The sequence below is a fragment of the Arthrobacter sp. SAFR-179 genome (assembly GCF_059414945.1).
Window position 1 is genome coordinate 681,242 of record NZ_JBPFDM010000001.1, and the last position, 56,104, is coordinate 737,345.

The 56,104-nt window shown below is 65.4% G+C and carries 56 protein-coding genes, 1 other RNA gene and 1 riboswitch (1 of these 58 only partly in view); of the genes, 32 read left to right on the forward strand and 25 right to left on the reverse strand.

Annotated elements, in window-relative coordinates:
* On the reverse strand, positions 1 to 1,160 hold a 1,160-nt coding region (locus tag ACR65K_RS03305; protein WP_440151322.1), incomplete at its 3' end, for a GH25 family lysozyme.
* A gap of 4 nt (positions 1,161 to 1,164) precedes the next feature.
* Between ACR65K_RS03305 and ACR65K_RS03310 the strand changes: the two genes are divergently transcribed.
* The 17 genes from ACR65K_RS03310 to ACR65K_RS03390 all read left to right on the forward strand — a co-directional run bounded on the left by ACR65K_RS03310 (position 1,165) and on the right by ACR65K_RS03390 (position 17,260).
* Positions 1,165 to 1,548 carry a hypothetical protein gene (locus ACR65K_RS03310; protein ID WP_440151323.1) on the forward strand — a complete coding sequence of 128 codons (384 nt, stop codon included), beginning with the start codon at positions 1,165 to 1,167 and terminating at the stop codon, positions 1,546 to 1,548.
* 347 nt (positions 1,549 to 1,895) lie between these two features.
* The gene (locus ACR65K_RS03315) at positions 1,896 to 3,119 is read left to right on the forward strand and encodes a TadA family conjugal transfer-associated ATPase (RefSeq protein ID WP_056334912.1); all 1,224 of its coding nucleotides are present in this window, start codon (positions 1,896 to 1,898) and stop codon (positions 3,117 to 3,119) included.
* On the forward strand, positions 3,116 to 3,973 hold the full coding sequence (locus ACR65K_RS03320) for a type II secretion system F family protein (protein WP_440151324.1): 858 nt from the start codon (positions 3,116 to 3,118) through the stop codon (positions 3,971 to 3,973). Before ACR65K_RS03315 ends, ACR65K_RS03320 begins: the two co-directional genes overlap by 4 nt.
* Positions 3,970 to 4,911 (forward strand): type II secretion system F family protein, encoded by a 942-nt coding sequence (locus tag ACR65K_RS03325; protein WP_440151325.1) that lies wholly within the window; start codon positions 3,970 to 3,972, stop codon positions 4,909 to 4,911. Before ACR65K_RS03320 ends, ACR65K_RS03325 begins: the two co-directional genes overlap by 4 nt.
* Before the next feature lie 74 nt (positions 4,912 to 4,985).
* Complete coding sequence (locus tag ACR65K_RS03330) at positions 4,986 to 5,273, forward strand: hypothetical protein (protein ID WP_056334916.1); 288 nt, start codon at positions 4,986 to 4,988, stop codon at positions 5,271 to 5,273.
* A gap of 3 nt (positions 5,274 to 5,276) precedes the next feature.
* Positions 5,277 to 5,690, forward strand: a complete 414-nt coding sequence (locus ACR65K_RS03335; protein WP_440151326.1) for a TadE family protein — start codon at positions 5,277 to 5,279, stop codon at positions 5,688 to 5,690.
* Between the two features lie 175 nt (positions 5,691 to 5,865).
* Complete coding sequence (locus tag ACR65K_RS03340) at positions 5,866 to 6,294, forward strand: hypothetical protein (protein WP_440151327.1); 429 nt, start codon at positions 5,866 to 5,868, stop codon at positions 6,292 to 6,294.
* Positions 6,291 to 6,737, forward strand: coding sequence for a pilus assembly protein TadG-related protein (locus ACR65K_RS03345; protein WP_235565176.1), 447 nt, complete (start codon positions 6,291 to 6,293; stop codon positions 6,735 to 6,737). Before ACR65K_RS03340 ends, ACR65K_RS03345 begins: the two co-directional genes overlap by 4 nt.
* 128 nt (positions 6,738 to 6,865) lie before the next feature.
* Positions 6,866 to 7,981, forward strand: a complete 1,116-nt coding sequence (gene prfB, locus ACR65K_RS03350) for a peptide chain release factor 2 (RefSeq protein WP_440151328.1) — start codon at positions 6,866 to 6,868, stop codon at positions 7,979 to 7,981.
* 186 nt (positions 7,982 to 8,167) lie between these two features.
* Entirely contained in the window at positions 8,168 to 8,956 is a 789-nt protein-coding gene (ftsE, locus tag ACR65K_RS03355) for a cell division ATP-binding protein FtsE (RefSeq protein ID WP_056334926.1), read from the forward strand.
* On the forward strand, positions 8,953 to 9,867 hold the full coding sequence (gene ftsX / locus ACR65K_RS03360) for a permease-like cell division protein FtsX (RefSeq protein ID WP_056334929.1): 915 nt from the start codon (positions 8,953 to 8,955) through the stop codon (positions 9,865 to 9,867). Before ftsE ends, ftsX begins: the two co-directional genes overlap by 4 nt.
* A 27-nt stretch (positions 9,868 to 9,894) precedes the next feature.
* The gene (locus tag ACR65K_RS03365) at positions 9,895 to 11,325 is read left to right on the forward strand and encodes a M23 family metallopeptidase (RefSeq protein ID WP_156386186.1); all 1,431 of its coding nucleotides are present in this window, start codon (positions 9,895 to 9,897) and stop codon (positions 11,323 to 11,325) included.
* 84 nt (positions 11,326 to 11,409) lie between these two features.
* Positions 11,410 to 11,883, forward strand: a complete 474-nt coding sequence (smpB, locus tag ACR65K_RS03370; RefSeq protein ID WP_043453530.1) for an SsrA-binding protein SmpB — start codon at positions 11,410 to 11,412, stop codon at positions 11,881 to 11,883.
* Between the two features lie 73 nt (positions 11,884 to 11,956).
* Positions 11,957 to 12,325: a transfer-messenger RNA gene (ssrA, locus tag ACR65K_RS03375) on the forward strand.
* A gap of 211 nt (positions 12,326 to 12,536) precedes the next feature.
* Entirely contained in the window at positions 12,537 to 13,001 is a 465-nt protein-coding gene (locus ACR65K_RS03380) for a pyridoxamine 5'-phosphate oxidase family protein (RefSeq protein ID WP_440151329.1), read from the forward strand.
* 57 nt (positions 13,002 to 13,058) lie between these two features.
* Complete coding sequence (locus tag ACR65K_RS03385) at positions 13,059 to 16,238, forward strand: HAD-IA family hydrolase (RefSeq protein ID WP_440151330.1); 3,180 nt, start codon at positions 13,059 to 13,061, stop codon at positions 16,236 to 16,238.
* Positions 16,235 to 17,260 (forward strand): ATP-dependent 6-phosphofructokinase, encoded by a 1,026-nt coding sequence (locus ACR65K_RS03390; RefSeq protein WP_440151331.1) that lies wholly within the window; start codon positions 16,235 to 16,237, stop codon positions 17,258 to 17,260. Before ACR65K_RS03385 ends, ACR65K_RS03390 begins: the two co-directional genes overlap by 4 nt.
* An 8-nt stretch (positions 17,261 to 17,268) precedes the next feature.
* Here the strand turns inward: ACR65K_RS03390 and ACR65K_RS03395 are convergent, their stop codons facing one another.
* Both ACR65K_RS03395 and ACR65K_RS03400 read right to left on the reverse strand, forming a co-directional pair.
* Positions 17,269 to 18,279 (reverse strand): zinc-dependent alcohol dehydrogenase family protein, encoded by a 1,011-nt coding sequence (locus ACR65K_RS03395; RefSeq protein WP_440151332.1) that lies wholly within the window; start codon positions 18,277 to 18,279, stop codon positions 17,269 to 17,271.
* A gap of 22 nt (positions 18,280 to 18,301) precedes the next feature.
* Positions 18,302 to 18,772 (reverse strand): pyridoxamine 5'-phosphate oxidase family protein, encoded by a 471-nt coding sequence (locus tag ACR65K_RS03400; RefSeq protein WP_440151333.1) that lies wholly within the window; start codon positions 18,770 to 18,772, stop codon positions 18,302 to 18,304.
* A gap of 163 nt (positions 18,773 to 18,935) precedes the next feature.
* Between ACR65K_RS03400 and ACR65K_RS03405 the strand changes: the two genes are divergently transcribed.
* The gene (locus ACR65K_RS03405) at positions 18,936 to 19,844 is read left to right on the forward strand and encodes a hypothetical protein (RefSeq protein ID WP_440151334.1); all 909 of its coding nucleotides are present in this window, start codon (positions 18,936 to 18,938) and stop codon (positions 19,842 to 19,844) included.
* Positions 19,845 to 19,856: 12 nt separating this feature from the next.
* Positions 19,857 to 20,912, forward strand: a complete 1,056-nt coding sequence (locus ACR65K_RS03410; RefSeq protein WP_440151335.1) for a zinc-dependent alcohol dehydrogenase family protein — start codon at positions 19,857 to 19,859, stop codon at positions 20,910 to 20,912.
* A gap of 30 nt (positions 20,913 to 20,942) precedes the next feature.
* On the opposite strand, the gene ACR65K_RS03415 is transcribed toward ACR65K_RS03410, so the two are convergent.
* Positions 20,943 to 21,407 carry a pyridoxamine 5'-phosphate oxidase family protein gene (locus ACR65K_RS03415; protein ID WP_440151336.1) on the reverse strand — a complete coding sequence of 155 codons (465 nt, stop codon included), beginning with the start codon at positions 21,405 to 21,407 and terminating at the stop codon, positions 20,943 to 20,945.
* A 164-nt stretch (positions 21,408 to 21,571) separates the two neighbouring features.
* Between ACR65K_RS03415 and ACR65K_RS03420 the strand changes: the two genes are divergently transcribed.
* Entirely contained in the window at positions 21,572 to 22,555 is a 984-nt protein-coding gene (locus ACR65K_RS03420) for a S1C family serine protease (protein WP_440151337.1), read from the forward strand.
* A 97-nt stretch (positions 22,556 to 22,652) separates the two neighbouring features.
* On the opposite strand, the gene ACR65K_RS03425 is transcribed toward ACR65K_RS03420, so the two are convergent.
* The 10 genes from ACR65K_RS03425 to ACR65K_RS03470 all read right to left on the reverse strand — a co-directional run bounded on the left by ACR65K_RS03425 (position 22,653) and on the right by ACR65K_RS03470 (position 31,138).
* Positions 22,653 to 23,030: a hypothetical protein gene (locus ACR65K_RS03425; protein WP_440151338.1), complete on the reverse strand. Its 378-nt coding sequence runs from the start codon at positions 23,028 to 23,030 to the stop codon at positions 22,653 to 22,655.
* 62 nt (positions 23,031 to 23,092) lie between these two features.
* The gene (locus ACR65K_RS03430) at positions 23,093 to 23,491 is read right to left on the reverse strand and encodes a fluoride efflux transporter FluC (RefSeq protein WP_440151339.1); all 399 of its coding nucleotides are present in this window, start codon (positions 23,489 to 23,491) and stop codon (positions 23,093 to 23,095) included.
* Positions 23,488 to 23,889 (reverse strand): fluoride efflux transporter FluC, encoded by a 402-nt coding sequence (locus ACR65K_RS03435; protein WP_056335536.1) that lies wholly within the window; start codon positions 23,887 to 23,889, stop codon positions 23,488 to 23,490. The genes ACR65K_RS03430 and ACR65K_RS03435 overlap by 4 nt, the downstream gene beginning before the upstream one ends.
* A gap of 7 nt (positions 23,890 to 23,896) precedes the next feature.
* The gene (locus ACR65K_RS03440; RefSeq protein WP_056334958.1) at positions 23,897 to 24,610 is read right to left on the reverse strand and encodes a metal-dependent transcriptional regulator; all 714 of its coding nucleotides are present in this window, start codon (positions 24,608 to 24,610) and stop codon (positions 23,897 to 23,899) included.
* 45 nt (positions 24,611 to 24,655) lie between these two features.
* On the reverse strand, positions 24,656 to 25,414 hold the full coding sequence (locus tag ACR65K_RS03445) for a class I SAM-dependent methyltransferase (RefSeq protein WP_056334960.1): 759 nt from the start codon (positions 25,412 to 25,414) through the stop codon (positions 24,656 to 24,658).
* A 101-nt stretch (positions 25,415 to 25,515) separates the two neighbouring features.
* Positions 25,516 to 26,934 carry an aminotransferase class V-fold PLP-dependent enzyme gene (locus ACR65K_RS03450; RefSeq protein WP_056334963.1) on the reverse strand — a complete coding sequence of 473 codons (1,419 nt, stop codon included), beginning with the start codon at positions 26,932 to 26,934 and terminating at the stop codon, positions 25,516 to 25,518.
* A gap of 37 nt (positions 26,935 to 26,971) precedes the next feature.
* A riboswitch (SAM riboswitch) is annotated at positions 26,972 to 27,085 on the reverse strand.
* Positions 27,086 to 27,238: 153 nt separating this feature from the next.
* Complete coding sequence (gene hisN, locus ACR65K_RS03455) at positions 27,239 to 28,051, reverse strand: histidinol-phosphatase (RefSeq protein ID WP_056334967.1); 813 nt, start codon at positions 28,049 to 28,051, stop codon at positions 27,239 to 27,241.
* A 44-nt stretch (positions 28,052 to 28,095) separates the two neighbouring features.
* Positions 28,096 to 29,211: a ribosome small subunit-dependent GTPase A gene (gene rsgA, locus ACR65K_RS03460; protein WP_056334969.1), complete on the reverse strand. Its 1,116-nt coding sequence runs from the start codon at positions 29,209 to 29,211 to the stop codon at positions 28,096 to 28,098.
* Complete coding sequence (gene aroA / locus ACR65K_RS03465) at positions 29,201 to 30,583, reverse strand: 3-phosphoshikimate 1-carboxyvinyltransferase (protein ID WP_056334972.1); 1,383 nt, start codon at positions 30,581 to 30,583, stop codon at positions 29,201 to 29,203. The genes rsgA and aroA overlap by 11 nt, the downstream gene beginning before the upstream one ends.
* 6 nt (positions 30,584 to 30,589) lie before the next feature.
* Positions 30,590 to 31,138 carry a DoxX family protein gene (locus tag ACR65K_RS03470; RefSeq protein WP_056334973.1) on the reverse strand — a complete coding sequence of 183 codons (549 nt, stop codon included), beginning with the start codon at positions 31,136 to 31,138 and terminating at the stop codon, positions 30,590 to 30,592.
* A gap of 276 nt (positions 31,139 to 31,414) precedes the next feature.
* On the opposite strand from ACR65K_RS03470, the gene ACR65K_RS03475 reads away from it, so the two are divergent.
* Together ACR65K_RS03475 and rsrA are read left to right on the forward strand one after the other, a co-directional pair.
* The gene (locus ACR65K_RS03475) at positions 31,415 to 32,188 is read left to right on the forward strand and encodes a sigma-70 family RNA polymerase sigma factor (protein ID WP_235565178.1); all 774 of its coding nucleotides are present in this window, start codon (positions 31,415 to 31,417) and stop codon (positions 32,186 to 32,188) included.
* Complete coding sequence (gene rsrA / locus ACR65K_RS03480; protein ID WP_056334975.1) at positions 32,185 to 32,445, forward strand: mycothiol system anti-sigma-R factor; 261 nt, start codon at positions 32,185 to 32,187, stop codon at positions 32,443 to 32,445. Before ACR65K_RS03475 ends, rsrA begins: the two co-directional genes overlap by 4 nt.
* Positions 32,446 to 32,562: 117 nt before the next feature.
* Here the strand turns inward: rsrA and ACR65K_RS03485 are convergent, their stop codons facing one another.
* From ACR65K_RS03485 to ACR65K_RS03505, 5 genes are all read right to left on the reverse strand, one after another.
* Entirely contained in the window at positions 32,563 to 32,637 is a 75-nt protein-coding gene (locus ACR65K_RS03485; RefSeq protein WP_369299106.1) for a 50S ribosomal protein bL37, read from the reverse strand.
* Positions 32,638 to 32,758: 121 nt separating this feature from the next.
* Complete coding sequence (locus ACR65K_RS03490) at positions 32,759 to 33,220, reverse strand: PadR family transcriptional regulator (protein ID WP_056334978.1); 462 nt, start codon at positions 33,218 to 33,220, stop codon at positions 32,759 to 32,761.
* On the reverse strand, positions 33,220 to 34,053 hold the full coding sequence (locus ACR65K_RS03495; protein ID WP_440151340.1) for a DUF4097 family beta strand repeat-containing protein: 834 nt from the start codon (positions 34,051 to 34,053) through the stop codon (positions 33,220 to 33,222). Before ACR65K_RS03495 ends, ACR65K_RS03490 begins: the two co-directional genes overlap by 1 nt.
* Before the next feature lie 81 nt (positions 34,054 to 34,134).
* Entirely contained in the window at positions 34,135 to 34,734 is a 600-nt protein-coding gene (locus ACR65K_RS03500) for a GDSL-type esterase/lipase family protein (protein ID WP_056334984.1), read from the reverse strand.
* Positions 34,735 to 34,889: 155 nt separating this feature from the next.
* Positions 34,890 to 38,699, reverse strand: a complete 3,810-nt coding sequence (locus tag ACR65K_RS03505; RefSeq protein ID WP_056334987.1) for a multifunctional oxoglutarate decarboxylase/oxoglutarate dehydrogenase thiamine pyrophosphate-binding subunit/dihydrolipoyllysine-residue succinyltransferase subunit — start codon at positions 38,697 to 38,699, stop codon at positions 34,890 to 34,892.
* Between the two features lie 596 nt (positions 38,700 to 39,295).
* On the opposite strand from ACR65K_RS03505, the gene ACR65K_RS03510 reads away from it, so the two are divergent.
* The 5 genes from ACR65K_RS03510 (at position 39,296) to ACR65K_RS03530 (ending at position 44,447) form a co-directional block, all read left to right on the forward strand.
* A complete protein-coding gene (locus tag ACR65K_RS03510) occupies positions 39,296 to 40,630 on the forward strand; it encodes a hemolysin family protein (protein ID WP_440151341.1) in 1,335 nt (444 codons plus the stop codon).
* A complete protein-coding gene (locus ACR65K_RS03515; protein WP_440151342.1) occupies positions 40,627 to 41,706 on the forward strand; it encodes a hemolysin family protein in 1,080 nt (359 codons plus the stop codon). Before ACR65K_RS03510 ends, ACR65K_RS03515 begins: the two co-directional genes overlap by 4 nt.
* 67 nt (positions 41,707 to 41,773) lie before the next feature.
* Positions 41,774 to 42,751 carry a metal ABC transporter solute-binding protein, Zn/Mn family gene (locus ACR65K_RS03520; protein ID WP_440151343.1) on the forward strand — a complete coding sequence of 326 codons (978 nt, stop codon included), beginning with the start codon at positions 41,774 to 41,776 and terminating at the stop codon, positions 42,749 to 42,751.
* Positions 42,748 to 43,563: a metal ABC transporter ATP-binding protein gene (locus tag ACR65K_RS03525; RefSeq protein ID WP_056334998.1), complete on the forward strand. Its 816-nt coding sequence runs from the start codon at positions 42,748 to 42,750 to the stop codon at positions 43,561 to 43,563. The genes ACR65K_RS03520 and ACR65K_RS03525 overlap by 4 nt, the downstream gene beginning before the upstream one ends.
* On the forward strand, positions 43,563 to 44,447 hold the full coding sequence (locus tag ACR65K_RS03530) for a metal ABC transporter permease (RefSeq protein WP_440151344.1): 885 nt from the start codon (positions 43,563 to 43,565) through the stop codon (positions 44,445 to 44,447). The genes ACR65K_RS03525 and ACR65K_RS03530 overlap by 1 nt, the downstream gene beginning before the upstream one ends.
* On the opposite strand, the gene ACR65K_RS03535 is transcribed toward ACR65K_RS03530, so the two are convergent.
* A complete protein-coding gene (locus ACR65K_RS03535) occupies positions 44,425 to 44,886 on the reverse strand; it encodes a Fur family transcriptional regulator (RefSeq protein WP_018768436.1) in 462 nt (153 codons plus the stop codon). The genes ACR65K_RS03530 and ACR65K_RS03535 overlap by 23 nt on opposite strands.
* 116 nt (positions 44,887 to 45,002) lie before the next feature.
* Here ACR65K_RS03535 and ACR65K_RS03540 point away from each other — a divergent pair, with 116 nt between their 5' ends.
* Positions 45,003 to 45,659 (forward strand): MBL fold metallo-hydrolase, encoded by a 657-nt coding sequence (locus ACR65K_RS03540; protein WP_440151345.1) that lies wholly within the window; start codon positions 45,003 to 45,005, stop codon positions 45,657 to 45,659.
* On the opposite strand, the gene ACR65K_RS03545 is transcribed toward ACR65K_RS03540, so the two are convergent.
* A complete protein-coding gene (locus tag ACR65K_RS03545) occupies positions 45,656 to 46,765 on the reverse strand; it encodes a PLP-dependent cysteine synthase family protein (RefSeq protein ID WP_440151346.1) in 1,110 nt (369 codons plus the stop codon). The genes ACR65K_RS03540 and ACR65K_RS03545 overlap by 4 nt on opposite strands.
* 109 nt (positions 46,766 to 46,874) lie before the next feature.
* Here ACR65K_RS03545 and ACR65K_RS03550 point away from each other — a divergent pair, with 109 nt between their 5' ends.
* Genes ACR65K_RS03550 through ACR65K_RS03560 form a run of 3 tightly spaced genes read left to right on the forward strand, consistent with a single transcriptional unit; the run spans position 46,875 to position 49,365 of the window.
* Entirely contained in the window at positions 46,875 to 47,789 is a 915-nt protein-coding gene (locus ACR65K_RS03550; protein WP_440151347.1) for a sulfurtransferase, read from the forward strand.
* Positions 47,786 to 48,934 carry an NAD(P)-dependent alcohol dehydrogenase gene (locus tag ACR65K_RS03555; protein WP_440151348.1) on the forward strand — a complete coding sequence of 383 codons (1,149 nt, stop codon included), beginning with the start codon at positions 47,786 to 47,788 and terminating at the stop codon, positions 48,932 to 48,934. Before ACR65K_RS03550 ends, ACR65K_RS03555 begins: the two co-directional genes overlap by 4 nt.
* A complete protein-coding gene (locus tag ACR65K_RS03560; protein WP_440151349.1) occupies positions 48,931 to 49,365 on the forward strand; it encodes an HIT family protein in 435 nt (144 codons plus the stop codon). The genes ACR65K_RS03555 and ACR65K_RS03560 overlap by 4 nt, the downstream gene beginning before the upstream one ends.
* A gap of 18 nt (positions 49,366 to 49,383) precedes the next feature.
* Here the strand turns inward: ACR65K_RS03560 and ACR65K_RS03565 are convergent, their stop codons facing one another.
* From ACR65K_RS03565 to ACR65K_RS03580, 4 genes are all read right to left on the reverse strand, one after another.
* The gene (locus tag ACR65K_RS03565; protein WP_440151350.1) at positions 49,384 to 50,367 is read right to left on the reverse strand and encodes a beta-ketoacyl-ACP synthase III; all 984 of its coding nucleotides are present in this window, start codon (positions 50,365 to 50,367) and stop codon (positions 49,384 to 49,386) included.
* 26 nt (positions 50,368 to 50,393) lie between these two features.
* Positions 50,394 to 54,359, reverse strand: coding sequence for an ATP-dependent RNA helicase HrpA (hrpA, locus tag ACR65K_RS03570; RefSeq protein ID WP_440151351.1), 3,966 nt, complete (start codon positions 54,357 to 54,359; stop codon positions 50,394 to 50,396).
* Positions 54,360 to 54,426: 67 nt separating this feature from the next.
* Positions 54,427 to 54,765: a protealysin inhibitor emfourin gene (locus tag ACR65K_RS03575; RefSeq protein ID WP_440151352.1), complete on the reverse strand. Its 339-nt coding sequence runs from the start codon at positions 54,763 to 54,765 to the stop codon at positions 54,427 to 54,429.
* A gap of 59 nt (positions 54,766 to 54,824) precedes the next feature.
* A complete protein-coding gene (locus ACR65K_RS03580) occupies positions 54,825 to 55,877 on the reverse strand; it encodes a M4 family metallopeptidase (RefSeq protein WP_440151353.1) in 1,053 nt (350 codons plus the stop codon).
* A gap of 125 nt (positions 55,878 to 56,002) precedes the next feature.
* Between ACR65K_RS03580 and ACR65K_RS03585 the strand changes: the two genes are divergently transcribed.
* A protein-coding gene (locus ACR65K_RS03585) for a cation diffusion facilitator family transporter (protein WP_440151354.1) crosses the window boundary here: on the forward strand, positions 56,003 to 56,104 show its start. It continues 849 nt past the right edge of the window; 102 of the gene's 951 nt are visible here — the first part of the coding sequence; the start codon lies at positions 56,003 to 56,005; its stop codon lies off the right edge, out of view.

Consider the following 56,104-nt stretch of genomic DNA (forward strand, 5'->3'; position numbering starts at 1 on the left):
CCTGTTGCGGTGGACCAGAGGATGGCTCCGTTTTGGAAGTTCTGGTAGCAGCCGCCGTCTTTGAGGCCGCATGTTTGGTCGGAGGTGGGGTAGCCGAGGGTGCCGCGCTCGAAGCCGGTGGTTTTCCAGGCTTCGCGGATGGGCCCGGTGGGTGAGACGTGGGCGCCTGTTGCGGTGGACCAGAGGATGGCTCCGTTTTGGAAGTTCTGGTAGCAGCCGCCGTCTTTGAGGCCGCATGTTTGATCGGAGGTGGGGTAGCCCAGGGTGCCCCCCTCGAAGCCGGTGGCTTTCCAGGCCTCACGGATGAGCCCATTTGGAGAAGCTTGGGCTCCCGTCGCAGTGGACCAGATTATGGCGCCATTCTCAAAGTCTTGGTAGCAACCCCCGTCCCGCAAGCCACAAACAATTGAGCTTATTTGCGCGCCAAGTTCCGGCGTACGGGCACGGGCGTCAGCAATAGCTTGACTTGCAGCCGACGGAACTACGACCGAAGCGAAAGCCTTGAGGCCGGCGTAATCCCCGTTCCAGACGTTCGAGTCACCGGCGAAGGGGCCGGTGCTGCTGTACTGCCAAATGCTGTACGTGCCCCAGCTTCCCGTGGGAATGGCGCCGGCGTCATTGGTGGCCGAGTAGGGGTATGCAGCGACCCAAAGCGGATAGTCCCCGAAACCAGCAGGATTGCCCAAGCACTGGTTCCACCAATTCGTATTTGTATAGATCACCGGCAACCTGCCAGTGAGTGACCTCATGGTGTTGCCAAAGTCCTGAACCCATGATGTCAGCTGCCCTGGGGACATGCCGTAGCAGGTGTTACCAAAGTAGAAGCCGTTAATGGTCCGACCCTCGTACGGGTTGAACTCAAAGTCGAGAACCGGGGGCATGGTGTACCCGTCCGCAGACCAGCCACCGCCGTTATTCACGAAGTAGCGCGCCTGGTCGGAGCCCGAGGACCAGTTGGGAATCGCGAAGTGGTATGCGCCCCGCACCATGCCAACGTTTCGTGCCCCCTGATATTGGGAGCCGAACAGGTCATTGGTGAAGTAGTTTCCTTCGGAAGCCTTCACGTAGGCGAATCTTGCACCCATGTTCCACTGCTGCTGCCAGTCGACGCTGGTCTGGTGTCCGCTGACATCGAGTCCCTGGACACCAAAGGAAGGCATCCACGTGCCTTCGGTCCCCAGCGACTCCGCGCTAAGCTTCTTCACAGTGCCAGACGGGGATGACGAGGTCACTCGCTTTGACCTCTGTCCCATTTCCGCTCCACCCGGACCAATGGCTTGGGACATCGACTCGGGAGTGGCCGAAGCAGACGGACTGGCTTCAATGGACGGCTGCGGCGCCGTTGCGGTTGTTGGCGAGGCTTCTGAAGTTGTCTGCGGCGAAGAAGGCGCCGGCGTTGTTTGTGGCGACGTGGCGGCCGTCTGGGACGGTGTGGGCGTGGGACTGGGCTCTAAAGCGGAAGCTGCTCCGGTGAGACCAGGGCCAGTCAGCAATGAGACGGCCAGCAAGCCGGCCCCAAGGGACATCATGATTGGCCGACGGGACTGAGACAGGTTCCGCTTCATATGTGCTCCGGAGACAATGTGGCGCTCCCCCGAGCGCCTCTTTGGATACTGCTCAGGTGGTTTCCCCCAGGAAGACACCTGATAGTGCTATTTCGATAAATAACGCGCTCACCTTAGCACCGCTGTTACTGGTGGAACTAGTGATTCTCATGTTACTTATGTGAATACTGCGCTCCTCCAAGCAGAATCTTGAGGCTCTCCTGAGGAGAATCTTGAGGGTGGATAGTTGTCCACAGGAGCGTCGAATGACTTGTTGTGGCTGGACCTGCTCTTTAGGCTTTACCCAGTCGCACTGCCTCTGCCGGGGGCGGCAGTTGTATGGGGGAACATATGGACGCGCTGGGAATTGTCGAGGACGAGGTCCGTGAGCTCATCCGCCGGCGCGGACTGGATCCGCTCAGGCAAGCCGGAGAGGTTCGAAGGCTGGTGGAAGCAGCCGTCACTGACTATGACGAGCGTGCTCTGATGGGGCCTCTTCCGCCTCTTGGCCCGCTGGACGCAGCCCGCAGGTTCCTGTTCGATGCCGTCGCGGGCTTTGGGGTGCTCCAGCCACTGCTCGACGATCCGTCGATCGAAGAGATTTGGTTCAATGCCCCAAATGAAATTTATGTGGCACGCAACGGCGAGTCAGAGCTGACATCGTTGAGCCTCTCCGAGCAGCAGGTTCGCGACTTGGTCGAACGCATGCTGAAAAGCTCCGGCCGGCGGTTGGATATGTCGTCTCCGTTTGTGGATGCTGCCCTGCCTGATGGGTCAAGGCTCCACGTCGTCATCCCCGATGTGACCCGCCGCCACTGGGCCGTCAATATAAGAAAGTTCGTGGTGAAAGCCAGCCGCCTGGAACACCTGGTCGAGCTGGGGACGCTGACGCCACAGTCGGCGCGATTTCTCGGCGCAGCGGTGTCCAGCGGCCTGAACATCCTTGTGTCAGGAGCGACGCAGGCAGGCAAGACGACCATGCTGAACTGCCTGGCCGCCAGCATCGGAAGCCGGGAGCGTGTCATCACTGTCGAGGAAATCTTTGAGCTGCAGTTTCCGCTCCGGGACGTGGTGGGGTTGCAGTGCAGGCAACCAAACCTCGAAGGTGAGGGCGAAATTCCACTCCGTCGCCTGGTGAAGGAAGCCTTGCGGATGCGCCCGGATCGACTGGTTGTGGGGGAAGTGCGGGAAGCTGAGAGCCTGGACATGCTGATCGCACTTAACAGTGGACTTCCTGGGATGTGCACCGTCCATGCGAACTCGGCCCATGATGCTGTCACCAAAATCTGTACATTGCCGCTGCTGGCGGGGGAGAACATCTCCAGTGCGTTCGTTGTCCCCACCGTTGCATCCTGCATAGACCTGGTGGTGCACTGCAGCAGGAACGCCGACGGGCGGCGACAAGTGACTCAGATTCTGTCGCTGGGCCGACGCGTGGAAAATGGCATCATCGAGTCGTCAATGATCTTCGCTTTGGAGAATGGAGTCCTGCAGCCTCGTGCCAATGCCATGCCGGCGGCGGAAAAGTTCTCGCGGGCAGGATACGACGTCGCTGCACTGCTGGATCCGCGATGATCCCGGCGCTGGTGGGGGCGGCGTTGGGGGTGGGTTTCTTCCTGATCTGGTGGTCCTGCTGGGAAAGGCCGGACCACGGTGTCCGCAAGCGGAAGCCCAGCCGGCTGACTGACCTGCTCGCGGCTGCCGGGGTCGATAAGGTCTCAGCGCGCGGCCTGGCGGGCACGTGCCTGGGGCTGGGAATTTTCGTGGCAATCATCTTCTATGGCCTCAGCCGTTCGTGGCCGATTGCCGCCTGCTTTGGGCTTTTCGGCGCCTGGCTGCCAATCACCATCCTCCGGTGGCGGGCCAAAAAGAGAACGGCCATGCTGCGCCAGCTTTGGCCTGACGTCGTTGATCACCTCCGATCGGCAATCCGTGCCGGCCTGCCGCTGCCTGAGGCCCTCATTCAACTTGGAGACAAGGGGCCTGAGGAACTGCGGCCCACCTTTCGTGAGTTCGGCGCTGACTACCGTGCCGGCGGCCAGTTCGATGGCTCCCTCAACAAACTGAAGCAGCGGCTGGCCGATCCCGTGGCTGACCGGATTGTCGAAGCGCTCCGGCTGACCCGCGAAGTGGGCGGCTCAGACCTGGGGAAGCTCCTGGGCACACTGGCCGAGTTCCTGCGGGAAAACGCCCGGACGCGCAGTGAACTGGAAGCCCGTCAGTCCTGGACCATTAATGCCGCCCGGCTTGCCGTCGCAGCACCCTGGATCGTGATGATCCTGCTCGCCACCAGGCCGGAGGCGATCCAGGCCTACAACACGCCGATGGGTGCAGCAGTCCTGCTCGGCGGTCTGGTTGTCTCGCTCATTTGCTACACCGTCATGCTGAAGATCGGGGCCTTGCCACAGGACGAAAGGGTACTCCGGTGATCATCGTTCCGCCTTCAGCAGTACTTTGCGGTATCGGCCTTGGCTTGGGATTGTGGCTTGTGATCTTCCGGTCACCGCCAATGCGGGCCATGACCCTCTCTGAACGCATCGAGCCGCAACTGAAGTCGCAGAACCTGGAGTCGCGGCTCCTCCGTGCAGGCGAGCAGAACCTGACACCTTTCGGCCCGCTGGAACGGATTCTCCGCCCTGTCTTCCGGGACTGGCTCTCCGCATTGGGGAAACTCAACCCCTCGCCCGGGGCCACCGGGCGCCGATTGGTCCAGGCAGGGATCAACAAGTCGTCAATCGACTTCCGTGCGGAACAGCTGCTCTGGGCCGCTGCCGGTTTTGCCCTATCGTTGGCCCTCATCTTCATCGGAGCCGCAGCCGGGAGGTTCAATCCGCTCCTGGCAGCTGCGGTAATCGCCGGCAGTGCTGCAGCAGGTTTTGTGCTGCGGGACTACTGGCTTGGAGCCCAGGTGCGCAGGCGGGAAGCACGGATGATGGCGGAGTTTCCCAGCCTCGCCGAACTGATGGCGCTGGCGGTCGGGGCAGGGGAGAGCGCAACGGGCGCTTTGGATCGCGTTTGCAGGAGTGCCAACGGTGAGCTGTCAAAGGAGTTTTCAAAGATCCTCGCGGAGACGAGGGCAGGCAAACCCCTGGTCTTGGCCTTGCAGGAGTTCTCTGCCCGCACCGACCTTGCCCCCTTGGTCCGGTTCGTTGACGGCATCATCGTTGCAGTGGAAAGAGGAACGCCCCTCGCAGACGTGCTCCGCGCGCAGGCACAGGACGTCCGCGATTCGGCCAAACGGGACCTCATGGAAGCTGCAGGAAAAAAGGAAATCGCGATGATGGTGCCTCTGGTTTTCGGAGTGCTTCCCCTCACCGTTGTGTTTGCTGTCTTCCCCGGCCTCGCTGCCATCAACCTGGGTTTCTGATGAGGAAACAACCCGAAGCCCGCATCCACCGCAACTACTAAAAGCCACTCCAGGAACCAGGAATAGGACGCAAGATGCAAAACATGGGAACCCGCTGTCTGCTGCTGCTTCTTGGCCTTACGGCCACACTGCAGCTAAAGGTGCCCCGCCCGGCCAGGGCGGGTCGACGTACAGGCTGGCATGTCAATGAAGGCCTCCAGCCGCGTCAGGCAAGCACAATCGATAATCCGGAGCGCGGTGACGTGCCGGGATGGGTGATGATAACCCTGATGTCCGCCGTCCTGGTTGCAGCCCTCCTGGCGCTCGCTGGCCCCGCTTTGGAAGCGATGTTCAACCAGGCAATGGACAAGGTTGGAAACTGAGCCGTGGTGATCTCCGCTCACGGGCCGGTGCAGCCGGAGCTGTCCCGGCCGGGGGAGCGGGGTTCAGCTGTGGTGGACTTTGTCCTGGTTGGCGGGTTGCTGACCATGTTCTTCCTTGCGATCATCCAGCTGACCCTGGTTCTGCACGTCCGGAACACACTCATCGATGCTGCGGCCTCTGGTGCACGGTACGGGACACTCGCTGACCGTAATGCCTCGGATGCGCAGGCACGGACCCGCAGCCTAATCGGCATGGCACTGAACGAGGGGTTTGCCGAACAGATCAGTGCGCAGGAAGTAACGGTCCAAGGCATGCGCACTTTGGAGGTAACCGTCCGGTCTCCAATGCCGGTTATCGGGTTCATTGGCCCACGGGACATGCTGGAGGTGAAAGGGCATGCGGCTGTTCAGCCCTGAGCCGCTCAGCGCCCGCCCATTGCCACGCTCCCATGGCCAGTCCGGTTCCAATGCCTTCCCGTTCCGCACCCGCCTGGCAGAAGCATTCTGCAGGGAGGGTCCCGGGGGCGCACGTAAGGGTGACACGATCAATTTCCCCAGGCATGACCACCGGGAGCACGCGGAGCCGGGTTTCGTGTTTGAGTGCCAAGAGTGCAGCCATGAGGATGGAAGTGCAGTCGTCGAATTCACGTTCCTTGCACTCCTGCTGATGGTTCCGCTGGTGTACTTCGTCATCACCGTCGGCCAAATTCAAGGCGGTTCTTTCGCCGTGGTGGGCGCCGCCGACCAGGCTGCCAAGGTCTTTGTGGCACAGCCCGATGCCCCCACCGCCCAGGCAGCTGCTGAGCGGGCAGTGGCCCTTGCCCTCTCCGACTTCGGGCACCCTGCAGCAAGGGCCCACATGACCACCAGCTGCAACCCGGCTGACTGCCAGGCTGCCGGGACAACGGTAACGGTGACCGTCAGGCTGAACGTTCCGCTGCCGTTCATACCATTCGTGGATGGATTGTCCGCCACGGAGGTCGAGGCGTCCTCCACGCAACTGGTGGGGAGGTACCGGTGAATCGTGGGGAACCGGATGAGAACGGCCAGGTGATGGTAATGATCCTCGGCTACATCGTCCTGGCACTCTTGGTGGCGACAGTCGTCATCGGAATATCTGCTGTCTACCTCGAGCACAAGCGCCTGTTGTCCCTGGCGGACGGCGCCTCCCTGGCGGCGGCCGACAGCTACACCCTGGGTGAAGTCATGTCACAGGGCGGAAGCCCCTCGGCTGTCCTTAGTCCCGCCCGCGTCCGCAATGTCGCTGCCGATTTCGTCGCAAGAAGTCCTGCCTCGGAGCGTTTCTCCAGTCTTGCCGTCACTGGGGCAACGGGCACGCCGGACGGGTCCACCGCCGTCGTGGTCCTCACTGCAGCCGTGCACCCGCCTGTGGTGAACTTCCTCGTTCCGGACGGTATCCGGATCGAGGCGACGTCCACGGCGCGTTCGCGCCTGACCCGCTGAGTCGAGCACCCCGCCGGGTCAAGCACATGCGTTGAGCATGGCACTGAGACAGGCACGGTGCGGGGCCATGGGGCGTGCACGCCTCCCACGCGTGGCCGTATCCGCCAATAGCGTAGGCTTAAACCACCATGGCCAATATTGATTTTTCCGCTGAAATCCGCGCGCTGCGCGCCACGTACGAGTCCATTGAACGCGTCAGCGACGTGGAGACACTCAAGGAAGACATCGCCGAACTCAGCGAGCGGGCAGGGGAGCCGGACCTCTGGGACGATCCCTCGGCCGCACAGAAAATCACCTCCCGGCTTTCCCACCGCCAGTCCGAACTCGAACGCCTCACCAACCTGGCGTCCAGGATTGACGATCTCGAAGTCCTGGTGGAGCTTGGGCAGGACGAGGACGACGCCGACTCCATTGGGGAGGCCGCGGCTGAACTCGAATCCATTAAGAAGGCCCTCAAGGACCTGGAAGTGGTCACGCTGCTGTCCGGCGAATACGACGAACGCGAAGCCGTCGTCTCCATCCGCGCCGGTGCGGGAGGTGTGGACGCTGCTGACTTTGCCGAGATGCTGATGCGCATGTACCTCCGGTGGGCGGAACGCCACGGGTACCCCACAACGGTCATGGACACCTCCTACGCGGAGGAAGCCGGACTCAAATCGGCCACCTTCGAGGTGAAGGCTCCTTATGCGTACGGCACCCTGAGCGTGGAAGCCGGAACCCACCGCCTTGTCCGGATCAGCCCGTTCGATAATCAGGGCCGCCGCCAAACGTCCTTCGCTGCCGTTGAGGTCATCCCCCTGATCGAGCAGACGGACTCCATCGACATCCCGGATAACGAAATCCGGGTGGATGTGTTCCGTTCGTCCGGCCCGGGCGGCCAGTCGGTCAACACCACGGACTCCGCCGTCCGCTTGACCCACATTCCCACCGGCACCGTGGTGTCGATGCAGAACGAGAAATCACAGCTGCAGAACCGCGCCGCCGCCATGCGCGTGCTGCAGTCGCGGCTCCTGCTGTTGAAGAAGGAGCAGGAGGATGCGGAGAAGAAGGCGCTGGCCGGCGATGTCAAAGCATCGTGGGGTGACCAGATGCGCTCCTACGTCCTGAACCCTTACCAGATGGTCAAGGACCTGCGCACGGAACACGAAGTGGGCAATACGTCGGCAGTGTTCGACGGCGAAATCGACGACTTCATCGACGCCGGCATCCGCTGGCGTACTGACAACCGCAACGCCGACAAGTAACCCGACAGGCCGGCAGGCCGCTGGCTGATCCGGCGACACGCCCCCGAAAGCAGGCCCAACCGCCGGGCATCCTGCGTATAGTCGAGGGGCCGGGGCCCTACTTTCCCCAAACGAAAACCCGTGCACCGGCTGCAGAACTGGGCTGCATCACATGAATCAGCCATGCCCTGCAGGGTACTTAGGGCCATGATCCGATTCGAAAATGTCACCAAGGTTTACGACCAGAAAGCCCGCCCGGCGCTGGACTCCATCAACCTTGAGATTGACCGCGGCGAATTCGCCTTCCTCGTGGGCGCATCCGGCTCCGGAAAATCCACCTTCCTCCGCCTTGTGCTGAAGGAAGACCGCGCCACGTCCGGCGCAGTGTACGTCGCCGGCCAGAATGTCGCCAAGATCTCCAGCTGGCGGGTTCCGCGGCTCCGTCGGGGGATAGGCGTCGTCTTCCAGGACTTCCGCCTCCTGCCTCAAAAGAACGTGTTCGCCAACGTAGCCTTCGCCATGCAGGTCATCGGCAAGAGCCGGAGCGTCATCCGCGACACGGTCCCGGAAGTCCTCAAGACCGTGGGCCTGGAAGGCAAGGAACACCGCATGCCGCACGAGCTCTCCGGCGGTGAGCAGCAGCGCGTGGCGATCGCCCGTGCCGTGGTCAACCGGCCCGGGATCCTCCTCGCCGACGAACCCACCGGAAACCTGGACCCCACCACGTCCATGGGCATCATGGGGGTGCTGGACAAGATCAACCAGAACGGAACCACCGTGGTGATGGCCACGCACGACGACGACATCGTCAACGAGATGCGCAAGCGGGTGGTTGAGCTCAGGAACGGCGTGGTGATCCGCGACGAAGCCAAGGCCTTGTACACGTCGATGATCCCCGTCGTCGGCCAGTCCAGGCGGCTGAAGGACGCCAGCGGCAGGGAAGCGCCCGACGGCGGCCTGCCGGGCAACGGCGCTGAAGGCGAGGCCCAGCGGTGAGGCTCGCATTCATCCTTTCGGAGATCGGCAGCGGCCTGCGCCGCAACCTTTCCATGGTGGTCTCGGTCATCCTGGTGACGTTCGTGTCCCTCACCTTCGTGGGCGCGGCCGGGATGCTGCAGATGCAGATCAACCAGATGAAGGGCTACTGGTACGACAAGGTCCAGGTTGCCATCTTCCTGTGCAGTGAAGGTTCGACGGCGCCCGGTTGCGCTTCCGGGCCGGTCACCCCTGAGCAGCAACAGGGCCTGAACGCCCTCCTTGAATCTCCGGCAGTGGCGCAGTACATCAACGACTTCCAGTTCGAGTCCAAGGATGAGGCCTACAAGCACTTCAAGGACCAGTTTTCGAACTCGCCCATCGTTGATTCCGTGACGCCGGACCAGTTGCCGGCATCATTCCGGATTAACATGAAGGACCCGGAGAAGTACCAGATCATCAGCGAGACGTTCTCCTCGCAGCCTGGTGTGGAGACGGTAATTGATCAGCGCCAGCTCCTCGAACGCCTCTTCTCGGTAATGAACGGGGCCTCCCTGGTGGCGGTCGGCATCGCCGGTGTCATGATCGTCTGCGCCATCCTGCTGATTGCCACCACCATCAGGCTCTCCGCGTTCAGCAGGCGCCGCGAGACCGGGATCATGCGTCTGGTCGGTGCCTCGAAGACCGTGATCCAGCTGCCGTTCATCCTGGAAGGCGTCATAGCGGCCGTCATCGGTGCTGCCCTCGCCTCGGGCACCCTGTGGGCAGTAGCGCACTTCTTCCTGGGCGACTACATGTCCCGTCAGTACCCCGATACAGCCTTCATCTCGTCCGGCCAGACCTTGATCCTCGTGCCGGCGCTGCTGATCCTTGGCGGATCCTTGGCAGGAATTTCGTCTCTCTTGACCTTACGCAGATATTTGCGCGTTTAGGCTGTGCACACCGACCAAGGAATGCCCATGAACCTGACTGATCACAACTTGCCCCGCCCCCGGCGCAGCCGAGGGCGGTCTGCTGCCCGCCGTTTGGGCATCGTCAGCGGCGTGCTCACCGTCATCCTTTCGGCCGGGATGGCCCTTGCCACTCCAGTCGCGTTCGCAGACGACCTCGAAGACCGCCAGGCCGCGCTCGAGGCTGAAGCTGCCCGCGTCCAGGCGTCCCTTGAGTTCGTCGATTCCCGGATCGCAAAGGCCGCCGGCGACCTGGTGATCTATCAGGGCCAACTGCCCGGCGCCCAGCAGGCACTCCTGGAGGCACAGGGGCGCGTAGCCGGCGCCGTCAAGGAAGTCGAAGCACTGTCGGCCCGCGTGGACATGGCCCAGCAGAACAAGGCCAAGATCACCCAGCAGCTGGAAACCGACAAGCAGAAGATCGCCGACACCAAGAAGCTGATCGGCCAGATTGCCACCCAGGCCTACAAATCCGGCGGTGTGCCCTCCAACCTGTCGCTCTTCTTCGGATCCAACAGCGGCAGCAGCCTGACCGAAACCATGGACCTCGCCGACCAGGCCATGCGCAGCCAGAATGCTGCGATGGACAAGCTCAGCCAGCAGAATGCCACCAACGTCAACTCGCAGGCACGGCTTCAGGCCGTGGAAGCAGAGATCAAGGACCTCAAGGCCAAGGCCGACGCCGCGCTGGAGCGGGAGAAGGCCGCACGCGACGAGGCCGCCGCCAAAAAGGCCCAGGTCGACCAGCTGATCGCGGATACCACGCGCCTCGACGCTGAGCTCCAGGCGGCCAAGCCCGGCATCCAGGCGCAACTGGCCGGTGTCCAGGCGAACCAGAACCAGGTGGCGAACGAAATCGCCGAACGTGACCGCAGGGCCCGCGAGGCGTGGGAAGCCGAACAGCGCAGACAGGCCGCGGCCGCGGCTGCTGCGGCGGCCGCTGCTGCAGCCGCCGCGAACCGCCCGGCACCGCCCGCCCCGCCGTACGTCCCGCCCGCTGCAGGATCGCCGTCGGCCTTTGGCCTCCGCCACCCCTTCGACGGCAGCATCTCCATCACCTCCGGTTTTGGGTACCGCACCACTCCGCCGGGAACCGTCGATTTCTACGGCACCGGCGGATACATGCACACCGGAATCGACTTTGGTGCCGCCTGCGGAACGCCCGTGTACGCTGCAGCTGCCGGTGAAGTCTTCAGCTCAGGCTGGAACTCCGCCGACGGCGGCGGCTGGCGCGTCAAGATTGACCACGGGGTGTCGCAGGGCAACACGCTCACCACCATCTACTACCACAACTCCAGCATCGTGGTCTCGAATGGGCAAAGAGTTTCCCAGGGCCAGCTCATTGCCTACTCCGGCAGCACCGGCAACTCAACGGGTTGCCACGCCCACTTCGAAACCTGGCTCAACGGGGCCGCGGTCGACCCCATGGGCCTGCTGTAGGGGCCGGGCACAGCTGCCGTAGACTGGTATAGCTCCGCGCCGCAGGCCCGGAGGCACCCGAACTGAAACCCGAGGAGTTTTCCCGTGCCTAAAGAAAGTGGCCGTAAGGTGGTGGCCACCAACCGCAAGGCCCGGCACGATTATCACGTGCTGGACACTTACGAGGCCGGCATCGCTCTGATGGGCACGGAAGTGAAGTCCCTGCGCGAGGGCCACGCCTCCATGGTGGACGGATTCTGTACGTTCTACAACGACGAGTTGTGGATGGAAGCCATCCACATTCCCGAGTACAACCAGGGCAGCTGGACCAACCACGCCGCCCGCCGCCGCCGGAAGCTGCTCCTGCACCGGGAAGAGCTGATCAAGATCTCCCGCAAGGTTCAGGAAGCCGGGTACACCATAGTGCCGCTCCAGCTTTATTTTGTGGACGGTCGCGCCAAGGTGGAAATCGCCGTTGCCCGCGGTAAGCGCGAGTACGACAAGCGCCAGACGCTGCGGGAGCAGCAGGACAACCGCGAAGCCCAGCGGGAGATGCGCGAGCGCAACCGGCGACGCTAGGAATTATTTCCGCAGGGCATGCGTTAGTATTGGTAGTCCGGCAGGCTTGCCAGCCGGTTTGGTAACAAAATACGGGGATGATCGGTTTCGACGGTGTTAGTCGCGACAGGTGAAGCGGGCCGAGGATGCAGAATTATCTCGTAAACGCTTTCTGCAAACCAATAAGTGCCGAATCTAAGCGCACTGACTTCGCTCTTGCTGCCTAAGCAGTAAGACAGTCCGTCAGCCCGGGGTTGCTATCGCCCCGGATCCTGGCGTCATTTAGATAGCCACTGCTGTTTGCTCCCGTCATCGGAGTAAACGGGACTTTTAGATGACTGGGCCCGGATCAGCCAGCTGTTTGCAGCATGGCTGGGGCCGAGAAAATCCGACGCAAACTGCGCCCGGAGAAGCCCTGACAACACGACATCGGACGGGGGTTCAATTCCCCCCATCTCCACCCTGGCGGTGAGTCGAGACATCCTTCACGGATGAGTCGAGTCATCGGTAGCACCCCGGTCTTCGGACCGGGGTGTTTTTTTGCCCTGAAACCAGGTGCCCTGCCGCACGAGCCCTGCCGCACGAGCGGTCCTGCCCCAGGGCAGCCCGTCCCACATACATGGCGGGCCTAAATCCTCTAGCGGGGGAGCGCGCATGTCATTACCTTCGACAGCATGCACAATGACCCGCCCCAAACGCCCACAGAAGTCCTAGATCCCGGAACGTGCTGGGACCTCCTGCGCAGCGTGTCGGTCGGCCACCTGGCAGTACTGGTGAACGGGTACCCGGAAGTCTTCCCGGTCAACTACAAGGTTGACCAGCAGTCCCTGGTCTTCCGCACAGGCGAAGGAACAAAACTGCGGGCAGCCGGGGGCCCACTCGCCGTCGCCCTGGAAGCCGACGGCCATGACGACGCCAGGGCTTGGAGCGTCCTGGTCAAAGGCAAGGCCGTCGTCCTGGAGCCCTCGGAGGAACTGCTGACCGGGGCCGCGCTGACGCTCTTTCCATGGCAAGCCGGTGAAAAGGACCATTACGTCCGGATCGAACCCACGTCAATAACCGGCAGGCGCTTCACCATCACCTCGCCCTTGACATGGTGGAACCACGTGGGGCGGGCATCCCATTCGGACACAGCCTAGCCGGCGCCGGGCCCTACGGCCCTGTCCGGAACGAGCGCTTGCTGGTACCACTGACCTATGATTGGGTCTCCCACCGCCGCTGCTGCCAGGCCACCCTTTGATGCCGTCATTTTCGACCTGGACGGGGTAGTCACCAATACGGCGCTGGTTCACCAGGCTGCCTGGAAAGACGCGTTCGACCGGATCCTCCATGATCCAAGGGTGCCCCCGGACGCCAACCGTGCCCCGCTCAGCAGGGCGGACTACCTCACCTTCATTGACGGCATGCCGCGCGAGGAGGGGGTGGTGCGGTTCCTGGCTGCTCGGGGAGTGCAGGTTGAAAAGGGACAGGAGACGGATGAAGCGGGCGCCTGGACCGGGTTCGGCCTGGGCGCATGGAAGAACGAGCTGTTCCTGCAACACCTGCGGGCCGACGGTGTCCAGAGCTACCCCGGGACACTGGAACTGCTGCAGAGGCTTCAAGGCGCTGCAGTGCCAACGGCTGTGGTCACCTCGAGCCGCAATGCGGGCGTGGTCCTGGAAGCGGCGGGCATCCAGGATCTGTTCCGGGCAGTGATGGACGGAACGACGGCGGCACGGCTGGGCCTGCGCGGAAAGCCGGCGCCGGACATCTTTCTTGAGGCCGCATCACGGCTGGGCGTGGCCCCATCGCATGCCGTGGTGATCGAGGATTCCACGGCAGGGGTTGAGGCAGCCCGGCACGGAGGCTTCGGCCTCGTGGTCGGGATCGACCGCACCGGAAACCGCCGGCAGCTGGAGGCTGCCGGCGCCGACACCGTCCTGAATGACGTGGGGGAGCTGGACCTGGGACAGGTCATCGGCAACGCATGGCACCTCGTCTATCAAGGCTTCGACGCCGCACACGAGGGCCATCGGGAGGCCCTTACCACCTTGGGCAACGGCTACATGGGCGTCCGGGGAGCCGCGCCCGAAGGCGGCAACTTCAGCTACGCGGGAATGTACCTCGCCGGCGTCTACAACCGTGTCCAGGTAAGGGCGGCCGGCGAGACGCTGCTGGAAGAGCACATGGTCAACGCACCCGACTGCCTCCCACTCGATCTGCGCCTGGCCGGCCAGCAGTGGTGGTCCGAAGGCGGTATGGGGCCGATCCGCGAACACCGGGTCCTTGACCTCAAACGGGCAGTGCTTGAGCGGCGCCTGCTGTTGGAGAGTGCCGATCACCGCCGGCTGGAAGTGGTGCAGACCCGCTTCGTTTCCATGGCCGAACCCCATCTGCTGGTCCTGGAGACGGTGATCACCGCCCTGGGCTGGAGCGGGGAGGTGGAGGTCCGCAGCGGGATCAACGCCGGCGTCCGCAACGCCAACCTGCCCGAACCTGCCCAAGGCTCCGACCTCCACCTGGCTGACAGGACATCCTCCCCACGATCCCTCCCGGAGCGAGTCCAGGACGATGCTTCCGTCGTCGAAGTGGAAACCACCCAAAGCCTCATCCGGATCGCCGCAGCGTATCGAACTTACGTTTCTGCGAATACAGCGGCAATTGAGGATGGCAGGAAAGGGGACTTCCATTTCCAAACCCTTCTGCTGCCGCTTGACGCCGGCACTGCGGTACGGATCACCAAGACGGTGGCAGTAGTGACGTCCCGTGACCGTGCCATCTCCTCGCCGGAGACGGGTGCCCGTGCTGTCCTGGAACGTACGGGTGGCGACTTCGACTTGCTGCTGGCGGCGCATGAGGAGGCCTGGCGGCGCGAGCTGCGTCCGTTCCTGGTGGAAATAGATGCCCCGGTCCAGGTTCGCCTGGTCCTGAACCTGCACATCTTCCATCTGCTTCAGACCTTGACACACCACACGGCCGAGCTGGACGCCGGCGTGACCGCGCGCGGACTCCACGGCGAGGGGTACCGTGGCCACGTCTTCTGGGATGAGCTGTTTGTCCTGCCGGTACTGACCTCAAGGACGCCCGAGGTTGCCAGGTCCGTGATCGAGTACAGGTGGCGGCGGCTTCCCGCCGCCCGGCATGCCGCGGCACTGGAAGGCTTGGCAGGGGCCAAGTTTCCTTGGCAAAGCGCCAGCGACGGAACCGAGGAAACGCCAAAATGGTTATACAACGACCGGTCCGGCAGATGGGTCAAGGACCACTCGCACCTTCAGGTCCACTCGGGACTGGCCGTCGCCTTCAATGCCTGGCAGTATTTCCAAGCCACCGGGAACAAGATCTGGCTCCTCCAAAGAGGGGCTGAACTCGTGATCGAGGTTGCCCGTTTCTTCCGTTCACTGGCGGACTACGACCAGCAAGGCGGCCGGTACCACCTGCGCGGCGTCGTGGGACCGGACGAGTACCATACCGGCTACCCCGGCAGCGACACGCCGGGGTTGGACGACAACGCCTACACCAATGTCATGGCGGCATGGGTCTGCTCCCAGGCGGGGGGAATCATGGGCTTCCTCCATGGCAGCGAGCGGGCCGGACTCATGGAACGCCTGGGAGTCACGGAAGAGGAAACCGCGGGATGGTCGCACATGGGAACGGCGATGTACGTCCCGTTTCATGATGACGGCGTCATCAGCCAGTTCGAGGGATACGGGGGGTTGAAGGAACTTGACTGGGAGCATTACCGGGACAGGTACGGCGACATCGAGCGGCTGGACCTCATCCTGGAAGCAGAGGATGACACCACCAACTGCTACAAGCTGGCAAAGCAGGCAGATGTCCTGATGCTCCCTTACCTGTTGGGCCACGAAGTGCTCGCCGCCACCCTTCAACGGCTGCAGTACGGCTTTACGCCTGAACAACTCAATAAAACCATCGAGTATTACCTGGCCAGGACCGCGCACGGGTCCACGCTGAGCAGGGTTGCCCACGCGTCCGTCCTTGCAGGCGTGGACGCGGACCGGGCGTGGGACAGCTTCCGCGAAGCGCTCGACGCCGATCTTGACGATACCCAGCACGGCACCACGCGCGCGGGTATCCATTTGGGCGCGATGGCAGGAACCATCGACGTGGTGCAGCGCAGCTTTGCTGGGCTGCGGTTCAGCGGCGACACCATCCTGTTCGCCCCCAACCTCCCCACCGGGCTGCGCGCCGTCGCTTTTGAGGTCCTCTACCGGGGGCACCGCCTCCGCGTGCACCTCAAGGGCGGGGACATGAGCATCGCCTCGGCCCCCGGCGACGCCGGGCCGATCAAGGTGCAGGTGCGTGGCCTCGATGAGGTCCTTCCTCCCGGCCAGACCCGGCATTTCCCGCTGCCTGCCTCGGAGGTGGTGGCGCCATGAAGCGGCTGGGGATACTTACCAGTGGTGGTGACTGCCCGGGGGTGAACGCCGTGATCCGGGGAGCGGTAGTGGGCGGGGACATTGCACATGGCTACGAATTCCTGGGGTTCAAGGACGGCTGGCGGGGCGTCCTGGAGCAGGATGTTTTTCCGCTGCCCCGGACGAGCGTCCGTGGGATCTCGCGCCTGGGCGGAACCATTCTGGGCACGTCCCGGACCAATCCGCTGGTGGATGGCGGCATCGAGGGCGTCCGTGCCTGTTTGCGGAACAACGAACTCGACGGCCTGATTGCCATTGGGGGAGAGGGCACACTGGCGGCGGCCCGGGAACTGTGCGCCCAGGGCATCAATGTGGTGGGAGTGCCCAAGACCATCGATAACGACCTCGGCGCCACGGACTACACTTTCGGCTTCGATTCAGCGGTCCAGACCGCCACCGAGGCCATTGACCGGCTGCGGACCACCGGTGAATCACATCACCGCTGCATGGTGGCCGAAGTGATGGGCCGCAACGCGGGCTGGATTGCACTGCATTCCGGGATGGCGTCGGGCGCGCACGCCATCCTGATACCTGAACATCCTGTGTCCTTGGACCAAATCTGTTCCTGGGTGCTGTCAGCCCGTGACCGTGGCAGGGCACCCATGGTGGTGGTGGCCGAGGCCTTTGCTCCCGAGGGGCACGCGGCACCTTACGCGCCCCGCGGCCTGGACACTTTCGGGCGGCCGCGCTTGGGAGGCATCGGACTGCTCCTGGAAGGAGAGCTGCAGATACGGACCGGCATCGAAACGCGGGCCACCGTCCTGGGCCACATCCAGCGCGGCGGCGAACCTACAGCCTTCGACCGTGTCCTTGCCACCCGGCTTGGCCTCGCCGCCGTCGAATCCGCCGCGGCGGGCAGATGGGGCACCATGGTGTCGCTGCGGGGCACGGACATCATCAACGTCGGCCTGGGGGAAGCGTTGGGCGAACTGAAGGTGGTCCCGGAAGCCCGTTACCAGGAGGCCGCCGTCCTGTTCGGGTGAGGCAGGAACTAGTGTTCCGGCCGGACCCGCAGGACCGCCGAACCGGTAATCCTGTCGGCAGCCAGGTCTTCCAGGGCCCGGTCCGCAGCCTCGAACGGGTACACCGTAGTTGTGAGCGCCAGGGAAAGCCTGGCCGCGAGGGCCAGGAATTCACGCCCGTCGGCCCGGGTATTGGCGGTGACGCTCAGCAGCTGCCGTTCGAAAAAGAGCTCCCTGCCGTAATTGAGGGCTGGGATGTCGGTCAGGTGGATTCCGGCGATGGCCAGGGTTCCACCACGGTCCAGGGCACGCAGCGCGGCCGGGACAAGGTCCCCCACCGGTGCAAAAAGAATGGCGGAGTCAAGCGGTACCGGCGGTTGGTCATACGCTTTCCCCACATAGTCCGCCCCCAACTCCACCGCGAGCCGCCGCGCACGTTCGGACCGGGTCATCACAAACACCGAGGCACCCTGTTTGAGCGCCAGCTGGGCAGTGATATGGGCCGAGCTGCCAAAGCCGTAGATACCCAGGCGGCCCCCTGCCGGGAGGGCGGCGCGCTTCAGTGCGCGGTAGCCGATGATGCCCGAACACAGCAGCGGCGCAGCCTGTTCGTCCGGGAATCCAGGAGGCAGCCGGTAGGCAAAGTCTTCCAAAACCGTCAAATATTCGGCATAGCCGCCATCCCGGTCCCAGCCCGTGAAGAGGGGCGTAAGGCATAGATTTTCGTCTCCGCGGCGGCAGTAGTCGCACCTGCCGCAGACGCCGCCAAGCCACGCGACGCCCACCCTGTCGCCGGTCCTGAAACGGGAGCAGTCAGCCCCTGTTTCAACAACGACGCCGACTGCCTCGTGCCCGGGTACGGTGTGCGGACGGTGCGGGCCCAGGTCTCCTTCTGCGAGATGGAGGTCCGTGCGGCAAACACCGCAAACAGTGACCTCCACCAGCAGTTCGCGGGCCGCAGGCGTGGGAGCGTCACGAAGCCCCTGAACCAGCGGGCGGGTGGAAATGGGGCCAGGCCCGTTTACCCACCAGGCACGCACAGTGCCTCCCGTCCGGGATGGTTTACTCGAAACCGGCGCGGGTTGCGTCATCCAGCGGGGTCTGCCACAGCAGCGGCGCGTCCACGCTGAAGCGCCTGCCCGTTATCGATTCGGGGGTGATGCGGATGAAGTGCTCCTGCCCCACGCCCTGCCACGGAAACAGCGCCCGCCGGACGTCATCCAGGTCAGCGCCGGTGGGCGTTGCCTCAGCTGCCGTCCCCTTAACCACGACGCTCCAGGCAAGGCCAAACTGGGAGCTGACCGCATCTGCTTCCAGGGCCACCGTGGCCTCCGACAGGAGGGCCTGGTGCTTGGTGCCCCCGCCGGTGCGGAACACCAGCGTCCGGCCGTCCACCTTGTAATTGACGGGAAAGACATCCGGATGGCCATCGGCGATGACGGCAAGGCGCCCCACCCCGCCTTGGGAAAGGAGGTTCCAGCACTCGTCCGCGTCAAGGATTTCCGGTACAGGCACGTTCGTTTTCTCAGTCATAGGGCACAGCGTAGGCAACTCTCCTGCCTCCGGTAAGGGCATAAAGGCCCGGCCTCAAAGGCCTGGCCGCAAAGGAAGGACCTATGGCCCTTGGGACCCGGCCCGGCTCAATGGGAGTCTGTGGGGAGGCAAGGAAACCCGGATCTTCCTGCGAAAGGTGGCCATGCTCACGCACTTGTTCGCCAGCCGCATGCTGTGGGCTGTTGCCGGTCTGCTGGCGCTGGCCGCAGCGGGGACCGGAATATGGCGGCCCGAAATCTACGATGGGGTGGTCGCCAGTGAATTGATCCCCGGTGCTTACTCCCAGGACCTGCTGTCCATGGCGGCCGGGATCGGATTGGTGTACCTGGCATGGGCCGCCAGGCCGGACAGGGCCAAACACCAGATCGTGGCCCTGGGACTGCTTGGCTATCTGTTCTACGCCTACGGAATCTATGTCATTGAGCGAACCTACAACGGCCTGTACCTGCTCTATATGGCCGTCTTCACCCTGTCGTTCTGGGCCATGGTCACTGCCGGGGCCACCATGGGCCGCGACGCGCCATCCGTCTCCCTTCCGCATGGGCTGGGGATCGTGTCGGCCGCCGGTGCCGTCCTTCAGCCGCTCATCTTCTACCCCCTCTGGATCGGGATGCTCCTGCCCTTGATGCGGAGCGGCGAGCAAATCGATTCCCTGTACTCGATCTTCATCCTGGACCTTTGCTTCATCATGCCCGCATTCCTGGTCCTGTCCCTCCTGACCTACCGGAAGCACCGTGCTGGGCTGCTGCTCCTGCCGGCCCTGTACGTCCTCGGCTTCACCCTCATCTTTTCGCTGGCGGTGGGTGAAATGGTCAAACCCCTGTTCGGCGCTGAGGGCAGCATGGCCGCCCTGCTGCCCGCACTTGGGCTCTCTGGGCTGTTCCTGGTGCTCGGAATCCTGCATCTGGCAAAACTGCAGGTGACACAGACACCCACAGCGGGTCCCGGTGTTCCACCGTCGGGCGGTACCCAGCCCGTCCGTCAGCAATCCGCCCGTCAACAAATCCCGCAGGCCGGCCGGCAATCAACGCCGAAGCCCTTTCCACAGTAAGGAAAAAACACCATGAAAGCTCTCGTCTACGGCGGACCCGGTGACAAGTCATGGACGGATGTTCCTGACCCCCGGATCCAGCAACCCGGCGACGTCATCGTCAAAGTCGACACCACCACGATCTGCGGCACAGACCTGCATATCCTCAAGGGCGACGTTCCCGCCGTCGAAAAGGGCCGGATCCTGGGCCACGAAGGAGTGGGAACGGTGGTGGAAACGGGTCCTTCCGTGACCGGGCTGAAGGTAAACGACCGCGTCATCATCTCGTGCATCAAGTCCTGCGGCCACTGTGCCAACTGCAAGGCCGGCCTCTACTCGCACTGCCTGGGAAGTGAGGGGCAGGAAGGCACCGGGTGGATCTTTGGACACCTGATCGACGGGACCCAGGCCGAATACGTCCGGGTTCCCTATGCCGAAAACTCTTTGCACCTGCTGCCTGCGGGGGTCAGCGACGAACAGGCCGTCATGCTTTCCGATATCCTTCCCACCGGATTCGAGATCGGCGTCCAGTACGGCCGGGTGAAGCCCGGCGATGCCGTTGCCGTGGTGGGCGCCGGTCCGGTTGGCCTGGCAGCGATCACCACCGCGGGACTGTACGGCGCGGCCACGATTGTGGCCGTCGACCTCGACGCCAACCGGCTGGAAAAGGCAAGGGAGTTCGGCGCCACGGACACGGTCCTTTCCGGCAGCAGCGACTGGAGGGAACAGGTCCTGGCCCTGACGGGCGGACGGGGTGTGGATGTGGCCATCGAGGCTGTCGGCGTCCCGGGAACATTTGCCATGTGCACCGACATCGTGCGGCCGGGCGGATCCGTAGCCAACGTTGGAGTGCGCGGAAAGCCGGTGGAGCTGCACCTGGAAAACCTCTGGATCCAGAACATCAATATCAGCATGGGGCTGGTGAATACCAACACCACCCCCATGCTGCTTAAGCTGGTGGCCCAGGGGAAGATCCGGGCGGAAAAATTCGCCACCCATCATTTTGGGTTCGACCAGTTCCTTGATGCCTACGACACGTTCTCCCGGGCCGCCGAAACCAAGGCGCTCAAGGTGATCCTCAAGGCCTGACGAGGCAGGCCCTGAGCAAATTCCCCGCCACTACAGCCAGTCGGCGGAGAAATCGACGGGCGGCCACCAGCGGGAGCGCGGCCTGACCGGGAACCGGCGGCCGGTGACATCGGTGGGCGTAATGGCCACCAGGTGGTCCTTGATCCCCGGCTCCCAAGGTTCCCGGTCGGCGTCGCCGGCCGGAAGCCGCATGGTGGTCTCATCAAAGGGCCGCGGCCTGCCCTTGGCAACAACGCTCCAGACCTCCGTGGAATACGGATTGAGGCCGTCAACCTCCAGGGCGGCAATTCCGCCACCAAGCAGGGCGCGAAGCTTGGTCCCGGGTGCGGTGCGGAACACCAGAGTTTCTCCGGCAACGGAAAAGTTCACGGGGAAAATCTCGGGAATGTCACCGTTGATGACCGCCAACCGGCCGATATAGGAGGACCGAAGGTACCGCCAGCATTCCTCGGCGTTCAGTATTTCTGTTTGAGACCCTGCGGGGGAGTCAGTCATGCTCCGATCCTAAAGCCTGCGACAGGTGCTGCCCACCGCAATGCCGGCGTTCACCCAAGGCGTAGCTGTTCCGGGAGTGGACCTGGCCCATCCATTGTTGTGTCCCATAAGGCCCGTAAAGGGCATGCCATTGCCGGAAGCGGCACCAAGGGCGGAGGTGCGTCATGGACCAGGCGCAGGAACCCATACCCACCGGGGACGACGACGTCCTGGACTCGTACTCGCAAACCGTCATGCGGGTGGCAGCAGCCGTTACGCCGCACGTGGCAGCGATCGAAATGACCGCAAAAAGGGGCAACGGCAGGGTCAGGGTGGGCGCGGGCTCGGCGGTGCTCTTCACGCAGGACGGCTACCTGCTCACCAATTCACACGTCGTGGCCGGCACCCGGCACGGTTTTGCCGCGTTCGGAGACGGCAGCCGGATGGACCTGGAGCTGGTGGGAGCCGACCCCCTGTCAGATCTCGCCGTGGTCCACGGTTCGCGGTCCAAGGTGCCGCCCGCCGAATTCGGCGCGGCAGAGACGCTGCGCGTGGGCCAGTTGGTGGTCGCCGTCGGAAATCCGCTTGGCCTGGCAGGTTCAGTCACCGCCGGCGTGGTCAGTGGCCTGGGCCGGGCCATCCCGGTCTGGTCGGGCGGCAACCGGCGGGTCATCGAGGACGTCATCCAGACAGATGCTGCCCTGAATCCCGGAAATTCCGGTGGAGCGCTGGCGGATACCCACGCCAGGATTGTCGGCATCAACACCGCAGTGGCCGGCGCCGGCCTGGGCCTTGCCATCCCGATCAACGCCACCACCCGCAGGATCATCTCCGCACTGTTGTCGGACGGGAGGGTGCGCCGCGCCTACCTGGGGCTTGTGAGCACCCCGATCCAGCTCAACCCGAGCGCCGTGATCCGCAGCGGACGGCGGGAAGGGCTCCGCATCGTGGAAGTGCTGCCCGGTTCGCCGGCCGACAAGGCAGGTCTTTCCGCAGGCGACATCATCGTCACCGCCGGAGGGCGGCCCGTGAGCAATGCCGAAAGCCTGCAGCGGCTCCTGTTTTCCGATGCCATCGGCGAGCCGCTCGATGTGGCCGTGCTGCGTGACGGTACCGAGCTGCACCTCACCGCTGTCCCGGAGGAAATGACGGGCAACGGCCCGGCATGATGCACGACGGCGGCCCGGCCGCTGGCAGGCATGTCACCGGGGCACATTGCCGGGGCAGTCATCGATCGCGTCCTCGGGCACGGCCACCGGGGCGGGCTTAAGGGCTGGCCGGAGGCGCTTCCACGTCCGCGATGCCCACGAAACGCGTCCCCACGCCGTCGTACTCGCTGCGGACGCAGCCGGGGCGGACGGCGGGAACATCGGACGGCGCATGGTGGCCGCACACCACGTAGGTGAAGTCCGGCCACCACTTCTTGGGCCGGGCCGCCTCCTCGTAACCGCAGACCGCGCATTCCAGGTGCACCCACACCGGCCGCTTGCCCGTCCGGTTGGCGCGCGACTGCACCAGCCAAGGCGGAGGATTGTCCAGGATGCCACGGAGTTCGGCCTCCGTCATCCACTTCGGCAGGCCGTGGCGCTGCGCCATTTCAAGGGGAACATCAAGGGTTATTGCGGCGTCGCGTCTGCTGATCATCACCTTCCACCATACGGGAGGCCGCCAAATCGCCGGCCGGAACGCCGCCGGAAACAGTGTCCCTAGGCGGCCAGCGCAATCCCCGCGGCCGCGGCAGCAAAGCCGAAGCCCAGGTTGACCGCCACGTTCAGGGCAGCGGAGCCGAACCGGGCTTCGCTGAGCAGGCGGATGGTGGCGGTGGTCCACGAGCTGAAGGTGGTGAGCCCGCCGGCCAGTCCCGTAGCCAGGCCAACCTGCCATTCCGCGCCCAGTCCCAGCTTGGCAGTCAGCCCATGTGCCAGGCCGATGATGAAGCACCCCGCAACGTTGACCACCAGCGTGGCCCAGGGCCAGTGCAGTGCCGCATGGCCAGCGGTGCGGACGCTGCGGATGCTGCTGTGGTGCGCGAACCAGCTGTCGATTGCGAACCGCAGGAGTGCCCCGGCCACGCCAAAGACTCCCACCAGGGCTGCCGTGATCATTGCAGTCCGAGGTTCCGGGCAATAAGCCTTCCGGAACGCCAGCCCAGGCCGGCAGCCGCCAGGCCGAGCCCCAGTGACAATCCCAGATACAGAATCCATTCGGGGTGCGCACCTGCTCGGGCCAACTGGTCCGAGGCGAAAATCACCGCTGAAAACGTGGTGAAGGAGCCCAGCAGGCCCGGCCCTATCCCGGCCCGCAGCCAGAACGTCGTATGCGGGCGTGACATCCAGACGGTGGTCAGCGCCGCGAGGGCGAAACTGCCGCTGATGTTGATGGCCAGCGTGGCCCATGGGACCGAGCCGGGCACGTCCGGAAACGCCAGCCCCAGCCCGTAGCGCAGCTCACTGCCGGCCAGCCCGCCGACGGCGACAGCCAGCCAGGCGCGGCCGGTGGGCATCGCCACGTCAGAGTCCGTCCAGGGTGCAGCCGGCGTGCGGGGCGTCGCTGGAGACCCACAGCGCGGAGGCGATTTCGTCGGCGAGGTCGAACTCGCGGGCGCCGGCCGGACCGCTGATCCGCACCACCAGGGCGCCGCCGAAGGGCCGGCGTCCCACCACCTCCACATCGGCGTCGAGGTCGATGTCCTGGGCGGCAAGGTAGCGCAGCAGCTCCGGGTTGTCGTCGCTGATCCTGGTAATCCTGCCGGCATGCCCCTGGTCCAGTTCGGCGAGAAGGTGCGCGCGCGGCATCAGCACCTTCCCGTCGGCAGTGGGAATGGGGTCGCCGTGCGGGTCACGCTTTGGATTGCCGAGCTTGGCGGCCACCCGTTCGATGAACGTGTCAGACACGGCGTGTTCGAGTTGTTCAGCCTCATCATGGACTTCGTCCCAGCTATAGCCGAGCCGCTGGACAAGGTACGTCTCGATCAGCCGGTGGCGCCGGACCATGGACAGGGCCAGCCGTAGGCCGGCCTCGGTCAGCGTGACGGCGCTGTAGGGCTTGTGGTCCACCAGGCCCTGGTCCTTCAGCTTGCGGACCATCTCGGACACCGAGGAATTGGCCACCCCCAGCCGCTGTGCAAGCTGGGTGGACGTGATTGGCTTGTCCTGCCATTCGGTGAACGAATAGATGACCTTGACGTAATCCTCGATCGAGGAGGAGGGCGCGCTGGTCTTCACACGGTCAAGCCTACCGGCTCCGGGGGCGCCGCATGGGATGCGCCGTCATGCTTTGGCGGCCCGCCAGGCCAGGGTGAGGTAGGGGAGGGCAATTTCCTGGTCAGGGGTATAGGCCAGGTGTTCGTGCAGGTACCAGTCCAGGTTGGCCAGGACCTTGGCGCGGGTTGCCTCGCCGGCCCGGAGGTAGTAGCTGCGGGACTTGGTGAGTTCCATCAGGTCCGTGGTGGTCACCGTGTCCTGCCAGTGGGTGACGTGCCCTTCGAGGCCTCGGAATTCGGGTCCGACGACGGGTTTGTGGCCGGGCCGGTACACGTCGCCCGCGTGCATGATCCGGGAGAGCCGGTGCACCCAGGGGACAGAGGTGTCCAGCTGGTTCCAGACCAGGGCCAGGGTTCCGTGCAGGCGCAGGACGCGGGCCAGCTCAGTGCTTGCCGCGAGGGCGTCGCACCAGTGCCACGCCTGGGCAACGGTGACGACGTCGAAGCGGGCGTCGGGCAGGCCTGTCGCCTCGGCAGTCCCCGGCACGGCCGTGGCGGCCGGGTAGTGTTCCATGAGCTGGGCGAGCATGTCCGCGGAGGGGTCCACGGCGGTGACATGCAGTCCCATGTCCAGCAGCAAGGCGGTGAACTTTCCGGTGCCGGCGCCCACGTCGAGTGCATCATGGGCATCCGTGGGCACCAGCCACCGGGCTGCCTCTTCCGGGTAGCCGGGGCGGACGCGCTGGTAGTGCCTGCCGCCGTCCTGGAAGCTCTGCCCGAGTTCCCTGCGCCGCCCGTGATCAAGCTTGGGGCCACCCCGAACCACGCGTGGCCTCCTTCACCTGACGTCCTGCGGTACCTTTCGAATTTACCGCATCCTCCTGGCCGCCGGATCGATGGCCTGGACGGCAGGGGTTGGGCAGGGTGTCAGTCGTCGATGCAGGGCGCGGCGCCGGCGGTGCCCGGGGTGTTGGGTGCCCAGTGCGGGTAGGTGCGGGTGTCATTGGCGGGCACCCAGCGGCCCGCGTCCACCACGTAGTCCCAGCCCAGCCCGTTGCTCCGCAGGGCACGGATGCCGGCCAGCAGGCGTTCGGCGTCCTCCAGGCGTGAACCGACACCGAAGCTGGCGCGGAGGGAACCGGACGGCAGGCCCAGTCGCTTCAGCAGCGGGTGCGCGCAGAAGCGGCCGTCCCGCAGTCCCACGCCGTGCTCTGCCGAGAGGTACGCCGCCACCAGTCCTGCGTCGTAGCCCTCAACGGAGAAGTTGACCACGCCGATGGTGTCCGTTTCCGGGTTGGTGTCCTTGAAGATCTGGTGGACGGTGACGCCGTCGATCTCCTGCAGGCCCTCCACCAGGAAGGAACGGATGGCGGACTCGTGGGCATGCCAGCGTTCCTGGTCCAGCCCGGCAATGACCTGGGTGGCGCGGGCCAGTGTGGCGGCTCCCAGGACGTTCGGTGAGCCCCCCTCATGGCGCGCCGGTCCAGTGGCCCAGCTGACGCCGTCGAGCCTGGCTTCCTTGACCGCGCCGCCGCCCGCGAGGTGCGGGACGCCGGTGTCCAGCCAGTCCGGGCGTCCCACCAGGACGCCGGCGCCGAAGGGCGCATACAGCTTGTGGCCGGAGAAGGCGAGGTAGTCGACGTCGTCCGCGCTGATATCCACGCGGCGGTGGGGGGCGAGCTGGGCGGCATCTACCACGATCCGTGCACCATGCTCATGGGCCAGCGCGGCCAGGGCGCGGATGGGCAGGATTTCGCCGGTGACGTTGGAGGCTCCGGTAACCGCGAGCAGGCTGACGCCGCCCTGGCTCAGCTCCGCGCGGACGGCGTCGATGGTTTCGGTGATGGTGTCGGCGGCAACGATGCTGCGGTGCGGGACGCCCTGCCACGGCAGGAGGTTGGCGTGGTGTTCGATGTCCAGGTAGAGCACCTCGCCGTCGTGCCGGCCATTGGTCACCGGCAGGCAACCGGCCAGCAGGTTCAGCGAATCGGTGGTGTTGCGGGTGAAGATGACCGAATCATCCGAGCGGCCGCCGACGAAATCCCTGACGATGCTGCGGGCGTTCTCATACACCGAGGTGCTGATCTGGGACGCGTATCCTGCCCCGCGGTGGACGCTCGCGTAGTAGGGGAGGATCTCGTTCAGGTAGGCCGACACCACGGACAGCGCCGGGGCGGAGGCGCCGTAATCGAGGTTGGCGTACCGCACGTGTCCGCCTGAAATCAGGGGTGCCTGGATTTCGGCGCCGGTGACGGCAGCGAGGGGCCGGCCGGCAGCGGCGTGGCGTCCGTCGGGGACGCTGGCTTCGGCAATGACGGGCTGGGGGGAGACGGTGGCAGTTGTCACAGAGACCTCACTTGATGACAGGACTCCGCCATGGGGGAATCCGCGCTTGCCGCATCCGCTCCGGACCGGCCTGGTCGTCACCCGGGGCACCCCACCGCGAATGGAGGGTTGCCGGCCAGCAAACCGGGGTTTTGCGCTGGCACTCGTGACCTGAATAAAAGCGTAGGACATGGGGCGGCCAGGATTGAAGCCGCGGCAATTGTTAAGGTGTTTATTACGTGCCGCCGAATAAACGACGCCGGACACTTCCCCAGGAAGGTGTCCGGCGTCGCATTATTCGCTTTTATGCGGAAAAGCGCATCAGTTACAGCAGATCATCCAGGTACGGGTTCAGGCGGTGCAGGACCTCCGAGTGCAGGATTGAGTTCGTGGCCAGGGCGTTTCCGCCGAACGGGCCGTCCTCGCCTTCCAGGGATGTGAACCGGCCGCCGGCCTCCACCACGATCGGCACCAGTGCGGCCATGTCATAGAGGTTCAGTTCCGGTTCGCAGGCGATGTCCACCGAGCCTTCGGCCACCATGCAGTACGACCAGAAATCGCCGTAGGCCCGGGTGCGCCAGACATCCTCGGTCAGGCCAAGGAACTCGTCCAGGTTTCCGCGTTCCTTCCACCCGCCCAGGCTGGAGTACGAGAGGGAGGCATCGGAAAGCTTCGACACGTCCGAGACGCGGAGCCGGGTGGCAGCGGCAAGGGACCTGCCCATGTACGCGCCCATGCCTTTCGCCGCCCACCAGCGCTTGCCAAGGGCCGGGGCGCTGACCACGCCCACCACCGGCTCACCCTCGTCCACGAGGGCGATCAGCGTGGCCCACACCGGAACGCCGCGGACAAAGTTCTTGGTCCCGTCAATGGGATCGATGATCCAGCGCCGCGAACCGTGGCCGGTGCTCCCGAATTCCTCGCCCAGGACGGCGTCGCGGGGGCGGGAACGGGAAAGCTGGCCGCGGATGGCTTCCTCGGCGGCCTTGTCCGCGTCGGTGACCGGCGTCAGGTCCGGCTTGGTCTCAACGTGGAGGTCCAGGGCCTTGAAGCGGCTCATGGTCTGGTCATCCACGGAGTCGGCCAGGACATGGGCCAGGCGCAGGTCATCGTTGTAGCTCGAAGCGGGTTGGATCATGGTTCCAAACTACCGTCTGCAAACGGTTCTGCCGGGAGAACGCGTCAGTTGACGCTGCCGAGCTCCTTGGTTTCCTGTGCTTCCATCCGTGGATCCGCACCCAGCAGCCGCCGCAGGGACGCCAGCCGGGCAGCCCCGGTGGGGCCTGCATGTCCGCCCGCCACCCAGTCGTCAAGGCCGCAGTCCACCGCGGCTGCCGTGTGCTTGCAGCCGCGTTCGCAGTTTTCGATGCCGGGGGAGAGGTCCGGGAAGGAGCGCAGGATCCGGTCCGGGTTCACGTGCGCCAGGCCGAAGGAGCGGATGCCGGGGGTGTCGATGATCCAGCTGCCGGGCGGCGCATCCGCCAGCCGCAAGGCAAGGGCGGAGGAGGATGTGTGGCGGCCGCGGCCGGTCACGGCGTTCACTCCGCCGGTGGCCCGCTCCGCGCCGGTCAGTGCGTTCACCATGGTGGACTTTCCGACACCTGAGTGCCCGAGCATCACGGTGACCTTGCCGTCCAGGTGGTCACGGAGGGCAGCCACCGCCGCGCTCTCCAGCCGCGCCGAGAGGCCGTCATCGGACCGGGCGTCGATGCCTGATGCCAGCGCATCGGCTGTCCGGCTGATGATGACCGGGAAGTCCAGGTGGGTGTAGTTGGAAAGGAGTTCCGCAGGGTCCTTGACGTCGGCCTTGGTGACCAGCAGGATGGGCTCGATCCCTGCGTCGTAGGCGGCCACCAGTGCGCGGTCGATGAATCCCGTGCGGGGCTCCGGGTTGGCCGCGGCCACCACGATCACCAGTTGGTCCGCGTTGGCCACCACCGCGCGCTCAATGGGGTCGGTGTCGTCGGCGCTGCGTCGCAGGAGGGTATGGCGGTCCTGGATCTTCACCAGCCGGGCCAGCGTGTCCGGTGCGCCGGACACGTCCCCCACCAGTGACACGAAATCGCCGGCAACCACTGGCGAGCGGCGCAGTTCCCGGGCGCGCGCCGCGATGACAACGCGCTCGTTCTCCGAGTCCTCGTCCACCACTGCGGTGTACCGGCCCCGGTCCACCGTGATGATCCGTCCGGTCACGGCGTCGTCATGGCTGGGGCGGTCCTTGGTGCGCGGCCGGGAACCCTTCTTGCTGGGACGGATGCGGACGTCCGATTCGTCCCAGGAACCAGTGCTACGCGCCACTGACGCGCCCTTCCGGTCCGGCTGCGGACCCCGCGTTCTGGGCCAGCATGCCGGCCCACAGCTGTGGGAAGTCCGGCATGGTCTTGGCAGTGGTGGCGATGTCCTCCACCTGGACGCCCTCCACCGCGAGTCCCAGGATGGCACCGGCCGTGGCCATGCGGTGGTCCGCGTAGCTATGCACGACGCCGCCGTGCAGCGGGGCGGGCCGGATCACCAGGCCGTCGCTGGTTTCCTCGGCGTCGCCGCCGAGCCGGTTGATCTCCGCCACCAGGGCCGCAAGCCGGTCCGTCTCGTGCCCCCTCAGGTGGGCGATCCCGCTGAGCCGGGAAGGTCCCGAGGCCAGGGCACACAAGGCTGCCACCGTCGGAGCCAGTTCACTGGTGTCCGCGAAGTCACCGCCCTTGATCTCCGGGCCGCCGGTGACGGTCAGGACGCCGTCAGCCAGGGTCACCGTGGCGCCCATGCTGGCCAGGATTCCGCGCCAAAGGTCTCCCACCTGCTGGGTTTCCGCCGGCCAGTTGGGAATCCGGACCGTCCCCCGCGAGGCAAGGGCCGCCGCAAGGAAGGGCCCGGCGTTGGACAGGTCCTGTTCGATCCGCTGGTCGAAGGCGCGGATGGGACCCGGCGCCACCACCCAGTGGTTGGGGACGGAATCGTCCACTGACACGCCGGCGCCGCGCAGGACGGCCACCGTCATGTTGATGTGGTCCAGGCTGGGCACCGGCTTGCCCACGTGTTCCAGGTGCAGGCCCTCGTCGAACCGCGCCCCCACCAGGAGGAGGGCGGAGACGAACTGCGAGGAGGCACTGGCGTCGATCACCAGATGCCCGCCGCGCACCGCGCCGGTGCCCTCCACCACGAAGGGGAGCGACGACGGCGCGCTGCCGTCCTCGGCGGATACGGCCACGCCCAGGGCCTTGAGGGCCTCGATGATGGTTCCCATGGGCCGCTTCCGGGCGTGGGGGTCGCCGTCGAACAGGCTGGTTCCATTGCGGAGTGCCGCCAGCGGCGGGACGAACCGCATGACGGTGCCGGCGAGTCCGCAGTCGATCCTGGTCACCGCTGCCGGCGCTGTCGCCGGCAGCGGTACCACCTCCAGGTCGGGACCGAAGGCGCCGTCCCCGGGCACTTCGGTGATGACGGCACCGAGCTGCCGGAGTGCGTCGACCATGAGCGCCGAGTCCCTCGAATGCAGGGGCGCGCGCAGCCGGGACGGGCCGTCCGCGAGGGCCGCCAGGACCAGGTACCTGTTGGTCAGGGATTTGGATCCGGGCACCGTCACGGTGGCGTCAATGGGCCGGGACGCAAAAGGCGCGGCCCAATTGTGGACAGGTGTTCCGGAGTCGTCCCGGGTGGCAGCTGCTGCGGTCATTCGTGCTTATGCTCCCGTGGCGTGTTCGACAGCGCGGCGCACGGCCTTGTCCGCCTTGTTCAGCTTCTTGGTGGTGGTTTTGCGGGCGTCGGCGGCCAGGTGCGATGCATTCCTGCGGGCATCGGCCGCCAGGTGCTCGGCGCGCCAGGCCAGGCCGGGCTTGCCCGCGGTGTCCACGGAAGCGAGCAGGGCGCCGCCGCTCAGCGAGAGGTTCTTGAGCAGCTGGTTCCGGCGGCCTTCGCGCCCTTCCTTGCTGCTGATGTCCGCACTGCGCCACTCAACAAAGGTGTTCAGGAGCGAAATCACCGTCAACAGGCCGGCCGAGAGACGGGAGAACTTGCCAAGGCCGAACAGGACACCGGCACCCACCTGCGTCCCGCCGATAACCCGGGCAAGGGTCTTTTCATTCGCCTGGAACGGGAGCGCTGATGCGGCCTTGCGCAGCAGCGGTGAGAGCTGCTGTGCCGTGTCGTCGGCGTTCCTGAGCTTATCCAGTCCGGCAAGAACGAAACTGGAGGCAAGCATGGGCCGTGCGAGGGTGCGGACAAAGGGCATGGATTTCCTCCTGGATGGACGAGCCGCGGCGAGCGGCGGAGTCGGTCCTAGTCTTGCACTTTTGGGGAATATTTACCCGTGGGAGCCGGTTATGGCAAACGGGTCCGCGACATGGGGCCCGACGATCATTCACCCGATACAGAGCGGAGTTGGCCCTTGGGGAAGGTGTTGGACGGAACCAGGCAGGCGGGCCCGGTGGCAGTGGACAAGCTGGCCTCGGAGCCCCCGGAGTACGGCATGCCCCGGGCAGGGAGCCTGACAGTAGACTTGAAGGCAATGAACACCCTGGATCCGGCCGTTGCGGCCATGTATGAGGCTACCCCCGGCGAAGTGAACGGGAAGGCCGGCTCCGCGCCTGTGCCTGCGGGAAAAGCAGGCGCTGATTCGGTGACCGCTGCTGCGGACACCGAGGACAGTACCCTGGACGTCTCCAAAGAGAGCGACGAACAACGCCGCCTTCGTTTTGAGCGGGACGCCATGCAGTACGTTGACCAGCTGTATTCCGCTGCCATGCGCATGGCGCGGAACCCGTCCGACGCCGAAGACCTGGTGCAGGAGGCCTACACCAAGGCGTTTTCGGCCTTCCACCAGTACAAGCCGGGTACAAACCTGAAAGCCTGGTTGTACCGGATCCTGACCAACACGTACATCAACCTCTACCGGAAGAGGCAGCGCGAGCCCCTGCAGTCCAACTCGGACAGCATTGAGGACTGGCAGCTGGCACGGGCGGAATCACACACCTCGAGCGGACTGCGTTCGGCCGAGGCAGAAGCGCTGGACCATCTTCCCGATTCGGACGTGAAGCGGGCGCTGCAGGATATTCCGGAGGAGTTCCGGCTGGCGGTCTACTTCGCCGACGTGGAGGGCTTCGCCTACAAGGAAATTTCAGACATCATGAATACGCCCATCGGCACTGTGATGTCCCGGCTCCACCGCGGCCGGCGAATGTTGCGGGACATGCTCGCGGAATACGCCGCCGAGCGGGGATTCAAAACGGCCGCGGACGCCACCGATGCGGCAGGAAGCAAAGCACAGGAGAACAGGAAATGAGCGACTGCCAGGGATTGGGCGATTGCGATGACACCCGGATGCAACGCATCTACGAATACCTTGACGGGGCACTGACCCGCGAGGACATTACGGAAATCAAGAACCACCTTGATGACTGCCCTGAGTGCACGGAGCAGTATGACCTGGAGTGCGTCATCCGCAACATGGTCAAGCGTTCCTGCACGGAGTCCGCTCCGGACAACCTGAAGAACGCCATCCTGGACAGGATCCACGCCATCCGTCCCGTGGAGGCATAGGTACAGCCATCCCTCGCACGGAGCGCGTGAGCGGATCAGGGCCGCAGACAGCAAAGGACCCCGGAAGCCGGTTGGCTTGCGGGGTCCTTTGCTTGAACCGTAGTTCCTGGCATGTGCCTAGGTGTTGGGGCGCTTCCCGTGGTTCGCGCCGCCACGCTTACGGTCACGACGCTTGCGTGCACGCTTGCTCATAGCTGGCCTCCTTACTGTTGGTACTCAAAAAGAGCTGCCCTCAAGTCTCGCACATGATGTGGCGGCCCGCGAACCGGGAAGGGGCCGATGACCTGCGGCAGCGCGGCAGGATGCGCCATGCCTAGGACTGGAGGGTGCTCCGGATGGCAGCGCGGGCCTCGTCCAGGGCTGCCCTGACGGTTTCCAGTGTGCCGGGGCTGATGGGACGGCGCATGCCCGGCTGCCGGAGGTCTGCGCACAACTCGTCGCGGAACTTCTGCACCATCAGTTCCACATCCAGTCTTTCCAGGGAGACCGCGATGTCATGCTCGACCCCCGCCACATCCTCCCGGCGCCGGTCCAGTTCGGCAAGGCCGGCGGCGGTGATGTAGTAGTTGGTGCGCCGCCCGGCCCGCTCGGTGGCCACCAGGCCGTCTTCCTCGAGCTTGCCCAAGCGGGGGTAGATGGTTCCGGCGCTGGGGGAGTAGGTCCCGCCAAACCGGTCCTTGAGCGCTTTGATGAGCTCATAGCCGTGCCTGGGCCCGCCTTCCAGCAGGGCCAGGAGGTAGAGGCGCAACGCACCGTGTGCGAAGACGGGCGGCATCAGCCCTGCGCTTCCCCGTCACCGTCAACGGGTCCGGGAGAATGGACGATCGAAGTCCTGCCCGACACCGAATTGGTCCGGACGAGCATCAGTTGCCCGTCCGGTCCGGCAATGGTCTCCACTTTGCCATTGGCCAGGAGGCACTGCCGGCCGTCAAGGATCACCGCTCCACCGGCGGATTTTGCCACGATGTCGGCGCCGACGTCGTGCGGCAGCACGATGGTGAGGTCCCCGGACACCGAGTTGGAGCCGAAGTCACGGGTAAAGCCGAGCAATTCGAAGTTGAGGTGGCCGCTCACGGTGTTGGTGCGGACATTGGTGAAGTGGCCGGAGGCGGTAACCGCTCCGGAGACGCTCTTGGCGGTGAGCACGCCGTGGTGGTTCCTGACGTCCACGCTGCCGCTGATGATGCTGACCTGAAGCTCGCCGGTGGTGCTGTCCGCCACCACCGAACCTGACGCGGTATTCAGCCGGACATGGGCGGAGATGCCCGAAATGATTCCCTCACCGCTGACGGTGCCTGCCTCGACCTCCACCCCTTGGGGAATGGCGATGGTGATGACAGCTGAATTCTCGCTGTTGTGGTTGACCGTCTCCATGAGGTTCTTGAACCAGCCCTGGGCGCCGTGCAGCTGATGCCGCACTTCCAGCCTGCCGCTGTTGAGCGATACCGCCACCGGATCGCCGTGCACCTCGGCAAGCTCCAGCCGGACCCCGGGTCCGGTGTGCGTCACCACCTGGAACCTTCCCCGGACCATGCCCAGCTTCAGGGACGTCACGCCATCGATGTCCATCGTTTGCGGCTCTGTAACAGTCCAGGCCTGCCCGGTCATGGTCCCCTCCATAGACGATATATCGCGTTGCCCTCCAACGTAATGCCGCCGGAAGGTGTGGTCAAGGTATCCCGAAAGGGGTTACTGGGGCGCATCCAGGCGGAGCCACTGGAACCAGCCGCGGTGCAGCACCAGCCATGCCATGAGGCCATACCCCGCCTGGCCCGGTGTACCGCCGTTGGCCGCGAGGTCCTGGCGCCACTGTTCATGGTTCAGCAACGGCGAGAACGTGTCGACGTAGAGGTGCTTGCGGCGGGTGGTGACGTCAGCGAAGGCGGTGTTCAGTTCGTCAAGCCGCCGGTTCTGCGCCGGGTCAAGTGTGGGCGGCGGCCCCACAACGAAAACCTCGATCCGGTTCTGGGAGGCCGAGTCCAGGATGTTGGCCAGGTTCAGCCTGCTCCGTGCTGTGGAGAGGCCGAACTCGATGTCCCGCCCGGACAGGCCGATGACCAGCCTGTTCTCCGCCTGGGCGCTGAAGCGCCGGCCGGCTTCATCCAGCCACCGCGCGGCCAGCCCCTCCGTACCTTCCTGCGGACAGGGGAGGGAGTAGCTTTCCAGGAGCATGCCGTCCTGGGGAGTGCGGGCCAGGACGCGGCCCAGCCAGCCAAGCGCCCTGGGATCGCCCAGTCCGGCCAGCAGTTCGTCTCCTACAGCTGCGATCCGCAGCTTCCTGTCTTCCACGCGTTCCTCTTTACTTCGGTACGGGTTTGCTTCGGTGCGGCCGCTGCATCGTCGCCGCCGCGGCTGCGGAGGTACGGGGCGGCGCTGTTCATCCATTAAACAGAACTGCCCGGCCGGAGTCTGGTATTTAGACTCCGGCCGGGCAGCCTTACTGCTTACTTCCGTGCAAATGCCTGCTTCAGCAGGACATCCTGTTCCGCGGCGTGCCGCTTCATGGAACCGGCAGCCGTGGAGGCGGATGCCGGCCGGGACACCAGGCGCACGCGGCGGTCGAGGATTTCCGGCAGGTTCAGGCCGATGAACGGCCAGGGGCCCTGGTTGGCAGGCTCATCCTGGGCCCAGACAACCTCGGCGTTGGGGTACTTGGCGAGTTCAGCCGCGATCTCCTCATGCGGCAGCGGGTAGAGCTGCTCCACGCGGATGATGGCGGTGGTCTTGTCGCCGGTCTTCTGCCGGGTGGACAGGAGATCGTAGTACAGGCGGCCGGACACCAGGAGGACGCGTTCGACGGCGGTCGCCGGCAGCTGCTCATGCTCACCGATGACGGGGCGGAAGGTGCCGTTGGTGAAATCCTCCACGGACGACGCGGCAGCCTTCAGGCGCAGCAGCTGCTTGGGCGTGAAGATGATCAGCGGCTTCCGCGGGCGGTTGTACGCCTGGCGGCGCAGCAGGTGGAAGTGCGAGGCCGCCGTGGTGGGGTTGGCCACGATCATGTTGTCTTCTGCACACAGCTGCAGGAAACGCTCGATCCTCGCCGAGGAGTGGTCAGGTCCCTGGCCTTCGTAGCCGTGCGGAAGCATCAGGACCAAGGAAGAACGCTGGCCCCACTTCTGCTCGGCAGAGGAGATGAATTCGTCGATGATGGTCTGCGCACCGTTGACGAAGTCGCCGAACTGGGCTTCCCAGAGGACCAGGGCGTCCGGGCGCTCCACGGAGTAGCCGTACTCGAAGCCCATGGCAGCGTATTCGGACAGCAGCGAGTCGTAGATCCACAGCTTGGCCTGGTCGTCGGAAAGGTTGCCCAGCGGCAGCCATTCCTTGCCATTGGCGCGGTCGTGGAAGACAGCGTGGCGCTGCACGAACGTGCCGCGGCGCGAGTCCTGGCCGGCGAGGCGTACGGGCACGCCTTCCATGATCAGGGAGCCGAACGCCGCGATTTCGCCGAAGCCCCAGTCGATGCCGCCCTGGCGGGACATCTGCTCGCGCTTCTCCAGCAGCTGCTTCAGCTTCGGGTGGACCGTGAAGCCCTCGGGGATCTCGACGTGTGCCTTGCCGATCCGGGCCAGGGTCTCGGCGCTGATGGCCGTGGAGGCCGGAGCGCTGACGCTGGAATCGGACTGCTGTGCCATGGGCCGCTCGATATCGGACACGGCGGCGGAATCGGCGGTGACGATCGGGATCGGGGAAGTCTGGGCGGCGTGGGTCTCGGCAAAGACCCGCTCCAGCCGTTCCTGGTAGTCGCGGAGCAGCTGCTCGGCTTCTTCCTCGGTGATATCCCCACGGCCGATCAGCGACTCGGTGTACAGCTTGCGGACGGAGCGCTTGGCCTCGATCAGGTTGTACATCAGCGGCTGGGTCATCGAGGGGTCGTCGCCCTCGTTGTGGCCACGGCGGCGGTAGCACACCATGTCGATGACGACGTCCTTGTGGAAGCGCTGGCGGAATTCGTAGGCAAGCTGGCCAATGCGGACAACGGCCTCGGGGTCGTCGCCGTTCACGTGGAAGACCGGTGCCTGGATCATCTTGGCAACGTCGGTGGAGTACGTGGACGAGCGCGATGACGAAGGGGCGGTGGTGAAGCCGACCTGGTTGTTGACCACGATGTGGATGGTTCCGCCGGTGCGGTAGCCGCGCAGCTGGGAAAGGTTGAGCGTTTCCGCCACCACGCCCTGGCCGGCGAAGGCAGCGTCGCCGTGGACCATGATGGGCAGGACGGGGAACGATTGGCCCTGGTCCAGCCGGTCCTGCTTGGCCCTGACAATGCCTTCGAGGACGGAGTCCACGGCTTCCAGGTGGGACGGGTTGGCGGCGAGGTAGACCTTGGTCTCCTTGCCGTTGTCCGACGTGAACGTGCCCTCGGTGCCCAGGTGGTACTTGACGTCACCGGAGCCCTGGACGGAGCGCGGATCCTGCGTGCCTTCGAATTCCCGGAAGACCTGGGCGTAGGTCTTGCCGGCGATGTTGGTCAGGACGTTGAGCCGGCCGCGGTGGGCCATGCCGATGGCAACTTCGTCCAGGCCGTCGTCGGCGGCATCGGACATGATGGCGTCCAGCAGCGGGATCAGGGACTCGCCGCCTTCCAGCGAGAAGCGCTTCTGCCCAACGAACTTGGTCTGCAGGAAGGTCTCGAAGGCCTCGGCCGCGTTCAGCTTGGAGACAATGCGCAGCTGCTCTTCACGGCTTGGCTTGGAGTAGGGGTGCTCCAGCTGGTCCTGGAACCATTTGCGCTCGGCAGGCTCCTGGATGTGCATGTATTCGATGCCGGTGGTGCGGCAGTAGGCGTCGCGCAGGACTCCGAGGATGTCGCGGAACTTCAGCATCGGCTTGCCGCCGAAGCCGCCCGTGGGCCATTCGCGGTCCAGGTCCCAGAGGGTCAGCCCGTAGGTGAGGACGTCGAGGTCCGGGTGCTTGCGCTGGACGTACTCCAGCGGATCGGTATCCGCCATGAGGTGTCCGCGCACGCGGAAGGAGTGGATCAGCTGCTGGATCCGGGCCACCTTGTTGATCTCATCGGCCGGATCCACCTGCAGGTCCGGGCTCCAGCGCACGGGCTCGTAGGGGATGCGCAGGGCTTCGAAGATCTCGTCGTAGAAGTTCTGCGCACCGAGCAGCAGCTGGTGCACCAGCTTGAGGAACTCGCCGCTGCCGGCGCCCTGGATGACGCGGTGGTCGTAGGTCGAGGTCAGGGTGAGGACCTTGCTGATGGCGTTCTGCGCGATGATCTTTTCGCTGGCGCCCTGGAACTCGGCGGGGTAGTCAAGCGCGCCGACGCCGATGATGGCGGCCTGGCCCTTGGACAGGCGCGGCACCGAGTGCACGGTGCCGATGCCGCCGGGGTTGGTCAGGGACACGGTGGTGCCCTGGTGGTCCTCGGCGGTGAGCTTGCCGTTGCGGGCGCGCTTGATGAGGTCCTCGTACGTGTGCCAGAACTCGGCGAAATTGAGGGTCTCTGCCTTCTTGATGTTCGGGACCATGAGCAGGCGGGTGCCGTCGGGCTTGGGCATGTCGATGGCGATGCCGAAGTTGACGTGTGCCGGCTGGACTGCGACGGGCTTGCCGTCCACCTCGTCGTAGTAGACGTTCATCGACGGGAACTGGGACAGCGCGCGGATCACTGCATAGCCAATGAGGTGCGTGAAGGAAACCTTGCCGCCGCGGGCGCGGGCGAGGTTGGAGTTGATGACCACGCGGTTGTCGATCAGCAGCTTGGCGGGAATCGCGCGGACGCTGGTTGCGGTGGGCACCTCAAGGCTGGTGACCATGTTGGTGGCGATGGCCTTGGCCGGTCCGCGGAGGACGGAGACGACGTCCTCCTCCGGCGCGGTGGGAGCCTTGACGTTCTTGGGCAGCTGCGCAGGAATTGGCTGCGAGCCGGTTCCTGCTTCGGTCTTCTTGCCGCCGTCGCGTGCTTCCGTGGCGGGGGCCTTCTTTACAGGTGCCGGGGCCGCTGCCGGAGCGGCAGGCGCCGGGGCGGCCGGGGGAGCGGCAGGGGCTGCGGCCGGCGACGGTGCCGACGCAGCGGGTGCCGGCTTCACCACGGGAAGTTCCCGGGTGGGAGGGTTGGCAGCATGAGCGGAATTCCCGTTGTTGGAAGAACCGTTACCCGAGTCGAAGGATTCAAACAGCGGCCACCATTTGGCGTCCACAGCGTTCTTGTCCTTTTGGTACTGCTCGTACAGTTCGTCAACGAGCCACTCGTTCCCGCCAAATTCCTCTGGTAGACGGTGGCTTGGCTGCTCTGGCACTTGAAATACGCCTCTTCCATGAGTTTGATTTCTCTTTGGCCCCCCGGTGCTTCAGCACTGCGATCGAACCAGTCTCTGCGTCCTCTGAACCCAGACCCTTTGCAAGTCTAGTGAGCATCTTGTGTTAACTGCCAATAAGGGTGACCCAAATCATGAAGTGACGTTCGCGGGGCTAAATGCAGGGCTAAAAAAGCATCCCAATATGAACTCGGGGACGGTAGTTCCGGGGCGACGTCCATGCCTTACCGGCAGCCCCGGGGAGCGCTTGGGGACCGGAAAACGTCCCGGTCCCGGACACCCTGCCGCGCATCAGGGGAGGGGGCCGCTCCTGTAGACTGATAAGTCTTATGGACAGTAAATCTAGGTGCCGGCCTGGGCGCTGTCAGCGGAGCTCCAAGAGAAGCGCCGCGCAGTCCGCCCCCAGAGCCGGCAAACCCCGACAACGCGCCCATCACCAGCCAACGGCCCAGCTTGCCGCGGCCTGCACGGAACGGTCATCGCGATCCGCCGACCATCCTCCGCCGGGCCGAAACAGCTTTTCCCCTCTCCCTTTGACTGCCCTTTGGCCGCTTCCGGCACTCCAGGCGGGATGCTGAATGGAGTGGCTCCTCCTGGCAGCAGGCTTGCTGCTGATCGCCGGCACGGGATTCTTCGTTGCCGTCGAGTTCTCCCTCATCGCCCTCGATCAGTCCACTGTCCAGCGCGCCATTGACGACGGCGATACCGGCGCCGCGCCTTTGCTCGCCTGCCTTAAGTCGCTGTCGACGCAGCTCTCAAGCTGCCAGCTGGGCATCACCTTGACCACGCTGCTCACCGGGTATGTCATGGAACCCTCGGTAGGCCACCTGCTCGAGGCGCCACTGGCCGCCGTCGGACTTCCGGCTGTGGCTGTGCAGTCCATCTCGCTGGTCCTGGCGATGGTGGTGGCGACACTGCTGTCCATGCTCCTGGGCGAACTGGTGCCCAAGAACATGGCAATTGCGCTGGCGTTTCCCGTGGGCCGGGCACTTGCCGGGCCACAGCTGGTTTTCACGGCCATCTTCAAGCCCGCCATCCTGGTCCTCAACGGCTTTTCCAACAAGGTCCTGCACATCTTCGGGCTGGAAGCCAAGGAGGAAATCTCCGGAGCGCGGACTCCTGCAGAGCTTGCCTCGCTGGTCCGCCGGTCGGCGGCGATGGGAACGCTCGACGCCGGAACCGCCAACTTCATCGCCCGCACCCTTAATTTCTCGACCCGGACGGCTGCTGACGTCATGACGCCGCGCATCCGGCTTGAGACCATCGACGCCGACCAGCCGGTCTCCGATGTGGTGGATGCAGCACGGAGGACCGGATACTCCCGGTTCCCCGTCATAGGTGATTCCGCCGATGACATCCGTGGCCTGGTGCATGTCAAGAAGGCCGTTGCTGTGCCGTGGGAACGGCGCCGCAACCTTGAGGCCGGCGCCATCATGACCGAGGTGCTGCGGGTGCCCGAGACCATCCATCTTGATGCCCTGCTGGCCGAGCTGAGGGAGGGAAACCTCCAGCTGGCAGTCGTGCTCGATGAATACGGCGGCACGGCAGGCATCGCCACCCTCGAGGACCTCGTGGAGGAAATCGTGGGCGAGGTGGCGGACGAGCACGACAGGGTCCGTCCCGGACTCCTGCAAAGCGCCTCCGGCGACTGGTACTTCCCCGGACTCCTCCGCCCGGATGAGTTGTCAGAACAGATTCCGGGATTGAGTGTTCCGGACGAAGCAGCCTACGAGACCGTGGGCGGCTATGTCATGAGCCAGCTCGGCAGGATCGCCGTGGTAGGCGACACCGTCGACGTGGGCGGCGGAACCCTGAGCGTCACCAGGATGGACGGCCGCAGGATCGACCGCATCTGCTTCCACCCCACGGAACAACCCGCCGCGCAGGACGTCAATGACAGGAGCAAGCCATGAGCGACTGGGCCGGAATACTCTGGCTGGGCTTCCTCCTTCTGGGCAACGCCTTTTTCGTGGGCGCTGAATTCGCCATCATGTCCGCGCGGCGGAGCCAGATCGAGCCTTTGGCCGATGCCGGGTCCAAGCGCGCCCAGACCACCCTGCGCGCCATGGAGAACGTGTCGTTGATGCTGGCCTGCGCGCAGCTGGGCATCACCGTGTGTTCGCTGCTGATCCTGCTGGTGGCCGAGCCGGCGATCCACCACCTGCTTGCCGCCCCCATGGAGGCGGTGGGCCTGCCGGCGGAAGCCGCGGACGTTGCGGCCTTCGCCGTGGCCCTGATGCTGGTGACCTTCCTGCACGTCACCTTCGGCGAGATGGTGCCCAAGAACATTTCGGTGTCCGTGGCTGACAAGGCGGCACTGCTCCTGGCCCCGCCCCTGCTGTTCATCTCGCGGCTGGTCCACCCGGTGATTTCCGTCCTCAACTGGTCGGCCAACCACATCCTCAAACTGATGCGGATCGAGCCAAAGGACGAGGTGACGTCCTCCTTCACCCTGGAGGAGGTTCAGTCGATCGTCCAGGAGTCCACACGCCACGGGCTGGTGGACGACGACGCCGGGCTCATCACCGGTGCGCTCGAGTTCTCGGAGCACACGGCGGAGGACATCATGGTGCCGCTCGAAAACCTGGTCATGCTGGGGGCCTCCACCACTCCGGTGGAGTTTGAAAAAACCGTCAGCCGCACGGGGTTCTCGCGGTTTCCCATGCTGGATGACGAGGACATGCTCTACGGCTACCTCCACGTCAAGGATGTGCTGTCCATTCCGGAGTCTGCCTACGAACTGCCGATTGCCGAGAGCCGCATCCGGTCGCTGGCCAACCTGGCGCTGGGGGACGAGATCGAAAAGGCGATGTCCGTCATGCAGCGAACGGGATCCCACCTGGCCCGCGTGATAGGCCCGGACGGCAGGACCCGGGGTGTGCTCTTCCTGGAGGACGTCATTGAACAGCTCGTCGGCGAAATCCGCGATGCGACGCAGGCTACCGGGATCCGGCGCCTGGGCCAGCCGAACGGCAGCGGACCTAAATAGGAATCATTCGCATTTAGGTATAGGCTTGCACTGTCGTCCTCCCCATCTGTGTGAACTGAGGTTATCCGTGCGCCGTACAGCCGCTGCCAGCTCTTTCCTTGCCGCCTTGACGGGACTCGGGCTGTTGCTGACTGCCTGCAGTCCGCAACAGTCCGGGACGCCGGCTTCCGCGCAGGGGATCAACGTCGTGGCCTCAACCAGTGTCTACGGCGACATCGCCAGGTCCGTGGGCGGGGAAAAGGTGAATGTCACCGCGATCATCAACAGCGCCGGCCAGGATCCGCACTCCTACGAGGCAACCGCGCAGGACCGCCTGACCGTCTCCAAAGCGCAGCTGGTCATCGAAAACGGCGGCGGCTACGACGATTTCCTCCATACCCTGGTGGAGAGCAGCAAGCTGGACAGCGGCTCGGTGCTGACCGCCGTCGAAATCTCCGGCCTTGCCCACCCGGAAGAGGAGCCGCAGACGGCAACCCCGCCTGCGGTGGTGGGGCCCGACGGGCATGACCACGGCGACTTCAACGAGCACGTGTGGTACAGCCTGCCGGCCATGGAGCGGATGGCCGACAGCGTTGCGGAGAAACTCGGCACGCTGGATCCCGGTTCCGCTGCCACATTCACTGCCAATGCCGACGCCTTCAAGTCCTCCCTCTCAGGCCTGCACAGCAAGCTGGATGCAGGGAAAGCCGCGGCTGCGGGAGGCCAGGTCGCGGTCACCGAACCCGTCCCGCTGTACCTGCTCGAAGATGCGGGCCTGAAGAACGCCACGCCTGAGCAATACACTGCGGCAATCGAAGAGGGCACTGACGTGCCGCCGGCCGCCATGAAGGAAGCCACCGACCTGGTGGCGTCCGAGACGGTGCGGCTGCTGGCCTACAACGCGCAGACTGAAGGCCCGCAGACGGAAACACTGAAGAAGGCGGCCGAAGCTGCAGGCGTTCCGGTGGTGGACTTCACCGAAACCCTGCCGGAGGGCAAGACCTACCTGCAGTGGATGACGGACAATGTGAACAACGTCAGCAAAATTCTGGAGTCAAACAGGTGAAATCCGTCGTCAGCCTCGAAGGGGCGTGCCTCAAGTTCGGTCAGCGCACGCTCTGGGAGGACCTGGACCTGGAGATCAGGCCCGGTGAGTTCTTCGCCGTGCTGGGCCCCAACGGCAGCGGCAAGACCAGCTTCCTGAAAGTCCTCCTGGGCCTGCAGAAGCTGCACTCCGGAAAGGCGTCCCTGGGCGGACGGCCCGTGGAACGCGGCAGCAGCCTGATCGGCTATATTCCCCAGCAAAAGTCCTTTCCGCAGGACACGCCCATGCGTGCCCGCGACCTGGTGGCGCTGGGCGTCGATGGGCACCGCTGGGGCGTCCGGCTGTCGGCGGGCAGGACAAACCGCAGGGTGGACCAGCTCCTGGAGCTGGTGGGCGCCTCCGACTACGCCAAGGTTCCGGTTGGCCAGCTCTCCGGCGGCGAACAGCAGCGGCTGCGGGTGGCGCAGGCGCTGGCCACTGATCCCCAGGTCCTGCTTTGCGACGAACCGCTGCTGTCCCTTGACCTGCACCACCAGCAGGCGGTCAGTGCCCTGATCAACAAACAAAGCCGTGAGCACAACAGCGCTGTTGTCTTTGTTACCCACGAAATCAACCCCATCATCGACTACGTCGACCGGGTCCTGTACCTGGCAGGGGGACGGTTCCGGGTGGGGACGCCCGAAGAGGTCATGACCACTGAAGTGCTCTCCGACCTGTACGGCACCCAGGTAGAGGTGATCCACGCCAACGGGCGGATCGTCGTCGTTGGCCTGCCCGATGCCACCACCCACCACCACGCCGAGGCCGACGCCCTGGCAGGGGAGGCCGCGTAGTGGACGCCGACAGCATCCTCGGGGCCATATTAAACTTCGACAACTACGGCGAACTGCTGGTGCTGGTCCAGAACTCCATCTGGGCGGGTGCCATCCTGGGGCTCCTTGGCGGCCTGGTGGGCACGTTCGTGATGAAGCGGGACCTTGCCTTCGCGGTCCACGGCATTTCCGAACTTTCCTTCGCGGGGGCCGCCTTCGCCCTGTTGGTCGGCGCGGACGTGGTGTTCGGCTCGCTCATCGGATCAGTGGCCGCAGCACTGCTGCTGGGTCTGATGGGAGTCAGGGCCAGGGACAAGAACTCCACCATCGGCGTGATCATGCCGTTCGGCCTGGGCCTCGGAATCCTGTTCCTGTCCCTGTACCAGGGCCGCGCTGCGAACAAGTTCGGGCTCCTCACGGGACAGATCGTCTCCGTGGATACCGTTCAGCTCCAGGCCCTCGCCGGGACCGCCGTCGTGGTGATGCTCGTGCTGCTGGCCATCTGGCGGCCGCTGAACTTCGCCAGCGTGGATCCCGAGCTCGCTGAGGCCCGGGGAGTCCCGGTCCGCACGCTGGGAATCGTGTTCATGGTGGTCCTGGGCGTCAGTGTGGCCTTGTCCATCCAGGTGGTTGGCGCCCTGCTGGTGCTTGCCCTGCTGATTACGCCTGCCGCCGCGGCGCTGCGGGTCACGTCCACGCCGGTAGCGGCAGTGGTCCTCAGCGTCGTCTTCGCGGTGAGTGCAACCGTGGGCGGAATCCTGCTGGCATTGGGCGGACGGATTCCCATCAGCCCCTACGTCACCACGCTGTCATTCCTGATCTACGTCGTGTGCCGCGCCATCAGCTCGGTGCGCGACGCCCGCGGCATCAACGGGCGGGTCCTTACAGCTTCCCGGCGGCCTTAAGGGCGGTGCAGTCCGGGCACAGGCCAAAAATCTCCACCGTGTGGTCCACCTCGGTGAACCCATGCTCGGCGGCCGTGCGAACTGCCCACGTTTCGACGGCGGGTGCTTCCACTTCCACTGCCTTCCCGCAGTTCCTGCACAGCAGGTGGTGATGGTGGGCAGTGACGGCGCAGCGACGGTACACCGCTTCGCCGTCGCCGTTGCGGAGCACATCCACCAGTCCCTCGTCGGCGAGCGACTGCAGGATCCGGTAGGCAGTGGCCAGTGACACGGACACGCCCTGGTTCTGCAGGATCCGGTAGAGCTCCTGCGTGCTGACGAAGTCGTCCAGGTGGTCCAGCGCCGCACTGACGGCCTTGCGCTGCTTGGTTACGCGCTGTTCCCTGCCGCCTCCTGCCGGGGATGGGGCGGCGGAATCAGCCTTGACGCCGATCGGCATGGACGAACTCGCTTCCGTGGGGGGCAAACACCAAGATTACCAGCCGGAGCTTCAAGGGCAGGGCTCAGGGACAGGGGCCGTGGACACGATTCCTGGGCGGACCCTAGGCTGGCGCTATGAAGCTGACCAAATACACCCACGCCTGCATCCGGCTCGAGAAGGAAGGCAGCGTCCTGGTCCTGGATCCCGGCACCTTCTCCGAATCAGCGGAGGCGCTGTCCGGGGCGCAGGCGGTCCTGGTGACCCACGAACACCCGGACCACATCGACACAAAGGCCGTGGTGGCCGCCCTCATCGAAGACGAAGGCCTGGCACTGTACGCCCCCGACGGTGTCGCCAAACAACTGCGTGGGGAAGCTCCGGCTGCGGCAGACCGCATCCACACGGTGGAACCCGGCCAGTCCTTCCAGGCAGCGGGCTTCGATATCCGCAGCTTCGGCGGCCAGCATGCCCTGATCCACCCGCAGATCCCCGTGGTGGCGAACATCGGTTTCCTGGTGGACGGCAACGTCTACCACCCGGGAGACTCGTTCGTCATCCCGGACGGAATCCCGGTCCGGACGCTCCTGGTCCCGCTGCACGCGCCGTGGAGCAAGTCCGCCGAGGTGGTGGATTTCGTGATTGGGGTGCGGGCGCCGCGCGCGTTCCAGATTCATGACGGGCTGCTTAATGAGAACGGCCTGGGCATCGTTGAAGGCCACGTCAAGCGGATCGGCGCCAGGTACGGTACCGAATACAGGCACCTGGCCGCCCGCGAATCCGTGGAGGTTTAGGCAGGAGCGCCGGTCCACTCCCCGGTGTCCAGGAAGCGCGAAATCACTGCCTCGTACGGCGCGGGATCCAACCCCTTGGAAGCCAGCCAGTCCTGGTTCCAGTAGGTCCCCGCGTACCGTTCGCCGCCGTCGCACATCAATGAGATGACGCTGCCCCGGCGGCCCGCTGACAGCATCTGCGCAATGGTCTGCCAGACTCCCCACAGGTTGGTGCCAGTGGATGGGCCTGCGTGCAGGCCGGCGAAGGAGTCCAGGTGCCGCATCGCGGCGATCGAGGCGGCATCGGGGACCTGGACCATGCGGTCGATCACCGAAGGGATGAAGCTCGGCTCCATCCGGGCCCGGCCAATCCCTTCGATCCGCGAGGGGCCGGTGGGCCGTCCGGCTGTTTCCCCCAGCCAGCCTGGATAGAACGCGGAGTTCTCGGGGTCCACCACCAGCAACCGGGTTGCATGGCTGTGGTAGCGCAGGTACCGGCCGATCGTGGCACTTGTTCCACCCGTGCCGGCGCCCACCACGATCCATTCCGGCACCGGGTGCTGCTCCAGGCTGAGCTGGCCAAAGATGGATTCGGCGATGTTGTTGTTCCCGCGCCAGTCCGTGGCCCGCTCCGCGAAGGTGAACTGGTCCATGTAATGCCCGTTGCAGGTGGCAGCCACTTCCTCCGCGGTGGCATAGACATCCGAGGCGTTCTCCACCAGCAGGCAGGAGCCGCCGAACTTTTCGATCAAGGCGATTTTTTCCGGGCTGGTGGTGCGCGCCATCACGGCAACAAAGGGGAGCCCCAGCAGCTGGGCGAAGTAGGCCTCCGAGACCGCCGTGCTGCCGCTCGAGGCCTCCACGATGGTGGTGTCCGCGCTGATCCAGCCGTTGACCAGGCCGAACAGGAACAGGGACCTGGCCAGCCGGTGCTTCAGGCTGCCGGAGCGGTGGGTGGACTCGTCCTTCAGGTACAGCTGGATGCCCCACTGTCCCGGCAGCGGCACCGAGTACAAGTGGGTGTCCGCCGAGCGGTTGTTTTCGGCCCTGATGGTACGGATGGCATGGTCGGCCCAGTCCCGGTCCGAGCCGTCATGGTTCCTGCCGGTGCTGCCCTCGATCGTCACTGGTCCAGCCTACCCGCGGCACCGGGAGCAGCCCGTCTAGAGTGGGACCGTTGGCCGTCACGGCATGGCGTTTCCGCCTCCGCCGCCCCATGCAATGGAAGGAGCACCGATGAAGCCCTTGATGGACGTTCCCGCCCTGGAGGCCAGGCTTGCCGCCGGGCAGCGGACGGTACTGCTGGACGTGCGCTGGGTGCTGGGTGATCCCCACGGCCGCGACCACTATCTCGCCGGGCACCTGCCGGGCGCGGTGTTCGTGGACCTGGCTTCCGAGCTTTCGGACCCGGCGGTCCCGGACCGGGGACGGCATCCCCTGCCGTCCGCCGGGCAGTTCCAGGAGTCGGCCCGGCGCTGGGGCATCAGGAAGGGCGATGTGGTGGTCGCCTACGATGACAGCGCAAACATGGCAGCCGCCAGGGTGTGGTGGATGCTCCGCGATGCCGGCCTTGACGAGGTTTACCTGCTCGACGGCGGCCTGGGCGCGTGGCGTGCCGCAGGCCTGCCCGTGGAAGGGGGCCCCGTCCGTCCCGCCCCGGGTGACGTGGAGTTGGGCACCGGGCACATGCCGGTGGCCGACGCCGGGGCTGCCGCCGCCTGGCCGCGCCATGGCCTGCTGCTCGATGCCAGGGCAGGGGAAAGGTACCGGGGCGACGTGGAGCCGGTTGATCCCCGGGCCGGCCATATTCCCGGCGCGTTGAGTGCCCCCACGACGGGGAACGTTGACGACGGCGGGCGGTTCCTTTCGCGCGCGAAGCTGCGGCGGCGGTTCGAATCCCTGGGCGTCTCGGCCGGCCGGCCCGTGGCCGTCTACTGCGGTTCCGGCGTGACGGCAGCCCATGAGGTGGCTGCGCTGGAACTCGCGGGGATCCCGGCCGCGCTGTACCCCGGCTCCTTTTCGGAGTGGTCCAACCGGCCCGAACTGCCCGTGGCCACCGGACCGGAACCAGGTGCCATGGCGGCCGGGACCCGGGACCGCGGAGGGCCGGTTGGAAACTCCGCGGGCGGCGGGGGTACGGTCGCACTATGACACCAGGACGCCCCGTACCTCCGCCCCTCGCCAAACCCATAAGCCCTGCCAAACCCACGGCAGACACCGGGGTGCGTGCCGCCGCCTACGGTGCAGTCTCCCGGGACAGTGGCCTGGTGCCGCTGACCGTGGCCCGGCGGGCACCCAAGCCGGACGATGTGGAAATCGCGATCGAGTTCTGCGGGCTCTGCCACTCGGATGTGCACGCCACCCGCGGAGAATGGGGCGGCCAGGCGTACCCGCTGGTTCCCGGCCACGAAATCGTGGGAACCGTCAGCAGGGTGGGTTCTGACGTTACCGGCTTTGCCGTGGGCGACCGGGTGGGTGTGGGCTGCATGGTGGACTCCTGCCGTGAATGCGACAGCTGCCTTGACGGCCTGGAGCAGTATTGCGAAAACGGGATGACCGGCACCTACGGCGCGAAGGACCGGCGGAACGGCGATGTCATCACCCAGGGTGGATATTCCTCTTTCATCGTGGTGGACCGCCGCTACGTCCTCCGCGTCCCGGCGTCACTGGACCCGGCCGCCGTCGCGCCCCTGCTGTGCGCCGGCGTCACCACCTTCTCGCCGCTGCGGCATTTCGACGCCGGGGAAGGGGACGTGGTGGGCGTCGTCGGACTTGGCGGGCTTGGCCACATGGCCGTCAAGCTTGCAAAGGCGATGGGAGCGAAGGTGGTGGTGTTCACCACGTCGGAGTCCAAGGTGGCAGCTGCGCTGGAGTTGGGCGCGGACCAGGTTGTCCTGTCCCGCGATGAAGCTGCCATGGCGGCCGCGGACCGCACGGTGGACCTCATCATCGATACGGTTGCCGCCCCGCACGACCTGAACCCCTTCTTCCGCACCCTGCGGGTGGACGGAGCCTTGTTCCAGCTGGGGCTGCCCTCCGAAGCCATGCCCCCGGTCAACCCGGGTGCCCTGATCCGCCGCAGGATCGCCTACGCGGGATCCCTGATCGGCGGTATCGCTGAAACCCAGGAGATGCTGGATTTCTGTGCTGAGCACGGCGTGGTGGCCGACATCGAGGTGGTGTCCGCCGGCAGGCTGAATGAAGCTTACGACCGGATGGTCGCAGGAGACGTAAAGTACCGGTTCGTGCTGGATACCGGCACACTGCACACAGCCGCCGAGGAGGCAGACGCATGAGCACCTTGTTCACGAAGATCATTAACGGCGAGATTCCGGGCCGGTTTGTGTGGCGCGAGGACGACGTTTCGGCGTTCCTCACCACCGGCCCGCTCGCCGACGGCCACACGCTGGTGGTCCCCACGGAGGAAGTGGACCGCTGGACGGACGCGTCGCCGGAAACCCTTGCGAAAGTCATGGAAGTGGCGCGGCGCATCGGTGCGGTCCAGGTGGATATCTTCGGGGCACGGCGGGCGGGCCTGATCGTGGCGGGCTACGAAGTCAACCACCTGCATGTCCATGTATGGCCGTCGCAAAGCATGGCCGATTTCGACTTTGGCTCCGCGGACCAGAACCCGGACCCCGCGGTCCTGGACGCCAACGCGGAAAAGCTGCGCGAAGGCCTCCGCGCCGCCGGGTACGGGGAGTTCGTACCCGGCAGCCAGGGATAGGTCAGGCGAGCTGGGACATCAGTCCCGGCGCGGGGTCATCGCCACCATGCCGGCGTAGGTGAAGCCGCCGCCGAAGCCGAACAGCAGTGCTGGGACGTCCGCGGGGATCCGCCCGGAGTGCCACCATTTGCTCAGTCCGAGCGGCACGCTGGCGGCGGAGGTGTTCCCCGACTCGGTGACATCGGTGATGACGATCCGGTCCGAGAGCCCCAGCGCCTCCGCGAGCGGTTCGATGATGCGGAGGTTGGCCTGGTGCGCGGCAAGGACCTGGATGTCGTCCAGTGTCAGCCCGGCCTTTGCCACCGTCTCGCGGGCACGTTCCGGCGCCTTGGTCAGGGCCCAGCGCAATACCTCGCGCCCGTTCTGCGAAAACCTTCCCGAGGGCGGAGAGATCCGGACAGCATCGGCCATGCCGCTCTCCGAACCCCACACCACCGGACCGATCCGGGGCTTCTCCGAAGGGCGCACGACGGCGGCGCCGGCGCCGTCGGCGGTGAGTACGGCGGTTGCGCGGTCCGTCCAGTCAGTCACCGCCGACAGGGTTTCTGCCCCGACCACGATCGCGTGGGAGGCGCTTCCGCTGCGGATGGCCTGGTCCGTAACGCCAAGGGCGTATTCAAAACCCGAGCAGGCCGTGTTGACGTCCATGATTCCCGGGCCGCGGCCGTCCCGTCCCAGCCCCAGCGCGTCCGCCACCCGGCCTGCGGTGTTGGGGGAGCGTTCGGCGGCCGTGGTGGTGGCCACCACGACGAGGTCGATGTCCCCGGCCGCGACGCCCGAATCTGCGAGGGCCATCCGGGCCGCGGGAATGGCCAGGTCCACCACGGTCTCGCCCTCGCGGGCGATGCGCCGTGTGACGATGCCGGTGCGCTGGCGGATCCACTCGTCGCTCGTCTCCATCATGCCTTCGAGCTCATGGTTGTCCATGATGCGCGAGGGCTGGGCGTGGCCGAGGCCGGCAATCTCGGTCCCTGCCGGGCCCTGGGCAAGCGTGAGCTTCATTCGATTCCTCTCATTGGTGGCCGCCGCTAGGCGGGGGCCAGTGCTTTGTTGAGCACGGCGCGGATCCGCTTTTCGGATACCGAATAGGCGGTGCCGAGCTCGACGGCGAACAGGCTTACCCGGAGCTCCTCGATCATCCAGCGCACCTGGGTTAACTCCCGTCCTGCACGGCGTCCCGGCAGGAGCGCCGAGACGGCATGGTCGTAATCGTCCTCAAGCCGCTGGACCACAGCCATGTTGAGGGCGTCGCGCTGAACGTTGCCAGGCAGGCGTTCCAGCCGTTTCTCGATGGCCGCCAGGTACCTGGGCAGCTGGCTGAGCTGCCCGTAGCCCGTCCGTGCCACAAAACCCGGATACACCAGCTGCTCCAGCTGGCTCTTGATGTCGTTCAGCGCGCTGATCAGGGCCAGGCTGGTGGTGCCCTTGAGCTGCTTTTCGATCCGGCGGGTGCTGGCCAGGATGCGCTCCACCACGGCGGTGACCGTGAAGACGGTGTCGATCAGTTCGGCGCGCACCACCTCATAGAGCTGGTCAAAGGCCTTCCGGTCCCACGGAAGGTCCGCGGGCGTCAGCTTGTCGATGGCCGCCAGCGCGCAGTCGGCAATCAGGGCGGACACCGAGCCGTGCGGGTTCTGGCTGAAGGTGAGCTTTTCCGTGTTGCTCAAATGCTCCAGGACATAGCGGTCCGGTGCCGGAACCCGCAGGGCCAACAGGCGGATCACACCGCCGCGCATCGCGTCGAGCTGTTCCTCCTGGGTCTGGAAGACCCGCAGCGACACTGAGGTGCCCTTGTCCACCAGCGCAGGGTAGCCGGTAACAGTGTGGCCTTTGACCATGCTGCTCACCTGGCGCTCGATGGTGCCGAAGGTCCATTCCTTCAGGCCTTCCTGCTCCACGAACCCGGCCGCGGCGGCGGCTCCCGGCACCCCGGCCGCCTGCTGCCGTACGGGTGCCCCGGCGTCGGGCGCCTTGCCGTTCCCGCGCTGCCCCTTGCCACCGGCGCCGGGCGCAGCGGAGGCCGGGGTGGCGCCGAGCGATTCGGCAATGGCACGCCGGGTGGCGGGGGCCAGCCTCTCCTGGAGTTCCGCAAGGTCCTTTCCCTCGCCAAGGACCTTGCCCTTGCTGTCCACCACCTTGAAACTCACGCGCAGGTGCGGGGGCACGGCATCCCAGTTCCAGGAACCGGGCGGGATGATGGCGCCGCGGATACGCCGCAGCGCGAGCTCGAGCGACGTTTCCAGCTCATCCTTGGCCGGATCGAAGTCCGATTCCAGCAAGGCCACGGCCTGCCGGGCAACATCGGGGGCAGGAACGAAATTCTTCCGGACCTGCTTGGGCAGCGACTTGATCAGCGCCGTCACCAGCTCCACGCGCTGGCCCGGGATCAGCCAGCGGAACGGAGCGTCATCCAGCTGGTTGAGGAACAGGACCGGAACTTCTGCCGTGACGCCGTCGGACGGATCGGGCGGGGAGCCCGGGGCCACGGGGTGGAACTCGTACGTCAGGGGAAGCTCGAAACCCTTGTGCAGCCAGGTTTTTGGGTACGCCGATTCATCCAGGTCGTCGGCATCGTCGCTGATCAGCAGCGACTTGTCGTAGTCCAGGAGGTCGGGGTTCTCCCGGCGGGCGTCCTTCCACCATTTATCGAAGTGCCGTTCGGACACCACGTCGGGGCCGATCCTGGCGTCGTAGAACTCGAACAGCGTCTCGTCGTCCACCAGCAGGTCGCGGCGGCGCATCCGTGCCTCGAGTTCCTCCACTTCGTGCAGCAGCGCCCGGTTGCGGTGGAAGAACTTGTGGTGGGTCTTCCAGTCACCCTCCACCAGTGCGTGGCGGATGAACAATTCCCGGGCCACCACCGGGTCCACCCTGCCGTAGTTGATCCGCCGCTGGGCGATGATGGGAACGCCGTAGAGGGTGACCTTTTCGTAGGCCATCACGGCGCCCTGCCGGGTGGACCAGTGCGGTTCACTGTAGCTGCGCTTTACCAGGTCCGGCGCCACCTGCTCGGCCCACAGGGGATCGAATTTCGCGGCCACCCGGGCCCACAGCCGGCTGGTTTCCACCAGCTCCGCTGCCATGACGAACGTAGGGGACTTCTTGAACAACGCGGAGCCCGGGAAGATCGCGAACCGGCTGCCGCGGGCGCCGGCATATTCGCGCTTGCGCTCGTCCAGGATTCCGATGTGGCTGAGCAGCCCGGAAAGCAGGCTGATGTGGATGCCGTCGTGGTTGCCCACGGGATCGGCCAGGCGCTTGTTGTCCAGGGAGATCCCCAGCGGCCGGGCGAGCTGGCGCAGCTGGGCGAAGAGGTCCTGCCATTCCCGCACGCGCAGGTAGTTGATGAATTCGGCGCGGCACAACCGGCGGAAGGCCGACGACGACAGCTCCTGCTGTTTCTCCTGCAGGTAGTTCCAGAGATTGAGGTAGCCCGTGAAGTCCGAGTTCTCGTCCCGGAAACGGTTGTGCTTCTCCGCGGCCAGCTGTTGCTTGTCCGTGGGCCGTTCACGCGGGTCCTGGATGGTCAGGGCTGCCGCCAGGACCATGACTTCGCGGACGCACCCCCGTTTCCCGGCCTCCACGATCATCCGGCCCAGCCGGGGATCGACGGGCAGCTGGGCGAGTTTCTGTCCGACGGCGGTGAGGCCGCCGGCTGCCTCGGGTCTGCCGCCCTTTCCCTGGGGTCGTGGGGGAGCCAGGGCGCCCAGTTCGCGAAGGAGGGTGACGCCGTCGTTGATGGCCCTGGTTTCCGGCGGCTCGACGAAGGGGAACTCCTCAACGTCCTTGGGGCTTTTCGCCACGCCCATGGCGGTCATCTGGAGGATGACGGCAGCGAGGTTGGTGCGCAGGATTTCCGGATCCGTGAAGCGGGGACGGGATTCGAAGTCCTCCTCCGAGTAGAGGCGGATGGCGATGCCGTCAGACACACGTCCGCAGCGGCCGGAACGCTGGTTGGCCGATGCCTGCGAGACACGTTCAATGGGCAGGCGCTGGACCTTGGTGCGGTGTGAATACCGGGAAATGCGGGCGGTGCCGGTGTCGATGACGTATTTGATGCCGGGGACCGTCAGCGACGTTTCCGCCACGTTGGTGGCCAGCACGATCCGGCGCTTGCCGCCCGGGTGGAACACCTTGTGCTGCTCCTGCAGGCTCAGGCGGGCGAACAGGGGGAGGATCTCGGTGTTGGCCAGCCTGCGGTTGGACTGGATACGGGCCTGCAGTGCGTCTGCGGCATCGCGGATTTCCCGCTCCCCGGAGAAAAAGACCAGGATGTCGCCGGGCGCCTCCGCCGCGAGTTCATCCACGGCATCACAGACGGCGTCCAGGGGGTCGCGGTCCTCCTCGAGTTCATCGTCCGAGGCTTCGTCGTCGTCTGCCTTCGGCTGGGACAGGGGGCGGTAGCGGATTTCCACGGGATAGGTCCGGCCCGACACCTCAACGATGGGGGCGGGGTCTTCCGGCGTGCCGAAATGGTTGGCGAACCGTTCGGGATCGATGGTGGCCGAGGTGATGATGACCTTCAGGTCCGGCCGCTGCGGCAGGATCCGTTTCAGGTAGCCGAGGATGAAGTCGATGTTGAGGCTTCGCTCGTGTGCCTCGTCAATGATGATGGTGCTGTACTTGCGCAGCAGCCTGTCCCGCTGGATCTCGGCGAGCAGGATGCCGTCCGTCATCAGCTTGACCTTGGTTGCCTTGCTGACCTCGCCCGTGAAACGGACCTGGAAGCCCACCTCCTGGCCGATGTCCACGCCAAGTTCTTCCGCAATGCGCTCGGCCACGGTTCGTGCTGCCAGCCGCCGGGGCTGGGTGTGCCCGATCAGGCCCTTCTCGCCCAGGCCAAGTTCCAGGCACATCTTGGGGATCTGGGTGGTCTTTCCGGAGCCGGTCTCGCCGGCGATGATGGTCACCTGGTTGGCGGCGATCGCGGCCATCAGGTCCTCGCGGCGCTCGGAAACCGGCAGCTCGGCGGGATAGGAGATATGAAAAGTCATGGCTGCAGACAGTCTACTGCCGGACAGAAACAGCCCTTCATTCGACTCCCTGCTGCGGCACGCACCTTCAGGCGGGACCGCCTCCACTAGCCCCGGGCCGGATCCCGCCGGGAGATTCTTCTGCGGCCGCCCGTGCGGTATCAACCAGGACGCGCCAGGGACCGGTGAGGGCATGTTCCGGCAGGGCAGCCCGGCGCTGCCCTGCCGAGATGGAGTACATGAAGCGGTCAGGCTGCGGAGCCTCGAAAGCCGCGGCGGCTGCCCGCGGGGTGCTGGGAACGGCGTCCCAGGGGCAGGCCTCCACAAGGGGCTGCCACTGGCTGAGGTCACTGTCCGACTGGGCATCAACGGTCCACACCCGCGTGACCGCAGCCAACCCGCCGCTCCGCTCCACCTTGATCTTCATGGCCTGGCCCCTGGGCTTTCCTCTGGCCCGGCGGCCTGTGACCCGGCAGCCGGTGGTGGTTAAACCTTGACCTTTACAGTTTCCCACGCCCCCCGTACGGCGTCATGCTCTTTGGAGTCCGAACCAAAAAGGTCCGTGGCGGCACGTACCGTGGCGCGGGCAAAGACGGTAAACGTTGCGGCCGGCGGCAACGACCCATTGGTAAGGGCCTCGTACCAGATGCGGCCCGGAGCCTCCCAGGCGTGGCCGCCCAGGGCATCCGCAACCAGGTAGAACGCGCGGTTGGGGATGCCGGAGTTGATGTGTACGCCGCCATTGTCTGCGCTGGTCCGGACGTAGGAGTCCATGGAATCGGGTTGCGGGTCCTTGCCCAGCACGTCGTCATCGTATGCCGTTCCGGGGGCTTTCATGGACCGAAGGGCCAGCCCCTGGACGTTGGGCGTAAAGAGGCCTTCCCCGATCAGCCAGCTGGCCTGGGCGGCGGTCTGCTTCCTCACGTATTGCTCAACGAGCGCGCCGAAGACATCCGACATCGACTCATTCAGGGCACCCGCCTGGTTCCGGTAGACAAGCCCGGCCGAATATTGGGTGACGCCGTGCGCGAGTTCGTGGCCGATGACGCTGATGGACTTGGTGAACCGTTCAAAGACATCGCCGTCGCCATCACCGAACACCATCTGGGTGCCGTTCCAGAAAGCGTTGTCGTACAGATTTCCGAAGTGCACCGTGGCATCAAGCTTCAGCCCGCGTCCGTCAATCGAATCCCGGCCGAAAGCCTCGGCATACAGCCGGTGGGTGTGTCCCAGTCCGTCGTAGGCCTCATCGGTGGCGGCATCGCCGGTGGCACGCCCGGCTTCCTTTCGGACCAGCCTGCCCGGCAGGGTCTCTTCACCGCCGGCATCGTATACGGTGCGGTTCACCGGGCCCGGCTTGGCCTGCCGCAGGCTGGGCGGGAGGACCGGGACAGCCTGTGCGCGTGCGGCCTGGAATGATTCGACGTGGCCCAGGGCCTTCCGGGCGGCGCTTGCGGCCGAAGAATATCCCGGCGCGTCCTGCTGGGCCAGCCGGCGCAACAGATAAGGCGGAACGATGGAACAGAACTGAACGTGCATGGCGTACTCCCTCAGCTAGGTGGTTTCAGCTTAAGAGGAGCCAGTGACAATCAACGGCAGGCCGCGGCCCCAGATTGGTCAGCCATCCGGGTACTGCAGCAGGCGCAGGTGGGTACGGTAAGCGCATGGCTGAAACCGAAAAGGGCTCCACGTCCAGCTCAACCCTGCTGACGGTCATTATCGCCTTCGTGGCCAACACCCTTGTGGCGGCGGCGAAGTCAGTGGCC

Bases quoted from the DNA above. Each gene is read 5' to 3' on its own strand.
- ACR65K_RS03315 (WP_056334912.1), top strand. From the start codon at position 1,896: ATGGACGCGCTGGGAATTGTCGAGGACGAGGTCCGTGAGCTCATCCGC.
- ACR65K_RS03320 (WP_440151324.1), top strand. From the start codon at position 3,116: ATGATCCCGGCGCTGGTGGGGGCGGCGTTGGGGGTGGGTTTCTTCCTG.
- ACR65K_RS03330 (WP_056334916.1), top strand. From the start codon at position 4,986: ATGCAAAACATGGGAACCCGCTGTCTGCTGCTGCTTCTTGGCCTTACG.
- prfB (WP_440151328.1), top strand. From the start codon at position 6,866: ATGGCCAATATTGATTTTTCCGCTGAAATCCGCGCGCTGCGCGCCACG.
- ftsE (WP_056334926.1), top strand. From the start codon at position 8,168: ATGATCCGATTCGAAAATGTCACCAAGGTTTACGACCAGAAAGCCCGC.
- ACR65K_RS03365 (WP_156386186.1), top strand. From the start codon at position 9,895: ATGAACCTGACTGATCACAACTTGCCCCGCCCCCGGCGCAGCCGAGGG.
- ACR65K_RS03380 (WP_440151329.1), top strand. From the start codon at position 12,537: ATGCACAATGACCCGCCCCAAACGCCCACAGAAGTCCTAGATCCCGGA.
- ACR65K_RS03385 (WP_440151330.1), top strand. From the start codon at position 13,059: ATGATTGGGTCTCCCACCGCCGCTGCTGCCAGGCCACCCTTTGATGCC.
- ACR65K_RS03390 (WP_440151331.1), top strand. From the start codon at position 16,235: ATGAAGCGGCTGGGGATACTTACCAGTGGTGGTGACTGCCCGGGGGTG.
- ACR65K_RS03400 (WP_440151333.1), bottom strand. From the start codon at position 18,772: ATGACTGAGAAAACGAACGTGCCTGTACCGGAAATCCTTGACGCGGAC.
- ACR65K_RS03405 (WP_440151334.1), top strand. From the start codon at position 18,936: ATGCTCACGCACTTGTTCGCCAGCCGCATGCTGTGGGCTGTTGCCGGT.
- ACR65K_RS03410 (WP_440151335.1), top strand. From the start codon at position 19,857: ATGAAAGCTCTCGTCTACGGCGGACCCGGTGACAAGTCATGGACGGAT.
- ACR65K_RS03415 (WP_440151336.1), bottom strand. From the start codon at position 21,407: ATGACTGACTCCCCCGCAGGGTCTCAAACAGAAATACTGAACGCCGAG.
- ACR65K_RS03420 (WP_440151337.1), top strand. From the start codon at position 21,572: ATGGACCAGGCGCAGGAACCCATACCCACCGGGGACGACGACGTCCTG.
- ACR65K_RS03425 (WP_440151338.1), bottom strand. From the start codon at position 23,030: ATGATCAGCAGACGCGACGCCGCAATAACCCTTGATGTTCCCCTTGAA.
- ACR65K_RS03430 (WP_440151339.1), bottom strand. From the start codon at position 23,491: ATGATCACGGCAGCCCTGGTGGGAGTCTTTGGCGTGGCCGGGGCACTC.
- ACR65K_RS03435 (WP_056335536.1), bottom strand. From the start codon at position 23,889: ATGCCCACCGGCCGCGCCTGGCTGGCTGTCGCCGTCGGCGGGCTGGCC.
- hisN (WP_056334967.1), bottom strand. From the start codon at position 28,051: ATGATCCAACCCGCTTCGAGCTACAACGATGACCTGCGCCTGGCCCAT.
- aroA (WP_056334972.1), bottom strand. From the start codon at position 30,583: ATGACCGCAGCAGCTGCCACCCGGGACGACTCCGGAACACCTGTCCAC.
- ACR65K_RS03470 (WP_056334973.1), bottom strand. From the start codon at position 31,138: ATGCCCTTTGTCCGCACCCTCGCACGGCCCATGCTTGCCTCCAGTTTC.
- ACR65K_RS03475 (WP_235565178.1), top strand. From the start codon at position 31,415: ATGAACACCCTGGATCCGGCCGTTGCGGCCATGTATGAGGCTACCCCC.
- rsrA (WP_056334975.1), top strand. From the start codon at position 32,185: ATGAGCGACTGCCAGGGATTGGGCGATTGCGATGACACCCGGATGCAA.
- ACR65K_RS03490 (WP_056334978.1), bottom strand. From the start codon at position 33,220: ATGCCGCCCGTCTTCGCACACGGTGCGTTGCGCCTCTACCTCCTGGCC.
- ACR65K_RS03495 (WP_440151340.1), bottom strand. From the start codon at position 34,053: ATGACCGGGCAGGCCTGGACTGTTACAGAGCCGCAAACGATGGACATC.
- ACR65K_RS03510 (WP_440151341.1), top strand. From the start codon at position 39,296: ATGGAGTGGCTCCTCCTGGCAGCAGGCTTGCTGCTGATCGCCGGCACG.
- ACR65K_RS03515 (WP_440151342.1), top strand. From the start codon at position 40,627: ATGAGCGACTGGGCCGGAATACTCTGGCTGGGCTTCCTCCTTCTGGGC.
- ACR65K_RS03535 (WP_018768436.1), bottom strand. From the start codon at position 44,886: ATGCCGATCGGCGTCAAGGCTGATTCCGCCGCCCCATCCCCGGCAGGA.
- ACR65K_RS03540 (WP_440151345.1), top strand. From the start codon at position 45,003: ATGAAGCTGACCAAATACACCCACGCCTGCATCCGGCTCGAGAAGGAA.
- ACR65K_RS03550 (WP_440151347.1), top strand. From the start codon at position 46,875: ATGAAGCCCTTGATGGACGTTCCCGCCCTGGAGGCCAGGCTTGCCGCC.
- ACR65K_RS03555 (WP_440151348.1), top strand. From the start codon at position 47,786: ATGACACCAGGACGCCCCGTACCTCCGCCCCTCGCCAAACCCATAAGC.
- ACR65K_RS03560 (WP_440151349.1), top strand. From the start codon at position 48,931: ATGAGCACCTTGTTCACGAAGATCATTAACGGCGAGATTCCGGGCCGG.
- ACR65K_RS03565 (WP_440151350.1), bottom strand. From the start codon at position 50,367: ATGAAGCTCACGCTTGCCCAGGGCCCGGCAGGGACCGAGATTGCCGGC.
- hrpA (WP_440151351.1), bottom strand. From the start codon at position 54,359: ATGACTTTTCATATCTCCTATCCCGCCGAGCTGCCGGTTTCCGAGCGC.
- ACR65K_RS03575 (WP_440151352.1), bottom strand. From the start codon at position 54,765: ATGAAGATCAAGGTGGAGCGGAGCGGCGGGTTGGCTGCGGTCACGCGG.
- ACR65K_RS03580 (WP_440151353.1), bottom strand. From the start codon at position 55,877: ATGCACGTTCAGTTCTGTTCCATCGTTCCGCCTTATCTGTTGCGCCGG.